We start from the raw sequence: 55,902 nt of genomic DNA, 5'->3' as shown, positions 1-55,902 counted from the left end.
GGGGCATCGGAGAAGGCCAGGGACATTTCGGCATTCTGCTGGCTGTTGTCGTCACTGCCGCCACCGCAGGCGGTCAGCAGGGCAGTCAGGGCTATCAGGGGTAAATGTTTCATGGTTTCCGTTCCTGTGAGAGAGACAACTCAACTCTAGCCGAGCCGCTGGCACAGGCTAGATGGCAGGAGGGAGCGGAGAACCGGAATTGGGTTGAAAGTACAATAAAATCAACGGTAAGGCGTTGAATGGCGCCAATGATGGCTGCGAAAGGGATTGTCGGAACGGGCGGGAAAAGAAGCGAAGCGGGCGCAGGGCGCCCGTTCAGGCTTCCAGCAGGCGGGTGGACCAGCCCATCTTCTGCTGGCGCTCCACTTCCAGGCGCAGCTCGCTGGCCCGCAGGTAGTGCTCGTCCAGCCAACCTCTGGGCAGGGTCAGGGTCAGGGCATCCTCATCGGCCTGCAGCATGAACTGGGGCACTGTACCCTGGGTGCGGCGCATGCAGAGGATCAGGGAGATGCGCAGGATGCGGGCCAGCCGGATCGCCTGGCGAGCCGTCACGGCGCCCTGTTTCTCCAGCGGCTCCAGCTTGAAGTCGTCCCGCTGGTTGAGCAGCAGGGCCGACAGCAGCTTCTTCTGGGCCGGGGTGAAGCCCGGCATGTCGATGTTGTCGATGATGTAAGCGGCGTGTTGCGGCGCCTTCTTGTACTCGATGCAGAGCCCGATCTCGTGTAGCAGGGCCGCGTAGCGCAGGATCGGGCGACCGTAGCGCTTGGAGAGGCGCCAGGCTGGCTGCAACTGGGTGAAGGCCTGGATGGCGGTGTCGCGCACCCGCTCGGCGTGTTCCTTGTCCAGCTGGTAGCGGCTGATCAGGCTGTCGGCGGTGCGATCCCGGGCGTCACAGTCGTGATTGTTGCCGAGCAGACCGTAGATCAGCCCCTCGCGCAACGCCCCACCCGCCAGCGTCATGCTCTCGATGCCGAGGGTCTCGAAGATGGCGATCAGGATGGCGAGGCCGGAGGGGAACACGGTCAGCCGCTCGGCGGCCAATCCTTCCAGCCGCAGTTGATCCAGCCTGCCGCAGGCGATGGCCTGACCCATCAGCTCCTGCAGTTTCGGCAACGTGACCCGCTCGCTCTTCCCCTGGGCCAGCATGATCTCCTGCAGCGCCTGGACGGTGCCGGAGGCGCCGACGCAGGTGCGCCAGCCGAGGGCGCGGTAATCTTCCGCTACCTTCTCCAGTACCGCCTTGGCGCCGGTGATGGCCTGCTCGAAGCGGGTCTCGGAGAGCTCGCCGTCACCGAAGTGGTTGTTGAGCCAGGTGACGCAGCCCATGTGCAGGCTGTTGAGCAGCTTGGCCTCGCTCTGCTCGCCGATCACCAGCTCGGTGCTGGCGCCGCCGATGTCGATCACCAGCCGGTTGCCTTCCCCGGCCGAAGTCCAGGAGACCCCCTCGTAGATGGTCTTGGCCTCTTCCTCGCCCGAGATGATCTCGATGCTGTGGTTGAGCACCCGTTCCGCTTCGCTCAGGAATTCGTCGACATTGGTGGCCAGGCGCAGGGTGGCGGTGCCGACGACCCGGATGTTGTCGGACGGGATGTCCTGCAACTGCTCGGAGAAGAGGCGCAGACAGTCCCAGCCCCGCTCCATGGCGGCGCGATTGAGGCGGAAGTCGGCATCCAGGCCGGCGGCGAGGCGAACCTTGCGCTTGACCTTGGTGACGGTGCGCAGGGCGCCGGCGACCTCGCGCACCACCAGCATGTGAAAGCTGTTGGAGCCGAGGTCGATGGCGGCATAGAGAGGCGAGTTGTGCAACTTGGCCAGTCCCTCAGTTCTTGCGGGGCGGACGGCGGCGGTTGTTGCTGTTGCCGCCACCCTGGCGATCCCGCATGTTGCGGTTCACCGGCTGACGGTTGCGGAACACCCGTTTCGGGGCGGTCACGTCATCCAGCAGCGCCTCGCGGTCGTACTTGCTGACCGGGATGGGGTGGTGGATGTACTCCTCGATGGCCGGCAGGTTGAAGGCATAGTCTTCACAGGCCAGGCTGATGGAGTGACCGCTCTTGCCGGCGCGGCCGGTACGGCCGATGCGGTGGACATAGTCCTCGGCGTCGTCGGGCAGGTCGTAGTTGAAGACGTGGGTCACGTCCGGGATGTGCAGACCGCGGGCGGCCACGTCGGTGGCGACCAGGATGTCCAGCTGACCCTTGGTGAACTCGTCCAGGATCTTCATCCGTTTCTTCTGGGGCACGTCGCCAGTCAGCAGGCCGACGCGGTGGCCGTCGTTCTCCAGCCAGGCGTGAACGTCTTCACAGACGTGCTTGGTGTTGGCGAAGACGATGGCCTTCTCCGGCCACTCCTCTTCCATCAGGGAGAGCAGCAGCAACATCTTGTCTTCGTTGGAAGGGTAGAAGAGCTCTTCCTTGATGCGCACGCCGGTCATCTGTTCCGGCTCGACCTGCACGTGTTCCGGGTGGTTCATGTGCTCGTAGGCCAGCTCCTGCACCCGCAGGGAGAGGGTGGCGGAGAACAGCATGCTCAGACGCTCGGTGGCGGGGGGCATGCGGCGGAACAGGAAGCGGATGTCCTTGATGAAGCCGAGATCGAACATGCGATCCGCTTCGTCCAAGACGACGACCTGGATGTTGCCGAGATCGATGACCTTGGACTTGAAGTAGTCGATGATGCGGCCCGTGGTGCCGATCAGGATGTCGACGCCCTGCTCCAGCACGGCCAGCTGCTTGTCGTAACCTTCGCCGCCGTAGGCGAGGCCGAGTTTGAGACCGGTCGAGGCGGACATGCTTTCCGCGTCGTTATAGATCTGGACCGCCAGCTCCCGGGTCGGGGCCATGATGATGGCGCGCGGCTGGTTGACGAGGCGCGGCCTGGTCAGCGGATGGGTCAGCAGATAGTTGAAGGTCGCCGCCAGGAAAGCCAGGGTTTTGCCGGTTCCCGTCTGGGCCTGGCCGGCGAGGTCATGACCTTCTACCAGCAGCGGCAGGGAGAGCGCCTGGATGGGCGTGCAATAGTGAAATCCCTTTGATTCCAGACCAGCCAGAACTTCGGGTTCGAGGCCCATTTGGGCGAATTTTTCGGTCGTTAGATGTGTTTTGCTCATGGCGGTAGGTTATCAGGTTAGGCTTGCAATAATAAACAGGATCATTTCAAATAGGGCAACTATTGCCTTTGTTGAACCATCAATAAAGCCTTAATTACTGACTGGAGTTGGAGATGAGTGACAAGATTGTTCAGCTGAGCGATGCCAGCTTCGAGGCCGATGTAATCAAAGCCGACAGCCCCGTTCTGGTCGATTTCTGGGCTGAATGGTGTGGTCCGTGCAAGATGATTGCCCCGATCCTGAACGAGGTTGCTCAGGAATACGAAGGTCGCGTGACCGTGGCGAAATTGAACATCGATCATAACGCCGACACTCCGCCCAAATACGGCATTCGCGGTATCCCGACCCTGCTGCTGTTCAAGAATGGCGAAGTGGCAGCGACCAAGGTCGGCGCCCTGTCCAAGACGCAGCTGAAAGAGTTCCTGGACGGTAACCTGTAATAATCAAGAAGGAGCGCATTGCAATAATGCGCTCCTTGTGTTTTATCACCTAGACGCTCATCCCGATTGGTGCTAGTTTATCGCTCGTTTGCTAACCTTTTTGCCTGACTCTTTGCTTCACAAGCCTGGCAAGTCAAATCCGATCAGCATCAATCCAGCAGACTGTCTCCTCATTTCAATCCTTGCTTACAGACTTTCACCACTATGAATCTGACTGAACTTAAGAACACTCCTGTGTCCGAGCTGGTACAGCTTGGCGAATCCATGGGGTTGGAAAATCTGGCTCGGGCGCACAAGAAAGACATCATCTTTGCCATCCTCAAGGCGCACGCCAAGGGCGGTGAGGACATCTTTGGCGACGGTGTGCTGGAAATCCTGACCGATGGCTTCGGCTTCCTGCGTAGCGCAGACGGCTCCTACCTGGCCGGCCCGGACGACATCTATGTCTCCCCGAGCCAGATCCGCCGCTTCAACCTGCGCACTGGCGACACCATCTCCGGCAAGATCCGGCCGCCGAAAGAGGGCGAGCGCTACTTCGCCCTGCTCAAGGTCAACGACGTCAACTACGACCGTCCGGAAAACTCCCGCAACAAGATCCTGTTCGAGAACCTGACCCCGTTGCACGCCAACGAGCGTCTGCGCATGGAGCGGGGCAACGGCTCCACCGAAGACATCACTGCCCGCGTGCTGGATCTGGCGTCCCCCATCGGCAAGGGCCAGCGCGGCCTGATCGTCGCACCGCCCAAGGCCGGTAAGACCATGCTGCTGCAGAACATCGCCCAGAGCATCGCCTACAACCACCCGGACTGCGAGCTGATCGTCCTGTTGATCGACGAGCGTCCGGAAGAAGTGACCGAGATGCAGCGGATGGTGAAGGGCGAAGTGATCGCCTCCACCTTCGACGAGCCGGCCTCCCGTCATGTCCAGGTCGCCGAGATGGTGATCGAGAAGGCCAAACGACTGGTCGAGCACAAGAAGGACGTGGTGATCCTGCTGGACTCCATCACCCGTCTGGCCCGTGCCTACAACACCGTCATCCCGTCCTCCGGCAAGGTACTGACCGGTGGTGTGGATGCGAACGCCCTGCACAGACCCAAGCGCTTCTTCGGCGCGGCCCGCAACGTCGAAGAGGGCGGCAGCCTGACCATCATCGCCACCGCGCTGATCGACACCGGCTCCAAGATGGATGAAGTCATCTACGAAGAGTTCAAGGGGACCGGCAACATGGAGCTGCACCTCTCGCGCAAGATCGCCGAGAAGCGCACCTACCCGGCCATCGACATCACCCGTTCCGGCACCCGCAAGGAAGAGCTGCTGACCGCGCCGGACGAGCTGCAGAAGATGTGGATACTGCGCAAGATCATCCACCCCATGGGGGAGATCGACAGCATCGAGTTCCTGATCGACAAGCTCTCTGCCACCAAGACCAACGACGAGTTCTTCGACTCCATGAAGCGTCAGCAGAAGTAACTGCCTCTTGGCATGACAAAACCGCGGCCCAGGTCGCGGTTTTTGTTTATCTATTTCACGGCTGGCTTAGTAGTATGTGAGCCTAGATGTCACAAGGACAGGGACGTCATGAAGCTGGTATTGCTCATATGGATTGGTTGCCTGCTGGCCACCCAGGCGCACGCCGATACGCCGCCTCGGCTGCAGGCACCTCTGGTGGCGGACGAGGGGCTGCAGGGTCACCGCGACTACCTGAACAGCCGGCTGGCGCTGGGGCAGTTTGATGCCATGGACTCGCTGCTGGCATCGCTGGCGGTGGGGCAGCGGGAGTACCTGCTGTTCCGGTTGCTGGGCGATCTCAAGTCGGCCGAGGCCCCCAGCCCGGCGCTGATCGCCTGGGTGCGGGAGCAGGCCGCCAAGGCACCGCAATGGCTGGTGGAGGGGGAGGTGGACGGTTTCCTGGTCCAGCTGCCCGCCTATGACTTTGCCGCCGAGGCCAGGCTGGTGCTCCATCACTGGCAGCAGCTCGCCTGGCAGGGCAACTACCGCCAGCTGCTGGAGCAGGATCGCTTCGACTTCAAGCAGATCTACTACAGCCGCAATCCGGATCTGGCCCGGCAGCAGCAGGCGCTGCTGACGGTGCTCGAGCGGCAGCCGCCGTCCGTGCTGCGGCGCGAGGCGCAGCGGCTCGCCACCCTCAACCTCTTCCTGCCGGACAACCAGCTGCTGCTGCACTTCATCGAGCGGACGGGGGACACCGCGCTCTATCTCAAGCTGTGGCGCCAACCCGTGGATCACGACAGCCTGGCGGCGCTGCACACCATTCCCCGCTTCTACTCGGGCCAGGAGGCGAGCGATCTGCTGATCGCCGCCAGCCGCAACGGTCGCCTGATGGTGCCCGCCCTGCACCAGCTCAGCCGATTGTCACCGCTGCCGGACGGGGCACAGCAGTATCTGCTGGTGGAGCTCGGCAAGCATCAATATGGCGGGCTGGTGGCCGGACTGCTGCTGGAGATGGACGAGCCCAGGCTGCTGGGGCAGCTGGCGGACAGGCTCACCCGGCAGGAGCGGCGTCACGCCTCGTCCGTCATGATGTCCGATACGGGTACACCGGATTCCCGGCCGGGGTTATAATGCGGGACCTCCTGATCCCGCTAGGGTACCTGCATGAAATACAAGGACTTGCGTGATTTCATCGCGCAGTTGGAACAAAAAGGCCAGCTCAGGCGCATCAGCCGCGAGATAGACCCCTATCTGGAGATGACCGAGATCAGCGACCGCACCCTGCGGGCGGGCGGTCCGGCCCTGCTGTTCGAAAATCCCAAGGGTCATACCATGCCGGTGCTGACGAACCTGTTCGGTACCCCGGATCGGGTCGCCATGGGCATGGGCCAGCCCGACGTCGGCGCCCTGCGCCAGGTGGGCATCTGGCTCTCCTACCTGAAGGAGCCGGAGCCGCCCAAAGGCTTCAAGGAGCTGATGGAGAAGCTGCCGATCTTCAAGCAGGTGCTCAACATGCCGACCAAGCGGCTCTCTTCCGCCCCCTGTCAGCAGGTGGTGCTGGAGGGGGAGGCGGTGGATCTGGACCAGATCCCGATCCAGCACTGCTGGCCCGGCGACGTGGCACCCCTGGTCACCTGGGGCCTCACCATCACCCGGGGCCCCTACAAGAAACGCCAGAACCTCGGCATCTATCGCCAGCAGAAGATCGGCAAGAACAAGCTCATCATGCGCTGGCTGGATCACCGGGGCGGCGCCATCGATTTTCGCGAGTGGCAGGAGGCCCATCCGGGCGAGCGCTTCCCCGTGGTGGTGGCGCTCGGCGCCGATCCTGCGACCATACTCGGCGCCGTGACGCCGGTGCCGGATACCCTCTCCGAATACGCCTTCGCGGGTCTGCTGCGGGGCAGCCGCACCGAGGTGGTAAAAGCCATTAGCTGCGATCTGGAGGTGCCGGCCAGCGCCGAGATCGTGCTGGAAGGCTATCTGGAGCCGGGGGAGATGGCCCCCGAGGGGCCTTACGGCGATCACACCGGCTACTACAACGAAGTGGACGAGTTCCCGGTCTTCACCATCACCCACATGACCATGCGCCGGGATGCCATCTACCACAGCACCTACACCGGCCGTCCGCCCGATGAGCCGGCGGTGCTCGGGGTGGCGCTCAACGAGGTGTTCGTACCGCTGTTGCAGAAGCAGTTCCCCGAGATCGTGGATTTCTACCTGCCGCCGGAGGGGTGCTCCTACCGGATGGCGGTGGTGACCATCAAGAAGCGTTACCCTGGCCACGCCAAGCGGGTGATGCTGGGGGTCTGGTCCTTCCTGCGCCAGTTCATGTACACCAAGTTCGTGATCGTCTGCGATGACGACATCAACGCCCGGGACTGGAAGGACGTTATCTGGGCCATCACCACCCGGATGGATCCGGCCAGGGACACCACCCTGATCGAGCACACCCCCATCGACTACCTGGACTTCGCCTCGCCGGTCTCCGGGCTCGGCTCCAAGATGGGGCTGGATGCCACCAACAAGTGGCCGGGGGAGAGCAACCGGGAGTGGGGGCAGCCCATCGTCCAGGACGAGGCGGTAAAGCAGAAGATCGATGCCATCTGGGACGAGCTGAAGATCCTCGACTGAGGGATCCCCGATGGGGCGCGGCCATTGTGACGCAAAAGTGCGGTATTGCCGTGCCGAATTGGGTATGCTCGACGGACCTGACCACCAACTGGTCGCCATAAAAACAGTGAAACCATGAGCGAAGCGGGCCGGGCAGGCCCCTCACAAGGACAAGAATGCAACGTATCAAGTGCCGCGTAGAGGAACTGCGCGAATATGTCGACACCATCTGGCACGTGGCGCTGGCGCCGCAGCAGGAGGTGAGCTTCAAGCCGGGCCAGTATCTGCTGGTGGTGATGAGCGATTCGGACAAGCGCCCCTTCTCCATCGCCAACTCGCCGACCCGCTCCGGCGTGCTGGAGCTGCAGATCGGTGCCACTCCCGAGAATGCCTATGCCGGTCAGGTGTTGGCCCGCATGCGCGAGCAGGGAGAGATCGAGGTCGAGCTGGCCGCCGGCAAGGCGTTCCTGCGCGATGAGTCTCCCCGTCCGCTGATCCTGATGGCGGGCGGCACCGGCTTCTCCTATGCCCGCGCCATCTTGGAATACCTGATCGGCAGCGGCAGCAAGCGTCCGGTGTTCCTCTACTGGGGGGTACGCCAGGCGCACTGGCTCTACGAGCTGGAGCAGATGCAGCAGTGGGAGCGCGACTATGCGCCGCTGACCTTCATTCCCGTGGTGCAGGAGCCCGAGAGCGACTGGACCGGCAGGACCGGGCTGGTGCACAAGGCCATCATGGATGACTTCGTCAGCCTGCATGACTACGACATCTATGTGGCGGGCCGCTTCGAGATGGCCGGTGCCGCGCGGGAAGAGTTCAAGGTGCTGGGCGCCGAGCCCGAGCGCATCTTCGGCGACGCCTACGAGTTTATCTGACCACGGCCAACCGCAGAGCGTCGATCTGCCCCCTTATCGTCTTGCGAGAGAAGGGGGGATGAGAAACTCGTTGTCCCCATAAAAACGACAAACCCCAGCCTGGCTGGGGTTTGTGCTATCTACGGCGGGTCACGCCGGATCATTCGCCCTTGGCAGCGAGCTGCTGCTCGAGCTGGGCCAGCTTGGCCTCGAGGGCGGTCAGCTTCTCCCGGGTGCGCAGCAGCACCTTGGTCTGCACGTCGAACTCCTCGCGGCTCACCAGATCCAGCTTGTTGAGCTGGGCCTGCAAGACCTGACGGGTCTTTTTCTCCACCTCTTCACCCATGCTGCGAATGCCGGGGGGCAGGGCGTTGTGTATCTGTTTGGCGATCTCTTCCAGTTTTTTCGGGTCGATCATGGGGGTCTCCTTAAGCAATGGCGCCATTCTACCGACAAATCGTCCCCTTTGCCGAGATCGGAGCGGCTTTTTGCGCCATGGATCCAGCCGGGCTCTGGTCGGGTCTGGTTGATGCACCCTGGCTGCTACCCTGTGACGCCGGGGATCAATTCCAATTCCTTGATGGTGTACACAAAAAAATCAGATCAGATGACTGACCAGAGGCTTATTAATTGTTGCGTTGCTGTTAATATGATTCGGTCGGGTTTGAACCCTACCCCGTCAGGCTCATCATGGATAACAACATAAAAGAGATAAGGATATGAAGAAAAAGCTAATTTACGCGGCCGTCGTCAGTGCGCTGCTGAGCGGTTGTGGTGGCAGTGACGACAACACAGGCGATACCTCAAGCTATCTCGATTATCTGCTGAGCGGCTCCAATGCAGTCCGACCCAGCGCCCTGGCAGCCCGTGCGACCGACGGTACCCTGAAATTCTCCACGGAAACGGCGGATCTCTCCAACCCGGTGTCCGCCCTCTCCACCCTGGATGGCTGGTCGACTACCCAGGCGATCCAGATTGTGCCGGTGACGGCCTCCGGCATCCAGGTCAAGGCGCCGGCCGCTGCTGAATTCGCAGCCTCCGTGGCACCCCTCTACCTGATGGAGCTGGAGTTTGACAGTGCTGCCCTGCGTCCGAGCGGCGTGAAGAAGGTGCTGACCTACGGGGTGGACTTCGTGGTGGCCGAGACGACCGGCAAGCTGAATCTGGTGCCGCTCAAGCCGCTCAACCCCTCTTCCTACTACATGATAGTGGCGACCGATACCCTCAAAGACAGCACGGGTGCCCCCCTGCGACCGGGTAGCGACTACAGCAACTACAAGACCAGCACCGGCAGCAACGCCCAGGAGCAGACCATCAGCGGCCTGATTGCGCTGCAGGAAGGGCTGTTCAAGGCTGCCACCGGTATCACCAGCGACCACGTGATCTTCTCCGACTGGTTCGGTACCCAGTCCGGCGCCGACGTGCTGGTGGCGGTGAAAGGGGCGGCCGCATCCGTGCTCAAGAGCCCGACCCTGGACGCCGCCGCTCTGTGGAAGCAGGACGCCCTGGGCAATACCAGCCTGCCTGGCACCTATACCCTGTCGGTGAGCGGCGGCAGCCCCTTCCTGACCCAGCTGGACGCCGAGAACTTCCTGCCCCAGGAGCAGAAGGATGCGATTGCCGCCGCTTTTGGTGACGGCACTCCACTCCACAATCTGGCCTTGGGTACCACCGTCTACAGCGGTACCGTCAAGCTGCCCTACTTCCTCTCCTCCCCGGCCACCGCCGGCTCCTGGGACAAGGCGAAGACCCAGTCCTGGCACGGTGCCATCCCCAGCCTCTACGCCATCGCGAACGCCCTGAAGGCCCAGGATGCCGAAGTGATCGGCGGCCTGGTGGGGGCGGGTGTGGATCCGGCCCTGCTGGGCGAACTCATCGCCGATCCGAGCCGTCAGGCCGAGCTGCTGGCGGAGGCGAGCAAGCTGATCGGGGTGACCCTCACCTCCGGCGGCAAGGCGCTGGATCCCGAGATGAATATCGGGCGCTTCAACCCGCTGCCGGCACTGGAAGAGGTGCAGTCCGTCCCGATGCGGATCTTCGCCGCCGCGCCGCTGGCGAACATCACCGACGTGATCATCTATCAGCACGGCGTCACCTCGGTGAAGGAGAACGCTTATGCCCTGGCCCTTGGCCAGATTGGTGCCGGTGCCCAGGCGAGCAAGAACGTGGCCGTGGTGGTGATCGATCATCCGTTGCACGGTGAACGCGGCTTCGCCCTGACCGGCAGCATGGACTCGGTGACCACCTCCGACAACCCGACCCCCTACCTGAACCTGAGCTACCTGACCGTGGCCCGCGACAACCTGAAACAGAGCGTGGCGGATCTGCTGGGCCTGCGTCTGGCAGTGGGGCTGGCCAATGCCAAGGGCGCCATCGGCACCGCAGGCAGCCTCAAGGTACACTTCCTGGGTCACTCTCTGGGCGCCATCGCGGGGGCCAACCTGCTGGCGGTGGCCAACCAGTCCATCGGCAATCCCCAGGCTGATGCCCTGTTCAAGTTCGATACCGGCGGCCTGGCCATGCCGGGTGGCGGCATAGCGCCGCTGCTGCTGAACTCGCCGACCTTCGGCCCGACGATCCAGATGAGCGTGCTGACCGCCGGCAGCGCGGCCCTGAAGGCAGCCTTCACCGCCTACGCCCCGAACTGCAAGACGGCGGTGCCGACCTGCTTCGTCAACGAGTTCCTGCCGAGCCAGGATGCGACCACCCAGGCGAGCGCGGCCAGCACCCTGCAGAGCTACAGCTTCGCGGCGCAGTCGGTGCTGGATTCCGCGGACCCGATCAACCTGGGTCGCGGCATAGCGGCGGACTTCCCGCTGTTTGCCACTGAAATCGTCGGCGACGGCGCCCTGAGTCTGTCGGATCGGGTGATCCCGAACAGCATCGCCACCGCCCCCCTGGGCGGGACCGAGCCGCTGTTCAAGATGCTGGCCCTGCAACCGCTGACCGCCACCGGCGCCGCCAGCCACCATGCGGCCCGTTTCGTGGCCGGGGGTCACAGCTCGCTGCTGGCACCGGACGAGGACTTCGATCCGACCGGCGCCGTCACCACAGAGATGCAGAGCCAGTTCGGCAGCTTCTTCGCAAGCGATGGTGCTCTGGTCAAGGTGACCGACGCCAGCCTGCTCAAGCAGTAAGCCGGCCGACCAATAAAAACGCCGCCCCTTGGGGCGGCGTTTTTATTGGCAAATCGGCTCAGGCTGGCCTGTGGTGCCTGTCCAGCCAGCCCTGAGCCAGGCCGAGCAGCAGGCCGATCAGGTGAGCCATGTTGGCCGAGCTGTTGTCGACAACCAGGTCTCACACCGGCCTGTGGTGCCTGTCCAGCCAGCCTTGGGCCAGGCCCACCAGCAGGCCGACCAGTTGAGCCATGTTGGCCGTGGGGGTGCCGAGCATGTCGAAGAAGCCGAGCACCAGCCAGACCAGCATGAAGCCCATCAGGGCTGGCGGCATGGCGAGGCCGCAATCCGGTTTCAGCCTGGTTCGCAGCCAGCTGTAGCCGAGCAGGGCATAGACCACCCCGGAGAGGCCGCCAAAGCGCGGGCCGCTGGCAAAGAACTCGGCGATATTGGGCAGGGCAGCCCCGACGATAAGCAGGATGAACAGCTTGCCGCTGCCGAGGCGCTGCTCTATCTGGCCACCGAGATACCACCACCACAACAGGTTGAACACCAGGTGCAGCACCGAGAAGTGGATGAAGGCCGGGGTGACGTAGCGCCAGGCCTGCCAGTCGGTGAACTGGGCCAGGGTGGGGTGGAAGGCGAGCTCGTCGAAGATGGGCAGGCCGATGGCATCCAGGGCATAGATGGCCAGGCAGGCGATGATGACCACCAGGGTCAGGGGGCCCGCCTGGTGGAGGAAGTCGGTGACCGGATCCGTCATCCCCTTGCTGTAGTCGATCCGGGCATCGGCATGGCCGGATTGCCAGGAGGCCTCCATGTAGCGGGGGTGATTGGGTTCGCTCAGGAAGCGTTTGACCTCCTGCTGGGCCTGGGCGAGGCGCCGTTCGTCCGCCAGCCAGACCGAGACGCCGAGCTCGGACTGGGTCAGCTCGCACGAAATGCCCAGGGTAGCGAGATAATCCACCAGCGCCTGGGCCATGCGGGCGTTATCGAGCACCAGCAATTGGATCATGCCGGTGGAGGAGGAGCGACCCGCCTCTGTCATGCGTCCCCCGCCTGGATGGGGAACTCCCTGCGCCAGGCCTCGAAACCGCCATCCAGGCTATAGACCTCGTCATAGCCCTGTTGCAGCAGGTACTGGGCCACCCCCTGGCTGCTGTTGCCGTGATAGCACATCACGATGACAGGGGTATCGAAGTCCACCTCGTTCATAAAGCGAACCAGGGTGCCGTTGGTGAGGTGGAAGGCGCCGACCGCGTGGGCCGTCTCGAAGGATTGGGGATCGCGAATGTCCACGAGACGGGCTTCGCCTGCGCTCAGCTTCTGGTGGGCATCATGGGCGCTGATATGGGCAAACTGGTCCATTGAGATGTCCTGAAAATGGAGGGTTGAAGGGCAGTTTACCGCAAGCGGCGGTTTGCGCTAAGTGTGCAATGGGGGCGGCATCCAGGGGATCGCAATTTTATTCAATATCGGGCCGCCCAGGCCGGGTAGGCTCAGACTTCCCTCAATTGAACGAGCATCATCCATGGAATTCAGTCTGCTGTTATCCATGGCCGGGTTTGCCCTGGCCATGTCCATCTCCCCGGGGCCGGTCAATCTGGTCGCCCTTGGCACCGGCGCCCGGTACGGTTTCACGGCCAGCCTGCGCCACGTGGTGGGTGCCACCCTCGGCTTCATCCTGCTGCTCCTGCTGATGGGGCTGGGTCTTGGCGGCGCCCTGTCCCGCTGGCCTGTGGCGCTGGGGGCCATTCACTGGGGCGGCGTGCTCTTTCTCGGCTGGATGGCCTGGCAGTTGCTGGTGGACAGCGGCGAGGTGGAGGAAGTGGAGGGCGTGCCCCCCGCCTTCTGGTACGGGGCCTTGATGCAGTGGCTCAATCCCAAGGCCTGGCTCGCCGCCAGCATGGGGATGGGAGCCTATGGGATCGCGGGCGGCATGAGCCAGATCGCCCTCTTTACCGGCATCTATCTGGTGATCTGCCTCGGCTCCATCGCCTGCTGGGCCTATGCGGGCAGCCGATTGCAGGGGTGGCTGGTCTCTCCTCGCCGATTGCGCTGGTTCAATCGGGCCATGGCGCTCTTGCTGCTGCTCAGCGCCGCCTATCTGGTGCGCTCGTCCTGAGGGACGAGCTGCGCTCTGTACTGGCCCGGGGTGGCGGCCACCCGGCGTTTGAACTGGCGCTGGAAGTGGGCCTGATCGGCAAAACCGCTGGCAAGGGCCACTTCCGCCAGGGGCTGCCCCTGGCGCAGCAGGGTGCGGGCGTGGCGAATGCGCTGATCGAGCAGGTAGGCGTGGGGCGTCATGCCGTAGTGGCGGCTGAAGGCGCGCACGAAATGGGAAGGGGTAAGCCCGGCCACCGCACTCAGCTGCGCCAGGGTGAGGGCGCAGGCACTCTCGTCCTGCATCAGCTCGGCGGCTCGCTGCAGGTGCTGGGGAGGGCGGTCATCCCACTTGGCCGGGGTGAGCCTGGCCAGAAGCTGGCGGCTGAAGAGGTGGCAGGCCACCTCCCGGGCCAGGGGATCGGGCTCATCCACCAGTTGCCGGTGAAGTCGGCACAGTCCCCGATAGAGCAGGGGATCCCGGCTTGCGGTCATGTCGAAGGGGCGAAACGCGTTGCCGAGCCCGGCCTCCTCCTGCTGGCGCTGCAACCAGAGGTTGTCGATGTAGAACATCAGATAGGACCAGGGCTGGTCAGCGACGGGATTGCAGGCGTGCACCTCTTCCGGGTTCATCAGCACCAGGCTGCCGCGGCCGACCTCTTGCAGGCTGCGCTGGTTGAGGTAGTGGCTGTGGCCGCCGGTGATGGCGCCGATGGAGAAGTGGGGGTGGCTGTGCTTGTCGTAGCAGACGCGCCGGCCATCCTGCACCGCCCTCGCCTCGATGAAGGGCAGGGCGGGATCGTGCCAGAAGTGGTGCTGATCCTGTGTCGCCCGCGCACGGCTCACAATGTGCTCCTCGGCGGGGGGCTGTTCCCCTGCCGGGCTCGGGGAGCGCGGCAGGGGAAGGGTGACGATGGTTGCTGCATCCTCAGCCGCCGAGATAGGCCTGGCGGACGGCGGGGTTGGCCAGCAGGGCCTCTCCCGTGTCTTGCAGCACCACCCGGCCGTTCTCCAGCACATAGCCGCGATCCGCCAGCTTGAGCGCCTGGTTCGCGTTCTGCTCCACCAGGAAGATGGTCATCCCCTTCTGGCGCAGCTGCTCTATGGTGTCGAAGATCTGCTGGATGACGATGGGCGCGAGTCCCAGGGAGGGTTCATCCAGCAGCAGCAGGCGCGGCTTGCTCATCAGGGCGCGGCCGATGGCCAGCATCTGCTGCTCGCCGCCGGACATGGTGCCTGCCCGCTGCTCCAGCCGCTCGTGCAGGCGGGGGAACAGGGTAAATATCTGATCCAGCAGGCCGCGCTGTTCCGCCTTGTCGACGAAGAAGGCCCCCATCAGCAGGTTCTCCTCCACCGTGAGGCGGGCGAAGATGCGGCGCCCCTCCGGCACCACGGCGATGTCCTTGCGCATGATGCGGGCGGTGGTGAGGGAGTCTATCTGCTCCCCCTCGAACCAGATGGAGCCGCTGCTGGGCTTGGGCTCGCCACACAGGGTCATCAGCAGAGTGGTCTTGCCGGCGCCGTTGGCGCCGATCAGGGTGACGATTTCCCCCTCTTTCACCTCGACGCTGACGTCGTGCAGCGCCTGAATTTTGCCGTAGTGGGTCGATACGTTGCGAAGTTCTAACATCTTTTTGTCCTTACGACTCGCCCAGATAGGCCTTGATCACCGCCGGATTGCTGCGGATTTCGTCCGGTTTGCCGTGGGCCAGCGGGGTGCCCTGGTTGACCACGAAGATACGGTTGGAGATCTCCATCACCAGCTTCATATCGTGCTCGATCAGCAGCACCGAGACCCCGAACTCGTCCCGCAAGTTGGAGATGAGCTCGTTGAGCTCGTCGGTCTCCTTGGGGTTGAGGCCTGCGGCTGGTTCATCCAGCATCAGCAGCTCGGGCCGGGTCGCCATGCAGCGGGCGATCTCGAGGCGGCGCTGCTGGCCGTAAGCCAGGTTCCCCGCGGCGCGGTTGGCGAGATCCTTGAGGCCCACCTTTTCCAGCCAGAAGGCGGACTGCTCCAGCCCCTCTTTCTCGGCGCGGCGGAAGGAGGGGGTCTTGAACAGGCCGGCGATGAAGCCGGTATTGAGATGCCTGTGCTGGGCCACCAGCAGGTTTTCCACCGCTGTCATCTCCTTGAACAGGCGCACGTGCTGGAAAGTCCGCACTATGCCCTTGCGGGCGATGAGGTGGCCGGGCAACCCCTGGATCTCCTCACCCTTGTAGCGAATGACACCGCCACTCGGGCGATAGAAGCCGGTCAGGCAGTTGAAGATGGTGGTCTTGCCCGCCCCGTTGGGGCCGATGATGGAGATCACCTCCCCCTTTTCCACATCCAGCTTGACGCCGTTGACTGCGAGCAGGCCGCCAAAGCGCATCGACAGATCTGAGACATCCAACAATGGTTGATTGTTGCTCATTTACGCAGCTCCATATGGGGTCGACTCATGGGCAGCAGTCCCTGCGGCCGCCAGATCATCATGAATACCATCAAGAGACCGAACATCAGCATGCGATATTCGTTGAACTCGCGGGCGAGCTCCGGCAGCACCGTCATCACGATGGCAGCCAGCACCACCCCGATCTGGGATCCCATGCCTCCCAGCACCACAATCGCAAGGACGATGGCCGACTCGATGAAGACGAAGGATTCCGGGCTGATGAAGCCCTGGCGGGAGGCGAAGAAGCTGCCGGCAAAGCCCGCGAAGCAGGCGCCTATGGTGAAGGCGGTCAGCTTGATGATGGTGGGGTTGAGCCCCAGGGACTTGCAGGCGATCTCGTCTTCCCGCAGCGCCTCCCAGGCACGGCCGAGCGGCATGCGCAGCAGGCGGTTGATGACGAACAGGGTCGCCACTACCAGCACCAGGGCCATCAGGTAGAGGAAGATCACCTTGTGGTTGGCGTTGTAGGCGATGCCGAAGAAGTCGTGGAAGGTGCCAAAGCCCCCATCCTTGACGGTGCGGTTGAACTCGAGCCCCCCCAGGGTCGGTTTCGGAATGCCGGAGATCCCGTTCGGACCGCCGGTCAGGGTGGTCATGTTGTTGAGCAGGATGCGGATGATCTCGCCAAAGCCCAGGGTGACGATGGCCAGGTAGTCCCCCCGCAGCCGTAGCACCGGGAACCCGAGCAGGAAGCCGAAGGTGGCCGCCAGCAGACCGGCGATGGGCAGACACTCCCAGAAGCTCAGACCGAAGTAGGTGTTGAGCAGGGCGTAGCTGTAGGCGCCGACCGCATAGAAGCCGACATAGCCGAGGTCGAGCAGACCGGCGAGGCCCACCACCACGTTCAGTCCCAGCCCCAGCATGATGTAAATCAGGGTGAGAGTGGCCAGATCGATGGCGCCGCGAGAGGCCATGAAGGGCCAGCTCACCGCGAACAGCAGCACCAGCACGGCAGTCAAGTTATAGAGCTTGGGCGCCTCCTCCGGGCTCGGCAGCACCAGCTTGGTGAAGCCGACGGAGAAGCCGCTGATGGAGGCCTGGAACAGGCGCGCGATCTGGCCGCGCAGCATCTGGAACCAGAAGACGAGGGTGGCGCCCCCCAGCAGCCAGGCGAGGGACACATCGAGGCGACTCACCACCAGCAGGCGGGAGCCGTCGGTCTCCAGCTCGAAGCCGAGCAGCCAGAAGGAGAGCACCAGCAGCATCAGGCTGGCGATGCAGGCATGGATGAATTGCTTTTTCATACCTTCTCGACCTCCGGGCGACCCAGGATGCTGCATATGGACATGAACAGCAGCATCAGACAGGTGATAGGTGCATGAATGAATTGATGTTGCATCATACCTTCTCGACCTCCGGGCGACCCAGGATGCCTGTCGGCATGAATAGCAGCACGAAGATGAGCAGGGCGAAGGCCATGACATCCTTGTACTCGGTGCTGAGGTAGCCGGCGGTGAGTGCCTCCACCACGCCGAGCAGCAGGCCGCCCAGCACGGCACCCGGGATGCTGCCGATGCCGCCCAGTACCGCTGCCGTAAATGCCTTGAGACCGGCCATAAAGCCGAGATAGGGGTTGATGACGCCGTAGTACATGCCGAGCAACACCCCGGCGACGGCGGCCAGGGCGGCCCCCAGCACGAAGGTGATGGAGATGACCACATGGGTGTCTATGCCCAGCAGGTTCGCCATCTTGATGTCTTCGGAGCAGGCGCGGCAGGCGCGGCCCATGCGGGAGCGACCGATGAACTGGGTCAGCGCCAGCATGGTGACGAAGGTCACCACGAAGATGATGAGCTGCATGTAGGAGAGGCTGGCCTGGAAGCCGTCCTCGCCGCCGAGGGACCAGCCCCCGGAGATCAGGGTGGGCATGGCGATGTCGCGCGAGCCCTGTGCCATCCGCATCATGTTCTGCAGGAAGATCGACATGCCGATGGCGGAGATGAGGGGGATCAGGCGGTTGCCGCCCCGCAGCGGGCGATAGGCGACCCGCTCTATGGTCCAGCCATAGCTGCCGGTGATGATGATGCTGACCAGGAAGGCGCCCCCCAGCAGCAGCACAGTGCTGTCGATGCCCATCATCATGAGCCCGGCCATCACCATGAAGGCGACGTAGGAGCCGATCATGTAGACCTCGCCGTGGGCGAAGTTGATCATGCCTATGATGCCGTAGACCATGGTGTAGCCGATGGCGATCAACGCATAGGTGCTGCCTATGGTCAATCCGTTCAGCAACTGCTGAACCAGGTAAAGAAGGTGTTCGGACATACCGCGTTCCCTGTACTTGCCCGCAAAGAAAGGAGGGGTGACTCATGTCACCCCGACTGGCAGATTATTTGACTTGAGTGGAGGTTCCGTCGGCGTGCCACTGGAAGACACCGAACTCGAAGCCTTTGAGGTCACCGTTCGGTGCCCAGGTCAGGGGACCCATGACGGTGTCGATCGGTGCGGCCTTGATGGCGGCAGCCACGGCAGCCGGGTCATCCTCACCCGCCTTGGCGATACCGGCCGCCAGGGCCTGCATGGCCGCGTAGGTGGTCCACACGAACGGACCGGAGGAGTCCTGACCCTTGGCCTTGAAGGCTTCCACTATGGAGGCGTTCGCCGGCACCAGGTCGTACTTGTTCGGCAGGGTGACCAGCAGGCCTTCGGAAGCCGGGCCGCCGATGGCGGAGATGTCCTTGTTACCCACGCCTTCCGGACCCATGAACTTGGCCTTCAGACCCTTCTCGCCAGCCTGGCGCAGGATCAGACCCAGCTCCGGGTGGTAGCCGCCGTAATAGACGAAGTCCACGTTCTCTTTCTGCAGCTTGGCGATCAGGGCGGAGAAGTCCTTGTCCCCGGCGGTGATGCCCTCATAGGCCACGACCTTGACGCCGGCCTTGTCCAGGGCGGCCTTCACGCTGGAGGCGATGCCTTCACCGTACTGCTTCTTGTCGTGGATGACGGCCACGCGCTGGGGCTTGACCTGCTCGATGATGTACTTGGCGGCGGTCGGGCCCTGGTCGCTGTCCAGGCCGATGGTGCGCAGGGTCAGCTGGTAGCCGCGCTCGGTGATCTTGGGGTTGGTGGAGGCCGGCGTCACCATCAGCACCCCTTCATCTTCATAGATGTCGGAGGCGGGCAGGGTGTTGTCGGAGCAGAGGTGGCCGACCACGAACTTGACGCCGTCGTTGATCACCTTGTTGGCGATGGCCACGGCCTGCTTGGGATCGCAGGCGTCGTCATAGATGACGGCTTCGATCTGCTTGCCCTTGATGCCGCCCGCCTTGTTGATCTGCTCGACCGCCATCTTGCCGCCGGTGAACTGCATGTCACCGTACTGGGCGACCGGGCCGGTCAGGGGGCCGGCGATGCCGATCTTGATGGTATCGGCCGCATTGGCCATGGATACCGAGCCAAACAGGGCCAAAGAAACCGCTGCCCTGACCGCTATTTTGTTGAAGTTATGCATTGATTCGTCCCTTAATCAGTGAATTGTTTCATTTTATGCACGTCATTCCGAGCCTGTGTCCCGCCAGCCCGGCGATAGATAAGGTTCTATCATTCCTCGCCGTGCAATAACAAGATGTTAAAGATACTAACCGGGTGGGGGTGGAGGGTCGTTTTTTGGAGCAAACAACCTGCCATTTTTTCCGTATCGGGATTAAATTCTGTTTTGGTTGGTTAACATATTCACAACACCGGGTGGTGTGGTGGAAAAACAGAGTAAAAAACTGACGATATTTCATTCTGCGTTCGCTCTCATTTTGACCAAAATTCGTTTGCGCAAAAAGAAATGACCGCCTAGATTAGCCAAGATTGACAATTCACTGGCAGCTCTCGTTAAAACCAAGCCTTTATTCGGGAAATCTGCTACTGTTCCGCCTTTGATCTTCAGGAGACAGAGATGGCCACAATCAAGGATGTCGCCTCACGGGCAGGCGTATCCATCTCCACCGTCTCACATGTACTCAATCACACCCGTCGGGTCAGCGAAGATGCGACCCAGAAAGTGCTTGAGGCGGTGGCAGAACTCAACTACGCGCCCAATTCGGTGGCACGCAGCCTCAAGATAAATGCAACCAAGACCATCGGCATGCTGGTGACGACCAGCGCCAACCCCTTCTTCGCGGAAGTGGTGCAGGGGGTGGAAGCCTACTGCTTCGAGCAGGGCTACAGCCTGATCCTCTGCAATACGGAGAACCAGCCTCCCCGCCAGCAGCACTATCTGCGCATGCTGATGGAGAAGCGGGTCGACGGCCTGCTGGTGCTGGGAACCGACATCGATACCCAGTTCAGGGACATGCTGCGCATCCACAAGAACGTGCCGCAGGTGGTGCTGGACTGGGGCAACGAGTGCGACTTCGCCAACGTGATCAACGACAACGCCCGCATCGGTGCGCGGCTGGCCGTGCGCCATCTGCTGGAGCAGGGCCACACCGACATCGTCTGCATTACGGGGCACCTCGCCAAACCGACTACCCAGCAGCGGCTGGACGGGGTGCGCGATGCCCTGGCCGAGCAGGGCCTGACCCTGAAGGACGAGCAGATCTTCGAGGGAGACTACGAGAGCCAGAGCGGCTTCGATGCCATGCAGCGCATCCTGGCCCTCAAGCCGCGTCCGACCGCGGTGTTCGCCTTCGACGACCCCATGGCCATCGGCGCCATCTGTGCCGCCTGGGAAGCCGGGGTCAAGGTGCCGGACGACATCTCCATGATCGGCTATGACGACGTGGAGATGGCCCGCTTCTCCAGCCCGCCGCTCACCACCATCCGCCACCCCAAGGCCGAACTCGGTCTGCTGGCGGTGCAGCAGCTGGTGAGCCGGATCCGCAACAAGGAGCTGGAAGTCGAGTCCATGACGGTGCAGCCGGAGCTTATCGTGCGCCGCTCGGTCAAGTCCCTGCGCTGATCCCCGCGTCGCCCGCGAGGCAACGCCATGAAAAACCCCCTCCCTCGCGAGGGGGTTTTTGTTTTTGGACTGCTCATATCTGGGGAGTCGTCAGGCCTTGAGGCCGAGCCGCCTGGCGAGCCGGTGCAGGTTGCCGCCGTCCAGATCCAGCGCGCGGGCGGTGGCGGCCCAGTTGCCGTCATGGGCGGCCAGGGTCTGCTCGATGAGCTGGCGTTGGAACAGATCGGTGGCGGCGCGAAGGCCCAAGCCGGCAATGGCCGGGGAGGCGGGCTGGCTGACGGTGTCGGCGGGCAGGGATGAAACCGTGGTCCCCAGGTTGAAGTGGTGGGGTTCCAGGGTCGGCGAGGGGCTGCCCTGTTCGGCCCGCGCCAGCACGGCGGCGCGGTGGATGGCGTGCTCCAGCTCCCGCACGTTGCCGGGCCAGTCGTGGCGTTCGAGCAGTTGCAGCGCTTGGGGCTGGATGCGCAGCCGTTCCAGCCCCAGGCCGAGCCGGCAGCGCTCGCAAAAGTAACCGGCCAGTAGGGGGATGTCGCCGGGGCGCTCGCGCAGCGCCGGGGCCTGGATCGGGAAGACGCTCAGACGGTGGTAGAGATCGGCCCGAAACTGCCCCTCGACCACCGCCTGCTTCAGATCCCGGTTGGTAGCCGCCAGGATGCGCACGTTCACCTTGAGGGGGGTGTCGTCACCGATCCGCTGCAGATCGCCGTATTGCAGCACCCGCAGCAGCTTGGCCTGCAGCGCCAGCGACAGCTCCCCTATCTCGTCGAGAAACAATGTGCCCTTGTCCGCCAGCTCGAACTTGCCCGCCCGGTTGTGGATGGCGCCGGTAAAGGCCCCCTTCACGTGGCCGAACAGCTCGCTTTCGGCCACCGATTCCGGCAGGGCGGCGCAGTTGAGGTAGACCAGCGGGGCCTTGGCGCGCTGGGAACCGCCATGCACCGCCTTGGCGATCAGCTCCTTGCCGACCCCGGTCTCCCCCAGGATCAGCACGTTCAGCTCCGAGTTCGCCACCACCTCTATCTCGTGGCGCAGCCGGGCCATGGCGGGGGACTGGCCGATCATCTCCGGCTGCTCAGGGCCGGGCCGGGTGCCGGGGATCAGGGGCTCGCTGCTCTGGCGGGCGAGGCGTTCCAGCAGCAGGGCATTGTCGAGGGCGGCGGCGGCCAGGGCGCCCACCAGCCGCAGCTCCTCGTCGCTGATGCCGTCGAACTGGGCCGGGTTCATGCCGTCTATGGTCAGGGCGCCGATCAGCGTTTGCTCCGAGAACAGCGGCAGGCCGACGCAGGCGTGCACCTTGAAGTCGTCGTGATCCGGCAGCAGGCCGTCATAGGGGTCGGGCAGGCTGCTGTCGGCGGGGAAGCGCACCACGTCGCCGGCGCGGGCGATGGCCTCGAGGCGCGGGTGATCCCTGAGGGCGAAGCGGCGACCCAGCACGTCCTGCATCAGGCCGTCGATGGCCAGCGGGATGAATTGGCCCCCCTCGTAGCGCAGCAGAGCCGAGGCATCGGAGTTCAGCAGGCTGCGCACGCTCTGGATCAGGCGGTGGAACCTGTCCTGATGGGAGATGCCGAGTTGCAGGTCGAGGGCGATGCGCGCCAGGCTGTCGGTCGAGATCACGAGAATTGTCCAAATGACAGTGTGTTTGTGATTTTGACTATATGTGGTGATTGTCTAAATGACAATAATTGAAATTGAGTTAGATAAAAATCAATGAGTTATAACTTGGCACGTCCGCTGCAATAGCTGGTTCAGTCGAACATCCACTATTGCATTCGAGGAACTGCCTGATGAGCATTCACGTCAAGAACAACATCCACTGGGTCGGCCAACGGGACTGGGAGGTGCGCGACTTCCACGGCACCGAGTACAAGACTCACAAGGGCACCAGCTACAACAGCTATCTCATCCGCGAAGGGAAGAACGTGCTGATCGACACCGTCGATCACAAGTTCAGCCGCGAGTTCGTGCAGAACCTGGCGGCGGAGATCGATCTCGCCGCCATCGACTATGTGGTGATCAACCACGCCGAGGAGGATCACGCCGGCGCCCTGACCGAGCTGATGGCCCGCATTCCCAGCACTCCCATCTACTGCACCCACAACGCCATCGACTCCATCACCGGCCATCATCACCACCCGGAGTGGAACTTCCACCCGGTCAAGACCGGTGACAGCCTGGACATCGGCAACGGCAAGCAGCTGGTATTTATCGAGACCCCCATGCTGCACTGGCCCGACAGCATGATGACTTACATGACAGAAGATGCGGTGCTGTTCTCCAACGACGCCTTCGGCCAGCACTACTGCGACGAGCACCTGTTCAATGACGAGGTGGACCAGACCGAGCTGATGGAGCAGTGCCAGCGCTACTACGCCAACATCCTCACCCCCTTCAGCCCGCTGGTGACGGCCAAGATCAAGGAAGTGCTCGGCTTCAACCTGCCGGTGAGCATGGTGGCCACCTCCCACGGCATCGTCTGGCGTGAGGACCCCACCCAGATCATCCTGAAATACCTGGAGTGGGCCGATCACTATCAGGAAGATCGCATCACCTTGTTCTACGACTCCATGTCCAACAACACCCGCATGATGGCTGACGCCATCGCCCAGGGCATCCACGAGGTGGACCCCGGCGTGGCGGTGAAGATCTACAACGTGGCCCGCCACGACAAGAACGAGATCCTGACCCAGGTGTTCCGCTCCAAGGGGATACTGGTGGGCTCCTCCACCATGAACAACGTCATGATGCCCAAGGTGGCGGGCATGCTCGAAGAGATCACCGGCCTGCGGTTCCGCAACAAGCGTGCCTCGGCCTTCGGCAGCTACGGCTGGACCGGCGGCGCCGTGGACCGGATCCAGACCCGGTTGATGGACGCGGGCTTCGACATCAGCCTCTCCCTCAAGGCCAAGTGGCGGCCGGATGGCTCGGCGCTGGCCGAATGCCGCGAGCATGGCCGCCGGCTCGCCCGTCAGTGGGCGCTGCACCCGCTGGACGCACCCCGCCCGATCACCACAACCCAGGCGACGCCTGCCCCCGTGGTGCCCGCTGCTGTGGTTGCAGAGCTGAAAGCCGCCCCGGCGGCTGAATGGGATGACGACCAGGCCATGCTCTGCACCGTCTGCCAGTGGGTCTATGACCCGGTCCAGGGCGAGCCGGATCAGGGGGTGGCGCCGGGCACCCCCTGGGCCCAGGTACCGGACAGCTTCCTCTGCCCGGGTTGCGGCATCGGCAAGGAGGTATTCGAACCCTGCGCTGTGGAGGCTTGCGTATGAGTGCCATCCCCCAGCGCGACGAGACAGTGGTGATCGGCAGCGGCTTCGCCGCCCAGCAGCTGGTCAAGAGCCTGCGCAAGCTGGACGCCGAGCAGCCCATCCGCCTCATCACCGCCGACAGCGGCGACGAGTACAACAAGCCGGACTTGAGCCATGTGGTGAGCCGGGGCTGTGCCGCCGCGGCCATGACCCGCCAGAGTGGCAGCGACTTTGCCGAGCAGCAGCGCATTGCGCTGCTGCCCCACTGCCCGGTGCTCGGTATCGACCCTGCCCGGCGGTTGGTACTGACCGAGCAGGGCAGCTTCCCCTATGGTCAGCTGGTGCTGGCCACCGGTGCCAGTGCGGTACGCCCCGAGCTGCCGGGCAGCGAGCATCTGGTCACCCTCAACAGCCAGCAGGAGTATGCCGCCGCCGAGGGGGCAATCCAGCAGGCCCGCCGCATCCTGGTGCTGGGGGCCGGCCTCATCGGCTGCGAGCTGGCGATGGACATGGCGAGCGATGGCCGCGAGGTCACCCTGCTGGATCTGGCCGACAGCCCGCTCAGCGCCCTGCTACCCGCCACCCTGACCCAGCCGCTGCAACAGGCGCTGCGCAGCCAGGGGGTCAGCCTGCAGTTCGGGACAGGTCTCGCCAGGATAGACGGCCAGCCGGGCGATGGCTGGCGGGTGACTCTGACCGATGGCCGCACCAGCGAGCAGGATCTGGTGATCGCCGCGATCGGCCTGCGGCCGAATCTGGCCCTGGCCCGGGGGGCCGGGCTGGCAGTGGAGCGCGGCATCCTAGTCGACGATCGGCTGCAGACCAGCAATCCCCATATCTTCGCGCTGGGGGATTGCGTGCAGTGGCAGGGTCAGCTGCTCCCCTTCCTGCAACCCATAGTGCTGGGCGCCAATGCGCTGGCGCGTACCCTGCTTGGCACGCCGACCCCGCTGACCCTGCCGCCCATGCTGGTGAAGGTGAAGACGCCGCGCTACCCGCTGCAACTGGCGGGTCGTACCCGGGGTGAAGATCTCGCCTGGCAGTGCCGCTGGAACAGCCACGGCATGGTGGCCGAGGCGCGCGACCCAGCCGGCGAGCTGTGCGGCTTCGTGGTGGGGGGCGACCAGATGAGCGCCGCCTTCCCGCTGCTGCGTCAGCTGCCCCGTTAACCCCTTTCATTGCACCGGCCGGGGTGACCCGGCCACTCGAGGAGAACCGATATGGCCATGCAACTGATTCCGTCTCACTGGGTAGTGCGCCGCTCCACCCCCTTCTTCACCCGTCAGAATGTGCCCCAGGCCCTGCTCACCCACCACAACACCGCGGCCGGGGTGTTCGGCCAGCTCTGCGTGATGGAGGGCACCGTCACCTATCACGGCTTTGCCGACGAGCAGGCCGAGGAGCCTGAGCTGAGCCTGGTGATCCGGGCCGGGGGGTTTGCCACCAGCCCGCCCCAGTACTGGCACAGGGTCGAGCTGTCGGAGGATGCCCGCTTCAACATCCACTTCTGGGCCGCACAGGCCGAATCCGACCAGCCGCTGTTCAACAGCCGCAAGGCATAAGGTTCAACCATGGGGAGGGGCATTGGGCGCAAATGTCCCCCTCTGCCCATGTAGATCAAAACAGTCAATTCAGATGTCCGTTATCCTTGCCGCCAGTGGTGGATGAGGCAGTGAGGGAAACATGAGCGTGATCGAAGCCGTGACCATGGCCGCCGGCCTGGCCTATCTGGTGCTGCTGGCGTGGCAGGCGCGATCGGGCTGGCAGTGGCGTCTTGCCCTCGGCCTGCTGCTCATGCTCTGGTTGCTGGCGGCTGACAGCCTGCTCTGGCTCGGCATGGGGCTGGTGGCCGGCGCGCTTTCCCTCTGGCACCAGCGGCGGCCGCTGCCCGCCCTCGAGGCGCTCGACAGCCAGTGGCTGCGGACGCGCACACGGCAGATGCTGTTGCTCTGCTGGGGGCTGGTGACGCTGCAGTACGGCCTGCATGTCTGGCAGCTGGGGCAGGGGATGAGCCCCTGGCTGGTGCGCCCTGACGTGGTGGACGGCTTCCTGCCCATCGCTGGCGGGCTCGGGCTGCGGGCCTGGCTCGGGCAGGGGCTGGTGGATCCCCACCATCCGGCGGCCACCGTGACTGTGCTGGTGCTCTCGCTGTCGGCCCTGCTGCTGGGGAGGGCGTTCTGCGCCTGGTTCTGCCCGCTCGGGCTGGTGGGCGAGTGGCTGCACGGCCTGCGCATCCGATGGATAGCGGGGGAGTGGACGCCGCCGCGCTGGTTCGATGTGGTGTTGCGCGGCCAGAAGTTTCTGGTGCTTGCTTTCCTGCTGTTTATCGTGCTGATCGCGGTGCCAGGCGCCGCCCTGCCCGGCTACCTCGCCAGCCCCTACCATCAGGCGGCGGACATGAAGATGGGGGCCTTCTTCTTCAACCTGACCCCGATCTCGGGCCTCTGCCTTGTCTGGGTGCTGCTGCTCACCGCCACCTTCCGGCAGGGGTTCTGTCGCTACCTCTGCCCCTATGGCGCCTGGCTGGCCCTGCTGGGTCTATTGACGGTGCTGCGCATTCGCCGTGACCCGGCCCGTTGCCTGCGCAGCGCGGGCCACGACTGCGACAAGTGCAGCCGGGCCTGCCCGTCGCGCATCCAGGTACACCAGCTCATCGCGGTGCGCAGTCTCGAGTGCACCAGCTGCCAGAGCTGTGTGGCCGCCTGCCCCAAGCGGGCCGATGCGCTGCACTTGGGCTCCCAAGGGCGCCGGCTCGCCCCTCGCCAGTTGCTGGGGCTGCTCTGCCTGTTGCTGCTGGTGCTGCCGCTGCTCTCCTACGGCTTGCTGGATCTCTGGGTCAGCCAGACGCCGCTGGCGGAGCGCTATGACCTGCTGCAACGGCTGCCCTGGTTGAACCATTGAGCCACCGAGTCGCCGCGTGCATCGGGGTGGGACAGTGCCCGCCCCGATGCGACGGCGACCTGTATAAATTTCCCCCGGCAAATTGTTATCGCCATCCCAAATTGCTCATGTTGCAATTGATCATATGCAAGGGCTCACCATAATGGACCCTGTTAATTGGCGTTGTTAATTCCAACCAGATGAGCAACAACATGAATATCAAGGTCAGCTATCCCAAGTGGTTTACCCTGGACCATAAAATCGCGTTCTTCTTCCCGCTGTAATATCCCTGCGGTGCCGCTGCATTTCCCGCAATGCAACGCGCCCGTCTGAATACCTAATCTGAAATAGTCTGCACCTGTCTTCGCTTGTTTATTTTGCGAGGCGATGTCGTGCACCCATTCTCAATATTTTCTGTCTGCCGGATATTCTATTTTCGGCGGGGGATGAGACACATTCTGAATATTTAACTCTGGGGTGTTTATATTATGGAAAACTTCAAGCATCTGCCCGAACCCTTCCGCATTCGTGTCATCGAGCCGGTCAAGCGCACCACCCGCGCCTACCGGGAGGAGGCCATCGTCCGGGCGGGCATGAACCCCTTCCTGCTGGACAGCGAGGACGTCTTTATCGATCTGCTGACCGACAGCGGCACCGGCGCCATCACCCAGGACATGCAGGCCGCCATGCTGCGCGGTGACGAGGCCTACAGCGGCAGCCGCAGCTACTATGCGCTGCAGCAGGCGGTGCAGGAGATCTTCGGTTATTCCCTCACCATTCCCACCCACCAGGGGCGCGGCGCCGAGCAGATCTACATCCCGGTGCTCATCAAGAAGCGGGAGCAGGAGAAGGGGCTGGATCGCAAGAAGATGGTGGCGCTCTCCAACTACTTCTTCGACACCACCCAGGGTCACACCCAGATCAACTGCTGCGTGGCGAAGAACGTCTACACCAGGGAGGCGTTCGACACCTCTGTCACCGCCGACTTCAAGGGCAACTTCGATCTGGTCAAGCTCGAGGAAGCCATCCTGGAGGCGGGCCCCGCCAACGTGCCCTACATCGTCAGCACCATCACCTGCAACTCCGCCGGCGGCCAGCCGGTCTCCATCGCCAACCTGAAGGCGGTGTACGAGATCGCCAGAAAGTACGACATCCCCGTCATCATGGACTCCGCGCGCTTCGCCGAGAACGCCTACTTCATCCAGCAGCGGGAGCCCGGCTACGCGAACTGGACCATCGAGGAGATCACCAAGGAGTCCTACAAGTACGCGGACGGTCTCGCCATGTCCGCCAAGAAGGATGCCATGGTGCAGATGGGGGGCCTGCTCTGCTTCAAGGACGACAGCATGCTGGACGTCTACACCGAGTGCCGCACCCTGTGCGTGGTGCAGGAGGGCTTCCCGACCTACGGTGGCCTGGAGGGGGGCGCCATGGAGCGTCTCGCGGTGGGCCTGCGTGACGGCATGCGCCAGGACTGGCTGGCCTATCGCATCGGCCAGGTGCAGTACCTGGTGGACGGGCTGGAAGCCATCGGCGTGGTGTGCCAGCAGGCGGGGGGCCACGCGGCCTTCGTGGATGCGGGCAAGCTGCTGCCGCACATCCCGGCGGATCAGTTCCCGGCCCACGCCCTGGCGTGCGAGCTCTACAAGGTGGCCGGCATCCGGGCGGTGGAGATAGGCTCCCTGCTGCTGGGGCGTGACCCCGCCACCGGCAAGCAGCACCCCTGCCCGGCGGAGCTGCTGCGCCTCACCATACCGCGTGCCACCTATACCCAGACCCACATGGACTTCGTTATCGAGGCCTTCGGCGAGGTGAAGAAGAACGCCAAAAACGTGAAGGGGCTCGACTTTATTTACGAGCCGGCGGTGCTGCGCCACTTCACCGCCCGTCTGAAGGAGGTCGACAATAACAATCAAGCGGCCTGCACCAAAACTGAAAAATTAGTAGAAGCATAACGAGTCAGGGGCACAGATTATTCTGTGCCCTTTTTTTTCACAGCCTTGTGAATTTTCGGGAGTGACAACACATGACATCGAAACCGTCCGTCATCGGAGGGGCCTGCATCATTGCCAGCGTCTGTGTCGGTGCCGGCATGCTGGGGCTGCCGAGCGCGGGAGCCGGGGCCTGGACCAGCTGGTCAACCCTCGCCATCATTCTTACCATGGTCGTCATGACGGTTTCAGGCTGGATGCTGCTGGAAGCCCTGAAACCCTACGCATTGACCGCCTCCTTCAACTCGGTGACCAAGGATCTGCTCGGTCACAGGATCAATCTCTTCAACAACCTCACCGTCTATTTCGTGGGCGGCATTTTGCTCTATGCCTATATCACCTCGTCGGGTCTCATCCTGGGCGGCCTGCTGGGCATCGACAGCCAGCTGGCCTCGGTGTTGTTCGTGCTGGTGTTCTCCTGGTTTGTCTGGCATTCGACCCGAGCGGTGGACAGGATTTCGGTCGTCCTGATCGTTTTTATGGTGCTGAGCTTCGTGTTCGGGGTCTCCGGGCTTGCCAGCAAGGTCGACACCGCCAAGCTGTTCAACTCCTTTGCCGAGGAGCTGGGCCGCGCCCCTTACGCCCTGGCCATGTTGCCGGTGGCGCTCACCTCGTTTGGCTACCACCACTCGGTGGCATCGATGCGCGCCTATTACGGCGAGGAGCAGAAAGCCAGGCAGGCGATCCTGGGGGGCACCCTGATCGCCCTGGCGCTCTACCTGCTGTGGCTGCTCAGCATCTTCGGCAATCTGCCCCGCAGCGCCTTCGGCCCCGTCATCGCCAAGGGGGGCGACGTGGACGTGCTGCTCGGGGCGCTGGCCTCGGTGATCGAGTCCAGACAGGTATCCCAGGCCATCAACCTCTTCTCCATGGCGGCCATCCTCTCCTCCTTCATCGGGGTGGGGCTGGGGGTGTTCGACTATCTGGCGGATCTGTTCAAGTTCGACAACAGCCGCCAGGGCCGCGCCAAGTCCTGGGCCGTGACCTTCCTGCCGCCCCTGGTGCTCTCCCTGCTGTTCCCGTTCGGCTTCGTGGTGGCCATCGGCTACGCCGGGGCCGCGGCGACCGTCTGGGCCTGCATCATTCCCGCCCTGCTGGCGAAGAAGTCCCGGGAGCTGGCCCCACAAGAGGCGGGCTTCAAGGCTCCCGGCGGCCAGCCCATGATCTTGGCGGTCATCGTCTTCGGGGTGCTCACCGCCATCTTCCATCTGATGGCCATGGCGGGCATGTTGCCCGTCTATACGGGGTGATCCGCAAGGGCGGGCATGCGGCCTCTCTATACGGGATGAGTGCGGCATAAAGCGGGGCCTGGCCCCATCACGGTGAAACGGCGCCCTTGGGCGCCGTTTTGTTGTTTATGGCTGCGGCCGGGATCGGTGGCGCATCAGCAGGACCAGCATGATCCCCATGGCGATCAGCACCGCCAGGGAGGAGGCGGCGAGGAGGGGGTCGACCCGCTCCGGTGGCAGCAGCCGGCCATAGAGCAGGTAGAGCCCCGCCGACATCACCAGCGCCCCCAGCTGGTGCAGGTAGAACTGCACGGACACCAGCCGCCCGCTCGGGTTGTCGAGCCACAGCCGGTGGCACAGGGCATAGATGAACGAGACCACGAAGCCGACCAGCATGATGTGGGCATGGGTCACGAACTGGCCGTGATCCTTGCTGGCGGCCATATGGATGCCCAGCACCATGCCGAGCAGGGCATAGCAGAGGGCGCTGATGACGAACTTCCTGTCCATGGGATGGCTCCTTGCCGTGAAAACCGGCTTGAGTATAGTCCCGTGCCCGCGGCAGGCGGGGCGCACGGGGGAGTGACTCCAGGGGAATGGCGCCAACATTTGATACCCGGGGGTGAGCAGGGTAAAGTCACACCCCCAACATGGCGGCCCTGCTGCCATGTTGGGATCGGTAGCTGGCCTCAGCCACGTCTTGCCTCGCTGACGCAGCAGCAAGCGGCTGGGCACCGATAGCACAGATGATCGCGATCTTACGATGACAACCGGCGTAGCAGATGCAACGGTCCGCGGTCGCGACCAGATCAACAATCGTCTTTGGGGAAGTAAATGGAACATAAACCATCGTTGGTGGGCGGGGCATGCATCATTGCCGGCGTCTGTGTGGGGGCTGGCATGCTGGGCCTGCCGAGTGCGGGCGCGGGGGCCTGGAGCCTCTGGTCCATGCTCGCGGTGGCGCTGACCATGGTGGTGATGACGGTCTCCGGCTGGATGCTGCTCGAATCCTATCGTGGCTACCCCCTGCGCGTCTCCTTCGATACCGTGACCCGGGATCTGCTGGGGGAGAAGGTGAACGCCCTCAACAACCTCAGCGTCTACTTCGTCGGCGGCATTCTGCTCTACGCCTACATCACCTCGGCCGGCCTCATCATAGAAGGCATGACGGGGATGGGCAGCCAGCTCTCCTCCATCCTCTTCACCCTGGCCTTCTCCCTGCTGGTGTGGCACTCCACCCGGGCGGTGGACCGCATCTCGGTGCTGCTGGTGATCCTGATGGGGCTGAGCTTCGCCTTCGGCATCTCGGGCCTGTCCATGAACGTCCGCCTGGATCTGCTGCTGGATCGGGTCGGCAGCGAGACCCACTACGCCCCCTATGCCCTGGTGATGCTGCCGGTGGCGCTCACCTCCTTCGGCTATCACCACTCGGTGTCGTCCATGCGCGCCTATTACGGCGAGGAGAAGCGTGCCAGCCGCGCCATCCTGGGGGGCACCCTGATCGCGCTCGCGTTTTACCTCGTCTGGCTGGTGAGCGTCTTTGGCAACCTGCCGCGCAGCGAGTTCGGCCCGGTGATCGCAGAGGGGGGCAACGTGGACGCCCTGCTCAAGGCGCTGGGCTCGGTGATCGAATCCAGGGCGGTGGCGAGCGCCCTCAACGCCTTCTCCATGGCGGCCATCCTCTCCTCCTTCATCGGGGTGGGGCTGGGGGTGTTCGACTACCTGGCGGATCTGTTCAAGTTCGACAACAGCCGGGGCGGCCGCGCCAAGTCCTGGGCGGTGACCTTTGTGCCGCCCCTGGTGCTCTCCCTGCTGTTCCCGTTCGGCTTCCTGGTGGCCATCGGCTACGCCGGTGCCGTCGCAACCCTCTGGACCTGCATCATACCGCCGCTGCTGGCCTGGAAGGTGCGGGCGGCTCAGGGCGACAAGGGCGAAGGCTTCCGCGCCCCCGGCGGGGTGCTGATGATCGCCCTGGTGATCGGTTTTGGCGTGCTGACCGCCGCCTTCCACCTGCTCAACATGGTCGAGCTGCTGCCCGCCTACAAGGGGTGATAGACCCGCGATGCTGCGAGCAACGGCGCCTTCGGGCGCCGTTTTCTATGGTGTCGAGACGAAAGGGGCAAGAGGGCACAGGGACCGGCGACCCATGGTTATCCGGGAGGGGGCCTGGACAGCGTCGGGGGCAAGCTTTCAGGGGTGGCCTGCGACTGCCTGGCCACCAGGGTCTGCTCCACATAGCGGTCGCTGCGCCCCTTGAGCAGCTTGCCCATCCCCTGCTCCACGGTGGCGATGTCGGACAGCCTGCCCGGCGCGACCCCCCTGGTCAGCATCTGCTCCGGCAGCTTGGCGCCGCGGCGAAACTCCACCCGATAGCCGGTCCCTTTGGCCCCACCGGCGAAGGGACCCGGAGGGGCTATAGTCAGACAGATGGCACCTGCGCGTCACTGCCTGCGGGCTGCCAGCTTTCGATCACCCCGTCCATCCACCAGACAGCTGCTGCCCGGCAGCACGGCCGCCATGGTAGTCAGGCCGTGCGTGATCCTGTTTTGCATCGTATTCACCCAACCGGGAGAGAGATGTTATGTGCAAACACCTATTGGCCCTGGGCGTGCTCGCGGCCATCACCCTGGCCACGCCGGTCCAGGCCGAAGAGCAGGCCGGCATGCCAGCCATGACAGACGAGGCGATGATCGCCAGCGCCATGGCGGCGGCCCCCGTCAAGGTCGGGGCCGGCGCCACCGTCGTCGCCATGGGGGCGGACGGCAAGATGCGCACCCTGCGCGAGGGCGGCAATGGCTTCACCTGCATGCCAGACAACCCGGCCACGCCGGGGCCGGATCCTATGTGCATGGACGCGGCGGCGATGGCCTGGGCCCATGCCTGGATCAACCACGAGATGCCGCCCAAGGGCAAGATTGGCTTCATGTACATGCTCAAGGGCGGCACCGATGCCAGCAACACCGACCCCTACGCGACCCAGCCCACCACCAGCAACAACTGGTTGCAGACCGGACCCCACGTGATGATCGTCGGGGCGGATGATGCCTTCTACGACATGTATCCGAAGGGTGCAGATCCGGATACCTCTGCCCCCTACATCATGTGGTCTGGCACCCCCTATCAGCATCTGATGGCACCAGTGGAGTAAGACGTTGTGTGCAGCTGGTCGGCGGCGTCGCGGCCGATCATCAAAAGGCGCCCGTCGGGCGCCTTTTGCATGGGGCTCGCTGGCGGTATGCCTGCGAGACGCGCCTGGGTGGCAGGCTCTCATTCCCGATAACGGGCCGAGGTAATGAACTGTCCGAAGGTTTCACACCAGACGATCACGGTGTCGTAGCGGGCGGGGTCGATGCCGGCGGGGAGCGGCACGATAAAGTTGTCGAAGGTCTTCACCGGCCCGACATGCACCATCCGATCCTTCAGGCGGGCAAAATCTGCCTCGGTCTCGACGAAGGCGGGCGACAGATAGAGCTGGTAGTCGGGGCCCGGCGCCAGCCTGCCCATCAGGCTGATGGCGTCCGGCCCTATGCTCACCTTGCCTTCCCCCCAGTGCAGACGATCGCTGTCCTGCCGCTCCCGTTTGAAGGTGCCCTGATAGGTCGCCTGCGCCTGACGGGACGCGACCTGTTCGCCGCTGGGGGCGGGCGGCGCGATCAGGATGGGCAGCAGATAGATGCCGGCGGCGAAGCCGGCAGCCCCCACCAGCAGATGGCTGGCCAGCAGCAGAGCCAGGGTCTTGCGTTGCATGGCTGTCTCGGTCGGTGATCAATGGATGGCACCAACATATCAGTGCCTGCCGCCCATGCCCATCCCGGGGGGCGTGAAAGCTGCTGACGTGAGGCTGCTCTCCCTCAACGCTCCTGCTGCAATGTCCGGAGGGTGGCAATCAGCCGGCCGGCGTGGTCGCGGGCGCGCGCCTCGACCAGCTCCTGGGTGTTGTAGATCCCCGGGATATAGACCATGCCGTGGCTCCAGATCGGCGGCTCGAAGACCATGCCGGTCAGGTAGGCCAGCTGCTCCAGGGGCTTGAGCAGCTCGGGGATGGCGAAGTGGTTGTACCCGAGCGTGCGGTAGGACTCCTGCGGCCCGCCCACGGTCAGGGAGAGCAGCAGCGGCTTGCCCTTGAGCTTGTCCCCCTCAGGCCCGTAGGCGAAGTTGAAGGTCATCACCTCGTCGATCCACTTCTTCAGCAGCGCCGGCACCGAGTACCAGTAGAAGGGGAACTGCAACACCAGGATGTCCGCGTCCAGCAGGGCCTGCTGCTCGGCCGCCACGTCGATGCGGCCATCGGGGTAGCGCTGGTCGAGGCGCCGCACCCGGACGTGGTCGACGGCCTCCTCCAGCTCGCCGAGGATCACCCGGTTGGTGAAAGAGTGGGACAGGTCGGGATGACCGGAAATGACCAGCACCTTGCTCATGATGCGTTCTCCTGTGAATGCCGTGTTGGATGGATTGGCGCCACTATAAGGGGGAGAACTGTTTATTTTTAGACGGGATTGGGCAAAATGATTGTTAGTCATCAACTAACAATGGCGGCTGCCACCATGAAAGGATCCACCTTCCACTGCCTGATGATTTTCCACTGTATCGTGCAGGAGGGGTCGATCCGCGGCGCCGCCCGCCGGCTCGAGATGTCGGCCCCGACCGTGAGTCTGGCCCTCAAGCAGCTGGAGCAGACCCTGGGACTGGCGCTGTTTCGGCGCACCACCCGCAGCATGGAGCTGACCGAGGCGGGGCAGCAGCTGCACGATCAGACCGGCCACGCCATGGCGACGCTCGATGGCGCCCTGGAGCGGGTCGGGCAGCATGGCCGCGCCCCCGCCGGCAAGGTGCGCGTGACCCTACCCCGCTTCGTGTTCCAGAGCTTCCTGCAGCCGCTCTATGCCGGTTTCTGCCGCCAATACCCCGAGATCGAGCTGGAACTGCACCTCTCGGACGCCACGGTTGACATCCTGCGGGAGGGGATAGATCTCGGCATTCGCTCAGGCGACAGAGTCGACGAGGGCATGGTGGCGCGGCCGCTGAGCGGCCCCCTGCGCGAGGCGCTGTTCGCCTCCCCCGACTACCTGGCCCGGCACGGCGAGCCGATGACGCCGGCGCAGCTCAGCGAACATCGGCTGATCCGCTACCGCTTCACCACCTCCAACCGCCTGTCAGCGCTGCGGCTGGCCCTCGACGACAACACGCCGGCCCCGGAGATGGGCACTGCGCTTATCGTCAACGACACCGACGCCATGATCGATGCCGCCAGGCAGGGGCTGGGCATCGGCAAGATGATCGAGCCGGTGGCAACCCCCCATCTCGCCGCCGGCACCCTGATACCTGTGCTGGAGTCCTGGTGGGTGACCCACCCCGGCCTGCACCTCTACTACCGGCGGGAAAGCGCCCAGACCGGCCGGGTACGCGCCCTGATCGACTACCTGCTGGCCCATCGAATGCAACCATAAGCGGCAGCCTTCATCAGGCTGTGGTCTGCACCAGATACCATCACCCCATGTGGGGTAAACTGGCGCGGCATAATCGGACGAACGAGTCGCCTTGGTTGCGGTTGTTGCCGTGAAACAGGGGTTGCCAACGGGAGGGGAAATTAGGTTTGGCCGTGATGGAGGGAAAATCCAGTGACGCGAACGTCCGATTACGCCTGACGGCTCATCTAACCTAGGGGCTCTGTCATTTCGCATATATCAGTTTGATGTCTGTCACATCGTGCATGTCTCTAGGAATCAAATATAAAGTGTTGCTAGCAGATTAAAGAGACATATGGTCAAATTCATGCCTGTCAGGGATAGTGTTTCTTGATAACAAAAAATAAATTCAGGCTAAATGTTGTACGGGGAATTTTTAATGGTTTGTAAAAAACTGGCATTGGCCTCATCTATATTGGGTGCCATGTTTTTGGCTGGTTGCGCCAGCAGTGTTCCAATGGCAAGTACTCAGGAAAGTGCCAAGTTGAAGGCATTTCCGGCACCGAAAGATAATATGGCTGGACTTTATATCTATCGAGACAGTTTTGTAGGCAAGGCGCTAAAGAAAGATGTCTACGTTGATGCTGAATGTGTCGGTGAAACTGCTGATCGGACTTTCTTTTATAAGCAGGTAACAGCTGGAAAGAATCACGACATTTCTACAGAATCAGAGTTCTCTGATAACAAACTCTCTATTTTCACCGAGCCAGGTAAGAACTATTTTGTACGCCAATATATAAAAATGGGTGTCTTTGTCGGCGGTGCCAATCTGGAGGCTGTTTCTGAGGAAGAAGGCAAACGCGTAATTTCCAAAGATAGTGTGCAACTCGCACAATCCGGAGTATGTGGTAATTAATTTCCGGTAGAACATACATGCCATCAGTTGATACCATGTATCTCTCGTAACAAAACAAACGGCGCCTTAACGGCGCCGTTTTTAATATCACAAACCCAACCAGCATCACTGCAGCAGCGAGATATCCGCGACTTGCAGGAACAGGTTGCGCAGGTTGTTGAGCAGCGCCAGACGGTTGGCCTTGAGGGCCTCGTCGTCGGCCATCACCATGACTTCGTTGAAGAAGGTATCGACCGGCTCGCGCAGGGCGGCCAGACGGGTGAGGGCGGCCTGATAGTCACCGGCAGCGAACAGCGGGGCCAGTTCGGATTGCAGTGCTGCAATCTGGGTGGCCAGCGCCTGCTCGGCGGCGTCCTGCAACAGCTCAGCTTTGACCACGGTCGGCAGTTCACCTTCCACCTTGGCCAGGATGTTGCTGACGCGCTTGTTGGCGGCGGCCAGGGCCAGGGCGGCATCCAGGGTGCGGAAGTGGCTGACGGCCTTGACGCGGCGATCGAAGTCCAGCGGACGGGTCGGGCGGCGGGCCAGCACGGCCAGCACCACGTCGGCACCGATGCCTTCGTCCTGATAGGCGGCGCGGAAGCGGCCCAGCATAAAGTCGACCACGTCGGTGACGACTGTCTTGTTGGTGAGCTTGTCACCGTAGACGCTGACGGCCTCTTCGACCAGCTCCACCAGATCCAGCTCCAGCTGCTTCTCGGTCATGATGCGCAGGGCACCGATGGCGGCGCGGCGCAGGGCGAACGGATCCTTGTCACCCTTGGGCAGCATACCGATGCCGAAGATGCCGGCCAGGGTGTCGAACTTGTCGGCCAGGGCCACGGCGCAGGAGACCAGGCCGGACGGCAGGGCATCGCCGGCGAAGCGCGGCATGTACTGCTCGTTCAGGGCCAGGGCCACCGCTTCGGCTTCGCCGTCGTGACGGGCGTAGTGCATCCCCATGACACCCTGGGTGTCGGTGAACTCGCCGACCATGTTGGTCATCAGATCACACTTGGAGAGCAGACCGGCACGCTGGGCCTGGCCCACGTCGGCACCGACCTTGGCGGCGATGAAGCCGGCCATGGCCTCGATGCGGGCGGCCTTGGCACGCACGGTCCCCAGCTGTTGCTGGAACAGCACGGTCTCGAGGCGCGGCAGGCGGTCGGCCAGCTTCTGCTTGAGGTCGGTCTTGAAGAAGAACTCGGCGTCGGAGAGACGGGGGCGCACCACCTTCTCGTTGCCGCTGATGATCTGGCTCGGGTCCTTGGACTCGATGTTGGTGACGAAGATGAACTTCGGCAGCAGCTTGCCGCTCTTGTCGTAGACCGGGAAGTACTTCTGGTCGCCCTTCATGGTGTGCACCAGGGCCTCGGCCGGAACGGCCAGGAACTTCTCTTCGAAGTTGGCGGTCAGCACCACGGGCCACTCGACCAGGGCGGTGACCTCTTCCAGCAGGGCGTCGTCCAGATCGGCCACGCCACCGAAGGCGGCCGCGGCGGCCTCGACGTCAGCCTTGATCTTGGCCTTGCGCGCCATGAAGTCGGCGATGACCTTACCGCGCTCCTGCAGGATCTGCGGGTACTGATCGGCGGTATCGATCTGGAACTCAGCCTCGCCCATAAAGCGGTGGCCGCGGATGGTGCGGGCGGAGTCGATCCCCAGAATGTGGGCGGGGACCAGATCCCCATCCAGCAGCAGGGTCACGGTGAAGACAGGACGCACGAACTGGATGGTCTTGTCGCCCCAGCGCATCATCTTGGGGATGGGCAGCTTGGCCAGAGATGAAGCGACCAGCTCACCCAGCAGTTCGCGGGCCGGACGGCCTTCGACGCGGGCATTATGAACCAGCCACTCGCCCTTGTCGGTGATCAGACGCTCGGCCTGCTCGACTGTGATGCCGTTGCCACGGGCCCAGCCTTCGGCGGCCTTGGTCGGCTTGCCGTCGGCATCGAACGCCTGGGCCACGGCCGGGCCGCGTTTCTCGACGCTCTTGCTCGGCTGTTCGCCGGCCAGTGCGCTCACCTTCAGCGCCAGACGGCGCGGTGAGGCGAACCACTCGACGTCGCCGAAGGCCAGGTCGGCCTTGGTCAGTTCGCTCTTGAGGTTGTCGGCAAAGGCTTCGGCCAGGGAGCGCAGGGCCTTGGGGGGCAGCTCGGCGGTGCCGATCTCTACCAGAAATGTATGTTGTGCCATGTCCGTTCCTTAACCTTGCTGCTCGTTATTGCCACGCTGGCACATCGGGAAGCCCAGCGCCTCGCGGGAGGCGTAGTAGGCCTCGGCCACGGCCTTGGTCAGGGTGCGAATGCGCAGGATGTAGCGCTGACGCTCGGTGACCGAGATGGCCTTGCGGGCATCCAGCAGGTTGAAGGAGTGAGCGGCCTTGAGGATGCGCTCGTAGGCGGGCAGCGGCAGCGGCTTCTCCAGTGCCAGCAGGGACTGGGCTTCCTTCTCGTACTGCTCGAAGCAGTGGAACAGGAAGTCCACGTCGGCGTGCTCGAAGTTGTAGGTGGACTGCTCCACCTCGTTCTGGTGGAAGACGTCGCCGTAGGTGGTCTTGCCCAGGGGGCCGTCAGACCAGACCAGGTCGTAGACGCTGTCCACGCCCTGGATGTACATGGCCAGACGCTCGAGACCATAGGTGATCTCGCCGGTGACCGGCTTGCACTCGAGGCCGCCCACCTGCTGGAAGTAGGTGAACTGAGTCACTTCCATGCCGTTCAGCCACACTTCCCAACCCAGACCCCAGGCACCCAGCGTCGGGTTTTCCCAGTTGTCTTCCACGAAGCGGATGTCGTGGATCTCGGGATCCATGCCCAGCTCCTTCAGGGAGCCCAGATAGAGTTCCTGAATGTTGTCGGGGGAAGGCTTGATGATCACCTGGAACTGGTAGTAGTGCTGCAGGCGGTTCGGGTTCTCACCGTAGCGGCCGTCGGTGGGACGGCGGGACGGTTGGACGTAGGCGCAGGCGATGGGCTCAGGGCCCAGGGCGCGCAGGCAGGTCATGGGGTGGGAGGTACCGGCACCCACTTCCATATCCAGCGGCTGAATGATGGTACAGCCCTGGCGGGACCAATAGTCCTGCAACTGCAGGATCAGGCCCTGAAAGGTTTTGACATCGAATTTTTGCATAGTGTTTTTCGCGCGAAATGAAATCAGAGCAAGATTTGCTGAATGTGAACCGAGGGAGTATACCGTCTGGCATGGTCGGATAATAGGCGAAATTACAGGGGATTAGTGGGGCTATGCTGCCGCTTGCCCTATGATGTCGCCAGCGGAAGCGGCCTGTGGATGGCCGATGAAATGACAGGGGAGAGGAAATGGAACTGCGCTGCGCCTGGGTGACCAAGGACCCGGAATACATCGAATACCATGACAAGCAGTGGGGCAGGCCGGTGTATGACCCGCGCGAGCTGTTTGCCAAGCTCTGCCTCGATGGCCAGCAGGCGGGGCTGTCGTGGATCACCATCCTCAAGCGCACCGAGAGCTACCATCGCGCCTATGCGGACTTCGATCCGGTGCGCATCGCCCAGTTCGACGACCGGGATGTGGAGCGGCTGATGCAGGACAGCGGCATCATCCGCAACCGGCTCAAGGTGCAGTCGATCATCAAAAATGCCCGCGCCTATCTGGCGCTGGAGGCCGAAGGCATCGACTTTGTCGATTATCTGTGGGGCTTCGTGGGCGGCGCCCCCATGGTCAACCGGCGCCAGGGGAATGGCGACATTCCGGCGACCTCGCCGGAGTCGGATGCCATGTCAAAAGCCTTGAAAAAACGCGGCTTTACCTTCGTCGGCAGCACCATCTGCTACGCCTTTATGCAGGCGGTGGGCATGGTGAACGATCACCTGGTGACCTGCCCCTGTCACGCCGAATGCCAGCAAGCGATGCCGGAGTGAATGGGGGAGTGAGCGAAGAAGGGAGGCCTGGGCCTCCCTTCTTCTTTGGGCCCGAATCAGCAGGGTTGAAGGACCTGGCTCAGCGCCTCGCGCACCTCGAGGATGTCTCTGCCGGGGCTTGCAAGGCCACCTGTGTCACCCTGGTCGGTGCCTCGGGATGCCGGTGGTTGCCAAGATGAACGAGCATGGCTGGCTGGTCCCTGCCATGCCAGAAGCCGCCACCGTGGGGAGCCCATTTTCGCTGCCGGTACAGCCGGCATACAGTCGTGGCTGCCCAGAATCGGGATATCCATCACGAGGATTTCCCTATGTCACTGAATTCATTCCGCCCCCGTACCCTCGCCAGCCTGCTGCTGGCCAGTTGCTCCCTGCTGGCGACCCTGCCCGCCCAGGCGACCGATCGCCAGGACTCCCGCGACGTGCGCCAGGAGGTGCGTCCCGAGATCCGCGACGCCAAGCAGGATTGCCGCGAGAACGACCAGAAGGACAACTACGAGTGCCGCCAGGACAAGCGTGAGGTGAAGCAGGACGTGCGCGAGAAGGCCCGCGACGTCAAGTACTGATCCCCGTGACCGCCCCGACGTCCGTCCATCCATACAGGAGCCTCGACATGAAGACCTCAACTCCTCGCTTTGGCCGTAGCGCGTTGCTGTCAGCCCTGCTGGCCGGTTGCACCCTGTTGGTGGCCCTGCCGGCCCAGGCCACCGAACAAGCCCAGCAACGCCGCGACGCGCGGGATCTGCGCCAGGAAGTCCGCCAGGAGTCCCGCGAACAGAAGCGCGACTGCCGCCAGGAAGAGTTCCTTGGCAATGCCGATTGCCGTCAGGAGCATCGCCACCACAAGCAAGATGCCCGTGAAGCGGCTCGTGATATCAAGTATTGAGGCCGGGAGCATTCCCCCGCCGTCAACCCTTATTGGAGTGCCCATGACCATTGCCATCTCTCGCCTGGGCGCCGCCCTGCTGACCGCCTGCACCCTGCTTGCCGCCGTACCGGCCCAGGCCACCAATCAGGGCGAGCAGCGCCAGGATGCCCGTGACATCCGCCAGGACAGCCGTCAGGAGTCCCGCGATGCCAAGCAGGAGTGCCGCGAGGGGCTGGTCGGCAATGCCGACTGCCGCCAGGACCATCGCGACAGCAAGCAGGACGCCCGCGACGAGGCGCGCGACGTCAAGTACTGATGTGCCGGGCCCCACCGGGCTCGGTGTATAATTGAGAGACGCCGATCCGCTGCGTTTCATCCCTTTCAGGAGTCATCATGAAGAAATTTGTATTCATGCTGCTGGCGGCCACCGCCCTGTCGACGGTACTGCCCGTGCAAGCCACCGAGCAGGCCAGGCAGCGGCGCGAGGCCCGCGATGTGCGTCAGGACACCCGTCAGGAATCCCGCGACGCCAAGCAGGAGTGCCGCGAGGGGCTGGTCGGCAACGCCGACTGCCGCCAGGAACACCGCGAGAACAAGCAGGAAGGGCGAGACCAGGCCCGCGACATCAAATATTGATGCCCGACCTGCAGGGTGCAGGTTCCGCCATCTTTGCGCCACAAGGAGACCCGGTTTCCTTGTGGCGCTTTGTCGATCCTCAGCGTCACACTCTGGCGCCTCTCTGGGTTAGAATGCGCGGCCATTGGCTAGCGTCGTTCTTTTTCGGAGATTTTTCATGCATTTCAAGAAACTGGTTCCTGCCCTTGCCCTGACCGTCGCCATCACTGGCTGCACCACCAACCCCTATACCGGTGAATCCCAGACTTCCAAGGGGGCCTGGGGCGCACTGGCCGGTGCGGCGACCGGCGCCGCCGTGGGGGCTCTCTCCTCCAGCAAGGGGGATCGCAAGAAGGGCATCCTGACCGGCGTGGCGGCCGGTGCGGCTCTGGGTGGCGGTATCGGTTACTACATGGACGTGCAGGAGGCCAAGCTGCGCGAGAAGCTGCAAGGTACCGGGGTCAGCGTGACCCGCAACGGTGACGAGCTGATCCTGAACATGCCGAACAACGTCACCTTCGACAGCTCCAGCGCCCAGCTGAAGGCGGCCGGTGCCAACACCCTGTCCGGCGTGGCCATGGTGGTGGCCGAGTTCGACAAGACCCGGCTGAACGTGGTCGGTCACACCGACAGCACCGGCTCCCGCGAGCTGAACATGAAGCTCTCCCGCGATCGCGCCGATGCCGTCGCCGCCCAGCTGATCGGTCAGGGCGTGGCGGGCAGCCGCATCGCCATCAGCGGTGTGGGCCCGGATCAGCCGGTGGCCACCAACAGCACCGCCGAGGGCAAGGCCCAGAACCGCCGGGTGACCATCACCCTGACCCCGACCGCCTAAGCGGCCCGGTTCGCGCCAAATAAAGAGGCCCCGCCAGTCATGGCGGGGCCTCTTGCTATCTCAAGCCAGGGAAATCTTAGACGGCGGCGGTCAGCTGCACTTCCACCTTGTAGCCTTCGTGGGCGAGGCGGGCCTGTACGCAGGCTCTGACCGGGGCTGTACCCGCAGGGATCCAGGCGTCCCACTGGGCGTTGAAGGCTCCGATATCGGCGATGTCTTTGAGATAGATGTTGGCCATCAGTATCCTGTCGACGCCGGAGCCGTTGGCTTCCAGCAGACGCTGCAGGCTTTCCAGCACCTCACGGGTCTGCTGGTGAATGTCGGCGGTCTCGGTGGCGGGCACTTCCACCACATAGAGGGTGCCGTTGTGGATGACAACATCAGACCAGCGGGCCGTGGTGCCGATTCGGGTAATCGTCATGGATTGCTCCGGTACTGGGCTTATTGACCCTTGCGGATCAGATAGCGATAGGGGGCCTGCTCTGTCTCGCTGGCGACCAGAGTGTGGTCCATGAAGCGGCAGAAGCTGGGAATGTCGCGGGTGGTGGAGGGATCGTCGGCGCTGACCAGCAGGGTCTCTCCCTCGGCCATCAGCCGCACTTTCTTGCGAACCATCATCACGGGTTCCGGGCAACGAAGCCCGATTGCGTCCAACTCATGAGTTGCATCGCAGAATAAAGCACTCATCAATAATCAACCTTCAACCAATTCAGCCAGCAATGATACTCACGGCGAAAAAATAATCAAACCGCGGTGCGGTTATGCAGCATATGCTACCAAAATGTGAACCGGCTCTACCCAGGCTCCGCTCGATGAGTAATATAAAAATTGAACCATATTCAACAAGGAGGTGTGAATATGCAGGTCTCCTACGGCAGATTGCAAGCCTACGCGGGCATGGGGTTCTTGTCGTTCGCCATGATAGTGCTGGGCAGCCCGATCGGTAATACCGGTACCTGGTTCGGCTCCATGGTGATGATAGGGCTGGGGCTCTGGATCGAGCTCAGCGACTATTACGACGAGGATGAGGACGAGAACGATCCCTCCTGAGAGCCAGGCTCTCGGCATTCAAAGGCGGACAGGTTCCGCCTTTGTCATTTCTGCTCCGCGCCGGATCGGGTCGAGCGCATGGCGCGCTCCAGCTGCAGCGCCGTCTGCTCCGGGTTGGCCCTGGCATCGTTGAAGAAACTGCTCAGCACATCCATGATCCCCTGACGCATGTTGGTCGGCACCGCCATCCCCTCCGCCATGCTGGGCAGCAGGTTGTCCTGCTGCTCGGCGTGGAGGAAATCCTGATAGGAGCGGATGGCGCAGCGGTCAAACTTGCTCATGTCCGGCTTGATGAGCGCCGGAATGGACCCCTTCACCCGGTTGAACTCCTCCTGGAATCTCGGCGTCATCAGCAGCCTGGCCAGCTCGCCCTGGGCCTGCAGCTGGGCGGGGTCCCGCTGCTTGAACATGGCGATGGAGTCGAGGTTGTAGCTGAACAGCCCGGCACTGCCGGGGCTCGGCAGGCACTCGATATCCTCACCGGGTCGGTAGTTGCCGGCGCTCAGCTCCCCCTTGACCCAGTCCCCCATCACCTGCATGGCGGCACCGCCGCTCTCCAGCAGATTGGTGGCCTGGTGCCACTTCAGGCCGGCGTATTTCTCCGGCACATAGGCGCGCAGCTGCTGGAAGCGGGTCAGCACCCGCACCATGTCGGGGCCGGTCAGGGTGGCGCTGTCCTGTTCGAGGAAGGCCTTGCGGTAGAAGATCTTGCCCCCTTCGCCGAGGGCTACCGTCTCGAACAGCACCGCGAGCTGCCAGGGTTCGTTGCCGATGGCGAGCGGGGTGATGCCTTTCTCCTTGAACTGTTCCGCCACCGCCACGAACTGGGCCCAGTCGGTGGGAGGCCTGAGCCCCAGCCGCTCGAACGCCTTGCGGTTGAGCCACAGCCAGTTGACCCTGTGGATGCCGGTGGGCACCGCCATCAGGGCGCCGTTCTGGCTCAGGGTCTCCCGCACCATGGGCGGCAGTTGCGGGTACCAGCCGAGGTGTTCGGCCATGGGGGTGAGATCGCGCAGGAAGCCCAGACTGCCCCACTCGTGCAGCTCGTACCCCTTGAGGTGGGCCGCCTCCGGCGGGTTGGCCGCCAGGGCCCGGCTCTTGAGCACCGTCATGGCGCTCTTGCCACCCCCGCCCTGCACCGCGAAGTCGTTCCACTGGTTGCCCTGCTCGGCCCATTCCGACTTGAGCACTTCCACCGCCTTGGCCTCGCCGCCGGAAGTCCACCAGTGCAATACCTCCACCTGGGAGGCGCGAACGGGCAGGGAGAGCAGGGCGATGACAGAAAACGACAACCACTTCATACATTACTGCCTTGGTAGGGAGAGGGTGGCCTGCAGGCCGCCCTGGGGGCGATTTTCCAGCACCAGATCGCCGCCGTGGGCGTGGGCGATGTTGCGGGCGATGCCAAGGCCCAGCCCGGTCCCGGAGGGGTCGTTGCTGAGGCGATAGTAGGGCTCGAAGATGCGTTCGAACTGATCTTCCGGCAGGCCGGGGCCCTCGTCCATGATGAAGAGGATCAGCATCTCCTCGTCATCCATGATGATGACGCGCACCCTCTGGCCGTACTTGATGCCGTTGTCCACCAGGTTGCCGATGCAGCGCTTGAGGGCCAGTAGCTTGCCGCGGTAGGGCCACTTGCAGTGCCCCTCTATGGTGAGCAGATCCTCGTGCAGGTTCATGGACTCCGCCATCTGCTCCAGCAGGGCGTTGATGTCGATCTGCTCGAGGTTCTCGTGGATGTCGGTCTCCTTCACCGTCTGCAGCGCCCCTTTCACCATCAGCTCCAGCTCGTCGAGATCCTTGTTGAACTTGGCGATCTGCACCTCGTCGTCCAGCAGCTCGACTCGCAGCCGCAGCCGGGTGATGGGGGTTTTGAGATCGTGGGAGATGGAGCTGAACAGCCGCTCCCGATCGTCGATGAAGCGGCGGATGCGTTGCTGCATGATGTTGAAGGCGCGGGTCGCGGCCACGATCTCGGAGGCTCCCTCCTCTTTGAGCGACGGCTGGTCGATGTCCTTGCCGAGGTTGACCGCCGCCTTGGCCAGCCGGCGCAGGGGGCGGGTCTGCCAGCGCACCAGCATGAAGGTGAAGAAGCAGAGGAAAACCGTCATCAGGGCGATGAAGCGCACCTGGTTGCTCGGCATCACGGTGTCATCCAGCGTCATATAGGGGGCGGGCAGCAGGGCCGCCAGGTAGAGCCACTCCCCCGGCTCTATCTCGATCTGGGTCACCAGCACCGGCGGATTGATGGGCTCCAGTGACAGGGTGTAGCGGGCCCAGGAGGAGGGGAGGTCCGCCAGCAGGGTGTCGTTGTTGAAGACGTGCAGCTCCTCGGGACGGGAGAAGTCCACCTTGATGGCCATGGCGTCGGAGAGCTTGCGGGTCAGCACCTCCTGCACCTCCTTCAGCACCAGCGTCTTGCGCTCGCTGTCGGGGATGGCGCTGATGTGGATCTCCTCCTCGTTCAGGGACACGAAGAAGCGGCTGCCCCCCATGTTGCGCAGCTGATCCAGCGCGATGTGGCGGTACTGCAGCGGCAGGGACTTGAAGAAGTTGACGGTGGAGGCGGCCGACAGCGCCAGGTTGCGGGTGGTGCTGAGCATGCCCTCCAGCTCCCGCTTCTGGATCTGCTGCATCCAGATGCCGGTGAGTATGGTCTGGGAGAGCAGGATGGCGAGCAGCAACAGCAGTAGCATCCGCGACAGCAGGGAGCGGGGCACCAGGGCCCGCCAGAACCATCTCGTTCTCACGGATTTTCGCGCCTCTTGTCGATCAGCATGGGGTGGTTACCTCTGCGCCTTGCCGTTGACCCGTCATGGGCCTCTCTTTTGCCGTTCAAGGCCACTCGTGCCTCTCGCCGTACAGCCTGCCTGTTACGGGATCTCGTGGACTTCGGCGATCAGCATGTAGCCGCTGCCGCGTATGGTCTTGATGATGCGCGGGCTCTTGCCGTTGTCACCCAGCTTCTGGCGCAACCGGCTGATCTGCACGTCGATGCCGCGCTCCATGGGCAGGCTCTCGCGACCGCGGGTGGCGTCCGAGATGGTATCCCTGTCCAGCACCACGCCGGGCTGTTGCAGGAACATGCCGAGCAGCATGGCGTCGCTGCCGGAGAGGTCCAGCAGGCTGCCGTCGTCGTGGGTCAGCTGGTGGCTCAGGGTGTCCAGGGTCCACTCGGCGAAGCGCAGCCGGCGGCTCGGCTCCTTCTCCTTCTCCGGCTGGCGGAATTCGGCGCGGCGCAGCAGCGCCTTGATGCGGGCCTGCAGCTCGCGCGGGCTGAACGGCTTGGCGATGTAGTCGTCGGCGCCAAGCTCCAGGCCGATCACCCGGTCCGCCTCGTCGGAGGCGGCGGTCAGCATGATGATGGGTACCTGGGAGTCGCGGCGGATCTGCTGGCAGAGGGTAAAGCCGTCGTCGCCGGGCATCATGATGTCCAGAATGATGAGGTCCGGGCTGTGCTGGGCGAGTTGCTGGCGCATCTCGTTGCCCTCTGCCGCGGTCAATACCTGAAAGCCCGCCCGGGTCAGGTATTCGTTGAGCAGCTCGCGGATCTCCTGATCGTCGTCGACGATAAGCAGTTGTTTGCTCGTTGACATATGTATGTGCATCCACCCATTTTTTTGTGCAGATTGAACCTGTCGGGGGAGCAAAAAGCAAGCAAGGCCCCCCTCTAATGTGAAGTTATGGGCAATATAGCCCCCGGATTGACCCCGATCGCGGGAAAAGAATAAAAAAGGCCGACCCAAACGGGCCGGCCAACACGCAGATTCCGACGACAGGAGTGCACCCCGTGTGGCGCACTCCACAGACTCGATAACGGGGTCGCAAAGGCGGCCCCAACACCTGTGATGGGGCCCGCTGCGCCGGGATGCAGGGGCGGGCCCGTGTCTGTTGTTTCCCCCTGACCGGCGAGCCGGCCAGGGCGTTACTTACACTCGTTCGAAGACGGTGGCGATGCCCTGACCCAGACCGATGCACATGGTGGCAACCCCCAGGGTCGCATCCTTCTCCTCCATCAGATTGATGAGGGTTGTGGAGATGCGGGCGCCGGAGCAGCCGAGGGGGTGACCCAGCGCAATGGCGCCGCCGTTCAGGTTCACCTTCTCGTCCACCAGATCCTGCAGACCCAGGTCTTTCACGCAGGGCAGGGACTGGGCGGCAAACGCCTCGTTCAGCTCGAACAGGTCGACATCACCGACGGTCAGACCGGCACGTTTGAGCGCCTTCTGGGTGGCCGGCACCGGGCCGTAACCCATGATGGCGGCGTCACAGCCGGCGATGGCCATGGCACGTACCTTGGCGCGCGGTGTGAGGCCGAGGGCCTTGGCTCTGTCCGCGCTCATCACCAGCATGGCGGCGGCACCATCGGACAGCGCCGAGGAGCTGCCGGCGGTGACGGTACCGTTGACCGGGTCAAACACCGGGCGCAGCTGGCTTAAGCCATCGACCGTGGTCTCCGGGCGGATCACCTCGTCGTAGTCGTAGAAGAAGCGGGCGCCGCTGGCGTCATGGCCTTCCAGCCCGACGATCTCCCTGGCAAAACGCCCTTCCACAGTGGCGGCGTGAGCGCGGCGGTGGGAGCGGGCGGCAAACTCGTCCTGCTGCTGACGGCTGATGCCGTGCAGCTTGCCGAGCATCTCGGCGGTCAGTCCCATCATGCCGGAGGCTTTCGCCACCGACTTGGCCATGCCGGGGTGGAAGTCGACGCCGTGGCTCATCGGCACGTGACCCATGTGCTCGACGCCGCCGATGATGAAGATATCCCCATCACCCACCGCAATGGCGCGGGAGGCATCGTGCAGCGCCTGCATGCTGGAGCCGCACAGGCGGTTGACGGTGACCGCCCCCACCTGCTTGGGAATGCCAGCCAGCAGGGCGGCGTTGCGGGCGATGTTGAAGCCCTGCTCCAGGGTCTGCTGCACGCAGCCCCAGTAGATATCCTCGATCTCGTTCGGGTCGAGGTTGGGGTTGCGCAGCAGGATGGATGTCATCAGGTGCGCGGACAAGTCTTCTGCACGCACGTTGCGGAAGGCGCCGCCCTTGGACCGGCCCATCGGGGTCCGGATACAGTCGACAATGACTACGTCTTTCATGAATGGATCTCCTTTCCGCAATCAGTAGAAGGTTTTGCCCTGGGCGGCCATCTCACGCAGCTTGTGGCTGACGCGGTAGAGCGGGCCCAGGTCGGCATACTGGTCGGCCATGGCCACGTAGCGATCCAGACCGATAGTGTCCAGATAGCGGAACACGCCGCCGCGGAAGGGAGGGAAGCCCAGACCGTAGACCAGTGCGATGTCGGCTTCGGCTGGCGTGGCAACTATGCCCTCTTCCAGACAGAGCACTACCTCGTTGATCATCGGGATCATCATGCGAGCGATGATGGCGTCCTTGTCGAAATCCTGTTTCGGCTTGGCGATGGGGGCCAGCAGCTCGTAAGCAGCGGCGTCGGCCACCTTCTTCGGCTTGCCCTTCTTGTCCTGCTCGTAGGCGTAAAAGCCCTTGCCGTTCTTCTGACCGAAGCGGTTCACTTCGTACATCACGTCGATGGCGGTGCGACCTTCCTTGCTCATGCGCGCCGGGAAGCCCTGCGCCATCACGTCACCGGCGTGGTGGCCGGTGTCGATGCCGACCACGTCCAGCAGGTAGGCGGGGCCCATGGGCCAGCCGAACTCCTTCTCCATCACCTTGTCGACGGCGGCGAAGTCGGCACCATCGGCGACCAGCTTGTTGAAGCCGAAGAAGTAGGGGAACAGCACCCGGTTGACGAAGAAGCCCGGGCAGTCGTTGACCACGACCGGGGACTTGCCCATGGCGGCGGCGTAAGCCACCACGCGGTTGATGGTTTCATCCGAGGTCTGCTCGCCGCGGATGATCTCCACCAGTGGCATGCGGTGCACCGGGTTGAAGAAGTGCATGCCGCAGAAGTTCTGCGGGCGCTTCAGCCCCTTGGCCAGCAGGGAGATGGGAATGGTGGAGGTGTTGCTGGCGAGCACGGCGTCTTCGCCGATGATCCCTTCCACTTCGCCCAGTACGGCGGCTTTCACCTTGGGATTCTCGACCACGGCTTCGACCACCACATCCACATGCTTGACGTTGTCATAGCTGAGGGTAGGAGTGATGGCGGAGAGCACCTGGCCCATCTTGATGCCGTCGATGCGACCACGCTCGAGCTGGCCGTTGAGCAGCTTGGTGGCCTCATTCATGCCAAGTGCCAGCGCCTTCTCGTTGATGTCCTTCATCACCGCCGGGATGCCCTTGCTGGCGGACTGGTAGGCGATGCCGCCGCCCATGATGCCGGCACCCAGTACGGCGGCGTGGCCAGTGGCCTTGCTTGCCTGCTTGGCGGCCTTCTTGGCCAGCGCCTTGATGTGCTGATCGTTGAGGAAGATACCGACCAGCGCCTTGGCCACGTCGGTCTTGGCCAGCTTGATGAAGGTCGCGGCTTCGGCGGCCAGCGCGTCGTCACGACCCATGCCGGCGGCGGCTTCCACCGTTTTCACGGCGGCCATGGGGGCCGGATAGTGTTTGCCCGCCACGGCGGCAACCATGCCCGCGGCGGTGGTGAAGCTCATCATGGCTTCCAGCTTGGAGAGGCGCAGCGGGGCCTTCTTGGCGGCGCGGCGGCCCTGCCAGTCCAGCTTGCCCGCGATGGCGTCTTTGATCATCTGCAGCGCGGCGCCCTGCAGTGCTGCGGGGGCGACCACGGCGTCGATGGCACCCACCTTGAGGGCGTCATCGGCACGGACATCCTTGCCGGTGGTGATCCACTCCAGCGCGTTGTCGGCACCGATCACCCGTGGCAGGCGGACGGTGCCGCCAAAGCCCGGCATGATGCCGAGCTTGGTCTCGGGCAGGCCGATCTTGGCGCTGGTGTCGGCCAGGCGGAAGTCGGTGGAGAGGATGGTCTCGCAGCCGCCGCCCAGGGCGTGGCCCTTGATGGCGGACAGGGTGGGTACCGGCAGATCTTCGATGGCGCTGAAGATGTCGTTGGCCTTTTTCAGCCAGCCGAGCAGATCTTCCTGCGGCAGATCGAACAGTTCCAGGAATTCGGTGATGTCGGCGCCGACGATAAAGGCGTCTTTGCCGGAGGTGAGGATCAGACCTTTTAGTTCACGTTCTTGTTTTAATGCGGCGATCGCTTCGCTCAGGGAGAGCAGGGTAGCGCGATCCAGCTTGTTGACTGAACCCGGGGCATCGAACCTCAGTTCGGCAATGCCGTCTTCGAGGTAGCTGACCGTCAGGGTTTCGCCTTGGTAGATCATGAGAGTGTCTCCTTGTTCCCACTCTGTGGGGAATGGTGCTCCTTTATCCCCAGCAGGGGGCGAGGCTCACTATTGATCCAAAAGGAGACATTTTCAACACCTATTTAAAACATTTGTTTAACAGTTGTCGAGTAAAAGCTCTCCATCACGGAATGGACAAGAGAGAGGCGCCTTGCGGCGCCTCGGATGGATGTGAGTTTGTTATCAACTGGCCAGTTCGGGACGATCGCGATACTGGTTCAGCACCTCGGGATCGGCGAGGGCATGGGTGTTGTTGACGGGTCTGTTGTGCACCACTTCCCGCACCGCCAGCTCCACAATCTTGCCGGACTTGGTACGGGGGATGGCATCCACCTGCAGGATGCGGGCGGGCACGTGACGGGCGGTGCAGTGCTGGCGCACCTGCTGGCGGATGCGCTCGCGCAGCGCTTCGTCCAGCATGAGACCTGGCTTGAGCTTGACGAACAGCACTACCCGCTCGTCCTGCTGCCATTGCTGGCCGATGACGATGCTCTCCTCCACTTCGTCGAGCTGCTCGACATAGCGGTAAATTTCGCTGGTGCCGATGCGCACGCCGCCCGGGTTGAGGGTGGCGTCGGAGCGGCCGTAGAACAGGACGCCGCCGGTCGGGGTCAGCTCGATCCAGTCGCCGTGGCACCAGACGTTGTCGAACCGCTCGAAGTAGGCGGCGTGGTACTTGTCGCCGCTCTCGTCCCCCCAGAAGCCGATGGGCTGTGCCGGGAAGGGTTTGGTACAGACCAGCTCGCCCTTCTCTCCCTGTACCGGCTGGCCCGCTTCGTTGAACACCTGTACCGCGAGGCCGAGGCCGCGCCCCTGGCTCTCGCCGCGGTAGACGGGGCTGAGCGGGTTGCCGATGACGAAGCAGGAGCAGATGTCGGTGCCACCGGAGATGGAGCTGAGCTGCACGTCTTGCTTGATCTGCTGATAGACGTAGTCAAACCCCTCCGGCGACAGCACTGAGCCGGTGCTGCAGATCAGCCGCAAGTGCGGCAAGTCGTGGCTGTTGATGGGGGCATAACCCTGTTTGTGCAGGGCGTCGAGATACTTGGCCGAGGTGCCGAACAGGGCGACCTCTTCGTCGCGGGCGAGATCCCAGAGCACGTTGCCATCCGGGTAGAACGGCGAGCCGTCGTAGAGCACCAGAGTCGCGCCGGAGGCGAGGGCGCTGACCAGCCAGTTCCACATCATCCAGCCACAGGTGGTGAAGTAGAAGATCCGCTCCCCCGGCTTGATGTCGCAGTGCAGCTGGTGCTCTTTCAGATGTTGCAGCAGGGTGCCGCCGATGCCGTGCACGATGCACTTGGGCTTGCCGGTGGTGCCGGAGGAGTAGAGGATATAGAGCGGGTCATTGAAGGCCATGGGCTCGAAGGCGAGCTGGGCGCTGGGCTGACTGGCCAGCACCTGCTGCCAGTCGTGACCCAGTTGCAGGGCGTTGCCCAGCAGGGGGACCATCACCGTCTGCTCTATGCTATCTATCTGGCTCACCACGCCGGCCACCTTCTCCTGTATGTCGATGGCCTTGCCACCGTAGCGGTAGCCGTCCACCGCAAACAGCACTCGCGGCCGGGTCTGGCCGAAGCGCTCTACCACGCTGGCTTCGCCAAAATCCGGGCTGGTGGAGGTCCAGATTGCGCCCAGGCTGGTGGTTGCCAGCATGGCCACCACGGTTTCCGGGATATTGGGCAGGTAGGCGGCGATCACATCGCCACGACCAATCCCCTGATTGCGCAGCCACTGGGCCAGACGGGCCACCTGATCCGCCAGCTCGCGCCAGCTCAGGGCGCGGCTTGGGCTCCCTTCGATGCGGGAGATGATGGCCGGGCTCTCGTCCTGGCGGCGCAGCAGGTTTTCGGCGAAGTTGAGCCGGCTGTCCGGGAACCAGCGGGCACGCTGCATCTCCTGGCGGTTCTCTGCCACTATGTTGCCGAGCTCCCCCTTGACGCCGCAGTGCTGCCACACCAGCGGCCAGAAGCGGGTGGTCTTCTCCACCGACCATTGATAGAGATCGGCGTAGCTGCGCAGTTGCAGGCCGTGGAAGTGATTGACCTCGGCCATGAACCTGTGGAGGTTGGAGTGCTGCATCCTGTCCTGATCCGGTGTCCACAGACAAAGGTTTTGCATGAGTCGTTCCTGACGGCTGTTATCTACTGTCTGTGGGCAGTGTATTGAATTGTTCTTTGTTTGTTAATTGCCTGTTTTCGTTTAATAACAAAAACCCTGTAACCTATGCGTTACCTCACGAAGCGAAAGCCTGGCGGCTCGAGCCTTGATTCGCTTGATGTTATGCTGAAGTCACATTCGCCCGGAGCAGGACGCCATGAGCAGTTACAGCCAACTTTTTGCCCAGCATCTCGACACCCTTCAGCGGCGCACCCGCGACATACTGCAGCAGCAGGGGCTGAGCGGACTGGCCATCCATGCCGGCCAGACCCACCGCATCTTCCTCGACGATCAGGATTACCCCTTCAAGGTGAACCCCCAGTTCAAGGCCTGGTTGCCGGTGCTGGACAATCCCCACTGCTGGTTGCTGGTGGACGGGGTGAGCCAGCCGGTGCTGCTGTTCTACCGGCCGGTGGATTTCTGGCACAAGGTGGCGGATCTGCCCACTGCTTTCTGGGTCGACTTCTTCGACATCCGTTTCCTGACCCGGCCTGAGCAGGTGGCGGATCACCTGCCGGCCAACAAGCAGGAGTGGGCCTATCTGGGGGGCCACCTGGAGGTGGCCGAGCTGCTGGGGCTGGGGCAACCCAATCCAGAGGCGGTGCTCAACTATCTGCATTATCACCGTGCCTACAAGACGCCCTATGAGCTGGAGTGCCTGCGCGATGCGAACCGCATCGGCGTGCGCGGCCACATCGCGGCCAAGGACTCCTTCATGGCGGGGGCGAGCGAGTTCGAGATCAACCTGGCCTACATGAAGGCGGTCGGGCAGGGGGCCAATGATGCGCCCTACGGCAATATCGTCGCCATCAACCGCAATGCGGCCATCTTGCACTACACCCACCTCTCCACCCAGCGGGTGCCGGATGCGGAGCGCCACTCCTTCCTCATCGATGCCGGGGTGGACGTGCATGGTTATGCCTCCGACATCACCCGCACCTGGGCCTGGCGCCGGGGCGAGTTCGCCGATCTGATCGCGGCGCTGGACGCCCAGCAGCAGGAGATTATCAAGGAGATCAAGCCGGGTCGTCGTTACAGCGAGCTGCACCTGCAGATGCATCACAGGCTGGCGCGCCTGCTGCAAGCCACCGAGCTGGTGGACATGTCGGTGGACGAGATGATCCACACCGGGGTCACCAATGCGTTCTTCCCCCATGGCCTGGGCCACTTTCTTGGCCTGCAGGTACACGACGCCGGCGGCTTCATGCAGGACGAGCGCGGTACCCATCTGCCCGCTCCCGAGCAGTTCCCCTATCTGCGCTGCACCCGGGTGATGGAGGTGGGTCAGGTGTTCACCATAGAGCCGGGCCTCTACTTCATCGACAGCCTGCTGGAGCCGCTGCGCCAGGGTGAACAGGGCAAGCGGGTCAACTGGAACAGGGTCGAGGCCCTGCGCCCCTATGGGGGCATCCGCATCGAAGACAACGTGGTCCTGCACGCCAACGGGGTGGAGAACCTGACGAGGCAAGCAGGGCTCTGATGGCGGCGGATTACCCCATACCGGTCGGGCCTGTGGAGGTGAGTGAAGAGATCAAGAAGAGCCGCTTCATCACCTTCATCGCCCACACACCCACAGTGCCGGCCGCCAAGGCCTGGATCGACGACATCAGAGCACAACACCCCGGGGCCCGGCATCACTGCTGGGCCTTTGTCGCAGGGGCCCCGCAGGACAGTCAGGTGTATGGCTTCAGCGATGATGGCGAACCCTCGGGCACGGCGGGCAAACCCATGTTGGCCCAGCTGATGGGGGCAGGCCTCGGTGAGGTCGCCGCCGTGGTGGTGCGTTATTACGGCGGCGTGCTGCTCGGCACCGGTGGCCTGGTCAAGGCCTACGGCGGTGGCGTGGGGGCCGCCCTCAAGCGGCTCGAGACCCGGATCAAGCGTCAGCAGACCCCCTCCCTCATCCAGTGCGACTATACCGACATGGGGGCGGTGGAGGCGCTGATCTCCACCCATCAGGGTCAATTGCTGGCGGCCGACTACGGTGCCAGCGTCACTCTTCAGGTGGCGTGGGAATCCTCCGCTTGGGCCCAGGTTGCGCGAGAACTGACCGACCGAACTCAGGGTCGGGTATCCCTTCGTCCTCTAGATGGCTAGAATCCATCGCTCTTTTAGTCTGAAGAGGGAGCCGGAATGCAGATTCTGAGCATCATCCGTATCGTGGGTCTGCTGGTCGCGCTGTTCAGCTCGACCATGTTGCTGCCTGCGATGGTGGCTTTTGGGTACCGAGATGGCGGGGGGGCCGAGTTCGTCAACTCCTTCTTCATCGCCCTGCTGCTCGGCACCGCGCTCTGGTTCCCCAACCGCCATCAGAAGAAAGATCTCAGGTCCAAGGAAGGCTTCCTCATCGTCGTGCTGTTCTGGGTGGTGCTGGGCAGCGTGGGGGCCGTCCCCTTCATCCTCAGCGACGTGCCGAGCATGTCGGTCTCCGAGGCCTTTTTCGAGTCGTTCTCCGGCCTGACCACCACGGGGGCGACCGTGCTGACCGGGCTGGACGAGCTGCCCAAGGCATTTCTGTTCTACCGCCAGTT

At 63.3% G+C, this 55,902-nt stretch carries 56 protein-coding genes (2 of these 56 only partly in view); 29 read left to right on the top strand and 27 right to left on the bottom strand.

Annotated elements, in window-relative coordinates; genetic code table 11:
- The 3 genes from R2B70_RS19850 to rhlB form a co-directional block, all read right to left on the bottom strand.
- On the bottom strand, positions 1-113 hold the beginning of the coding sequence (locus tag R2B70_RS19850) for a DUF4382 domain-containing protein (protein ID WP_318162300.1). Its footprint begins 871 nt before the window's first position; only the first 113 of its 984 coding nucleotides appear in the window; it begins with the start codon at positions 111-113; its stop codon lies off the left edge, out of view.
- A gap of 202 nt (positions 114-315) precedes the next feature.
- Entirely contained in the window at positions 316-1,806 is a 1,491-nt protein-coding gene (gppA, locus tag R2B70_RS19845; protein WP_042079209.1) for a guanosine-5'-triphosphate,3'-diphosphate diphosphatase, read from the bottom strand.
- A 13-nt stretch (positions 1,807-1,819) separates the two neighbouring features.
- Positions 1,820-3,109 carry an ATP-dependent RNA helicase RhlB gene (gene rhlB, locus R2B70_RS19840; protein WP_042079208.1) on the bottom strand — a complete coding sequence of 430 codons (1,290 nt, stop codon included), beginning with the start codon at positions 3,107-3,109 and terminating at the stop codon, positions 1,820-1,822.
- 113 nt (positions 3,110-3,222) lie between these two features.
- Between rhlB and trxA the strand changes: the two genes are divergently transcribed.
- The 5 genes from trxA (at position 3,223) to fre (ending at position 8,489) form a co-directional block, all read left to right on the top strand.
- Positions 3,223-3,549: a thioredoxin TrxA gene (gene trxA, locus R2B70_RS19835; RefSeq protein ID WP_042079207.1), complete on the top strand. Its 327-nt coding sequence runs from the start codon at positions 3,223-3,225 to the stop codon at positions 3,547-3,549.
- 204 nt (positions 3,550-3,753) lie between these two features.
- A complete protein-coding gene (gene rho / locus R2B70_RS19830; RefSeq protein WP_042079206.1) occupies positions 3,754-5,019 on the top strand; it encodes a transcription termination factor Rho in 1,266 nt (421 codons plus the stop codon).
- Between the two features lie 108 nt (positions 5,020-5,127).
- Positions 5,128-6,132, top strand: coding sequence for a hypothetical protein (locus R2B70_RS19825; RefSeq protein WP_318162299.1), 1,005 nt, complete (start codon positions 5,128-5,130; stop codon positions 6,130-6,132).
- A gap of 33 nt (positions 6,133-6,165) precedes the next feature.
- Positions 6,166-7,635, top strand: a complete 1,470-nt coding sequence (gene ubiD / locus R2B70_RS19820; RefSeq protein WP_318162298.1) for a 4-hydroxy-3-polyprenylbenzoate decarboxylase — start codon at positions 6,166-6,168, stop codon at positions 7,633-7,635.
- A 155-nt stretch (positions 7,636-7,790) separates the two neighbouring features.
- Positions 7,791-8,489 (top strand): NAD(P)H-flavin reductase, encoded by a 699-nt coding sequence (gene fre, locus R2B70_RS19815; RefSeq protein WP_010672373.1) that lies wholly within the window; start codon positions 7,791-7,793, stop codon positions 8,487-8,489.
- Positions 8,490-8,628: 139 nt separating this feature from the next.
- On the opposite strand, the gene ubiK is transcribed toward fre, so the two are convergent.
- Positions 8,629-8,886, bottom strand: coding sequence for a ubiquinone biosynthesis accessory factor UbiK (gene ubiK, locus R2B70_RS19810; RefSeq protein WP_010672374.1), 258 nt, complete (start codon positions 8,884-8,886; stop codon positions 8,629-8,631).
- 301 nt (positions 8,887-9,187) lie between these two features.
- Here ubiK and R2B70_RS19805 point away from each other — a divergent pair, with 301 nt between their 5' ends.
- Positions 9,188-11,605, top strand: coding sequence for a VolA/Pla-1 family phospholipase (locus tag R2B70_RS19805; RefSeq protein WP_318162297.1), 2,418 nt, complete (start codon positions 9,188-9,190; stop codon positions 11,603-11,605).
- 160 nt (positions 11,606-11,765) lie between these two features.
- Here R2B70_RS19805 and glpG read toward each other — a convergent pair whose 3' ends face one another.
- Together glpG and glpE are read right to left on the bottom strand one after the other, a co-directional pair.
- Complete coding sequence (gene glpG / locus R2B70_RS19800) at positions 11,766-12,599, bottom strand: rhomboid family intramembrane serine protease GlpG (protein WP_318163381.1); 834 nt, start codon at positions 12,597-12,599, stop codon at positions 11,766-11,768.
- A 29-nt stretch (positions 12,600-12,628) separates the two neighbouring features.
- Complete coding sequence (gene glpE / locus R2B70_RS19795; RefSeq protein WP_124244180.1) at positions 12,629-12,952, bottom strand: thiosulfate sulfurtransferase GlpE; 324 nt, start codon at positions 12,950-12,952, stop codon at positions 12,629-12,631.
- Between the two features lie 163 nt (positions 12,953-13,115).
- Between glpE and R2B70_RS19790 the strand changes: the two genes are divergently transcribed.
- The gene (locus R2B70_RS19790) at positions 13,116-13,709 is read left to right on the top strand and encodes a LysE family translocator (protein WP_010672378.1); all 594 of its coding nucleotides are present in this window, start codon (positions 13,116-13,118) and stop codon (positions 13,707-13,709) included.
- Here R2B70_RS19790 and R2B70_RS19785 read toward each other — a convergent pair.
- The 6 genes from R2B70_RS19785 to R2B70_RS19760 all read right to left on the bottom strand — a co-directional run bounded on the left by R2B70_RS19785 (position 13,688) and on the right by R2B70_RS19760 (position 19,573).
- Positions 13,688-14,533: an AraC family transcriptional regulator gene (locus R2B70_RS19785; RefSeq protein WP_318162296.1), complete on the bottom strand. Its 846-nt coding sequence runs from the start codon at positions 14,531-14,533 to the stop codon at positions 13,688-13,690. The genes R2B70_RS19790 and R2B70_RS19785 overlap by 22 nt on opposite strands.
- Before the next feature lie 82 nt (positions 14,534-14,615).
- A complete protein-coding gene (locus R2B70_RS19780; RefSeq protein ID WP_010672380.1) occupies positions 14,616-15,317 on the bottom strand; it encodes an ABC transporter ATP-binding protein in 702 nt (233 codons plus the stop codon).
- Positions 15,318-15,327: 10 nt separating this feature from the next.
- Positions 15,328-16,101: a high-affinity branched-chain amino acid ABC transporter ATP-binding protein LivG gene (gene livG, locus R2B70_RS19775; RefSeq protein ID WP_010672381.1), complete on the bottom strand. Its 774-nt coding sequence runs from the start codon at positions 16,099-16,101 to the stop codon at positions 15,328-15,330.
- Entirely contained in the window at positions 16,098-17,366 is a 1,269-nt protein-coding gene (locus tag R2B70_RS19770) for a high-affinity branched-chain amino acid ABC transporter permease LivM (protein WP_318162295.1), read from the bottom strand. The genes livG and R2B70_RS19770 overlap by 4 nt, the downstream gene beginning before the upstream one ends.
- A gap of 94 nt (positions 17,367-17,460) precedes the next feature.
- The gene (livH, locus tag R2B70_RS19765) at positions 17,461-18,387 is read right to left on the bottom strand and encodes a high-affinity branched-chain amino acid ABC transporter permease LivH (RefSeq protein ID WP_042074019.1); all 927 of its coding nucleotides are present in this window, start codon (positions 18,385-18,387) and stop codon (positions 17,461-17,463) included.
- 64 nt (positions 18,388-18,451) lie between these two features.
- Positions 18,452-19,573 carry a branched-chain amino acid ABC transporter substrate-binding protein gene (locus tag R2B70_RS19760; RefSeq protein ID WP_209794964.1) on the bottom strand — a complete coding sequence of 374 codons (1,122 nt, stop codon included), beginning with the start codon at positions 19,571-19,573 and terminating at the stop codon, positions 18,452-18,454.
- A gap of 435 nt (positions 19,574-20,008) precedes the next feature.
- On the opposite strand from R2B70_RS19760, the gene R2B70_RS19755 reads away from it, so the two are divergent.
- Positions 20,009-21,013 carry a substrate-binding domain-containing protein gene (locus R2B70_RS19755; protein WP_209794963.1) on the top strand — a complete coding sequence of 335 codons (1,005 nt, stop codon included), beginning with the start codon at positions 20,009-20,011 and terminating at the stop codon, positions 21,011-21,013.
- A gap of 90 nt (positions 21,014-21,103) precedes the next feature.
- Here R2B70_RS19755 and norR read toward each other — a convergent pair whose 3' ends face one another.
- Positions 21,104-22,630 carry a nitric oxide reductase transcriptional regulator NorR gene (gene norR, locus R2B70_RS19750; RefSeq protein WP_318162294.1) on the bottom strand — a complete coding sequence of 509 codons (1,527 nt, stop codon included), beginning with the start codon at positions 22,628-22,630 and terminating at the stop codon, positions 21,104-21,106.
- A gap of 170 nt (positions 22,631-22,800) precedes the next feature.
- Between norR and norV the strand changes: the two genes are divergently transcribed.
- The 7 genes from norV (at position 22,801) to R2B70_RS19715 (ending at position 30,385) form a co-directional block, all read left to right on the top strand.
- The gene (norV, locus tag R2B70_RS19745) at positions 22,801-24,285 is read left to right on the top strand and encodes an anaerobic nitric oxide reductase flavorubredoxin (RefSeq protein WP_318162293.1); all 1,485 of its coding nucleotides are present in this window, start codon (positions 22,801-22,803) and stop codon (positions 24,283-24,285) included.
- Positions 24,282-25,433, top strand: coding sequence for an NADH:flavorubredoxin reductase NorW (norW, locus tag R2B70_RS19740; protein WP_318162292.1), 1,152 nt, complete (start codon positions 24,282-24,284; stop codon positions 25,431-25,433). Before norV ends, norW begins: the two co-directional genes overlap by 4 nt.
- Positions 25,434-25,484: 51 nt before the next feature.
- Positions 25,485-25,826 (top strand): DUF1971 domain-containing protein, encoded by a 342-nt coding sequence (locus R2B70_RS19735; RefSeq protein WP_318162291.1) that lies wholly within the window; start codon positions 25,485-25,487, stop codon positions 25,824-25,826.
- Positions 25,827-25,947: 121 nt separating this feature from the next.
- Positions 25,948-27,165, top strand: coding sequence for a 4Fe-4S binding protein (locus R2B70_RS19730; RefSeq protein WP_318162290.1), 1,218 nt, complete (start codon positions 25,948-25,950; stop codon positions 27,163-27,165).
- Between the two features lie 179 nt (positions 27,166-27,344).
- Positions 27,345-27,428: a tryptophanase leader peptide gene (gene tnaC, locus R2B70_RS20195; protein WP_069652909.1), complete on the top strand. Its 84-nt coding sequence runs from the start codon at positions 27,345-27,347 to the stop codon at positions 27,426-27,428.
- 204 nt (positions 27,429-27,632) lie between these two features.
- Positions 27,633-29,099, top strand: a complete 1,467-nt coding sequence (tnaA, locus tag R2B70_RS19720; RefSeq protein WP_318162288.1) for a tryptophanase — start codon at positions 27,633-27,635, stop codon at positions 29,097-29,099.
- A gap of 71 nt (positions 29,100-29,170) precedes the next feature.
- Positions 29,171-30,385: an aromatic amino acid transporter gene (locus R2B70_RS19715; RefSeq protein WP_318162287.1), complete on the top strand. Its 1,215-nt coding sequence runs from the start codon at positions 29,171-29,173 to the stop codon at positions 30,383-30,385.
- A gap of 105 nt (positions 30,386-30,490) precedes the next feature.
- On the opposite strand, the gene R2B70_RS19710 is transcribed toward R2B70_RS19715, so the two are convergent.
- Positions 30,491-30,874: a hypothetical protein gene (locus R2B70_RS19710; protein ID WP_042074032.1), complete on the bottom strand. Its 384-nt coding sequence runs from the start codon at positions 30,872-30,874 to the stop codon at positions 30,491-30,493.
- A 324-nt stretch (positions 30,875-31,198) separates the two neighbouring features.
- On the opposite strand from R2B70_RS19710, the gene R2B70_RS19705 reads away from it, so the two are divergent.
- Complete coding sequence (locus tag R2B70_RS19705; protein WP_318162286.1) at positions 31,199-32,416, top strand: aromatic amino acid transporter; 1,218 nt, start codon at positions 31,199-31,201, stop codon at positions 32,414-32,416.
- A 98-nt stretch (positions 32,417-32,514) separates the two neighbouring features.
- Here the strand turns inward: R2B70_RS19705 and R2B70_RS19700 are convergent, their stop codons facing one another.
- A complete protein-coding gene (locus tag R2B70_RS19700; protein ID WP_318162285.1) occupies positions 32,515-32,730 on the bottom strand; it encodes a hypothetical protein in 216 nt (71 codons plus the stop codon).
- Between the two features lie 215 nt (positions 32,731-32,945).
- On the opposite strand from R2B70_RS19700, the gene R2B70_RS19695 reads away from it, so the two are divergent.
- Positions 32,946-33,512: a hypothetical protein gene (locus R2B70_RS19695; protein WP_318162284.1), complete on the top strand. Its 567-nt coding sequence runs from the start codon at positions 32,946-32,948 to the stop codon at positions 33,510-33,512.
- A gap of 119 nt (positions 33,513-33,631) precedes the next feature.
- On the opposite strand, the gene R2B70_RS19690 is transcribed toward R2B70_RS19695, so the two are convergent.
- Together R2B70_RS19690 and R2B70_RS19685 are read right to left on the bottom strand one after the other, a co-directional pair.
- On the bottom strand, positions 33,632-34,111 hold the full coding sequence (locus tag R2B70_RS19690; protein WP_318162283.1) for a DM13 domain-containing protein: 480 nt from the start codon (positions 34,109-34,111) through the stop codon (positions 33,632-33,634).
- 104 nt (positions 34,112-34,215) lie between these two features.
- On the bottom strand, positions 34,216-34,782 hold the full coding sequence (locus R2B70_RS19685) for an NAD(P)H-dependent oxidoreductase (RefSeq protein ID WP_318162282.1): 567 nt from the start codon (positions 34,780-34,782) through the stop codon (positions 34,216-34,218).
- Positions 34,783-34,908: 126 nt separating this feature from the next.
- Between R2B70_RS19685 and R2B70_RS19680 the strand changes: the two genes are divergently transcribed.
- Complete coding sequence (locus R2B70_RS19680) at positions 34,909-35,811, top strand: LysR family transcriptional regulator (RefSeq protein WP_318162281.1); 903 nt, start codon at positions 34,909-34,911, stop codon at positions 35,809-35,811.
- Positions 35,812-36,208: 397 nt separating this feature from the next.
- The gene (locus tag R2B70_RS19675) at positions 36,209-36,685 is read left to right on the top strand and encodes a DUF2846 domain-containing protein (protein WP_318162280.1); all 477 of its coding nucleotides are present in this window, start codon (positions 36,209-36,211) and stop codon (positions 36,683-36,685) included.
- 105 nt (positions 36,686-36,790) lie between these two features.
- On the opposite strand, the gene glyS is transcribed toward R2B70_RS19675, so the two are convergent.
- Both glyS and glyQ read right to left on the bottom strand, forming a co-directional pair.
- Complete coding sequence (gene glyS, locus R2B70_RS19670; protein WP_318162279.1) at positions 36,791-38,860, bottom strand: glycine--tRNA ligase subunit beta; 2,070 nt, start codon at positions 38,858-38,860, stop codon at positions 36,791-36,793.
- A gap of 9 nt (positions 38,861-38,869) precedes the next feature.
- Entirely contained in the window at positions 38,870-39,796 is a 927-nt protein-coding gene (gene glyQ / locus R2B70_RS19665) for a glycine--tRNA ligase subunit alpha (protein WP_209794952.1), read from the bottom strand.
- Positions 39,797-39,984: 188 nt separating this feature from the next.
- Between glyQ and R2B70_RS19660 the strand changes: the two genes are divergently transcribed.
- From R2B70_RS19660 to R2B70_RS19635, 6 genes are all read left to right on the top strand, one after another.
- Complete coding sequence (locus R2B70_RS19660) at positions 39,985-40,563, top strand: DNA-3-methyladenine glycosylase I (protein WP_216991327.1); 579 nt, start codon at positions 39,985-39,987, stop codon at positions 40,561-40,563.
- Positions 40,564-40,871: 308 nt separating this feature from the next.
- Positions 40,872-41,126, top strand: a complete 255-nt coding sequence (locus tag R2B70_RS19655; protein ID WP_042074040.1) for a hypothetical protein — start codon at positions 40,872-40,874, stop codon at positions 41,124-41,126.
- Between the two features lie 47 nt (positions 41,127-41,173).
- Positions 41,174-41,446 carry a hypothetical protein gene (locus R2B70_RS19650; RefSeq protein ID WP_084202513.1) on the top strand — a complete coding sequence of 91 codons (273 nt, stop codon included), beginning with the start codon at positions 41,174-41,176 and terminating at the stop codon, positions 41,444-41,446.
- A 43-nt stretch (positions 41,447-41,489) separates the two neighbouring features.
- A complete protein-coding gene (locus R2B70_RS19645) occupies positions 41,490-41,744 on the top strand; it encodes a hypothetical protein (RefSeq protein WP_042074042.1) in 255 nt (84 codons plus the stop codon).
- A 77-nt stretch (positions 41,745-41,821) separates the two neighbouring features.
- On the top strand, positions 41,822-42,064 hold the full coding sequence (locus tag R2B70_RS19640) for a hypothetical protein (protein ID WP_042074043.1): 243 nt from the start codon (positions 41,822-41,824) through the stop codon (positions 42,062-42,064).
- Between the two features lie 157 nt (positions 42,065-42,221).
- A complete protein-coding gene (locus tag R2B70_RS19635) occupies positions 42,222-42,878 on the top strand; it encodes an OmpA family lipoprotein (RefSeq protein WP_042074045.1) in 657 nt (218 codons plus the stop codon).
- A 76-nt stretch (positions 42,879-42,954) separates the two neighbouring features.
- Here the strand turns inward: R2B70_RS19635 and R2B70_RS19630 are convergent, their stop codons facing one another.
- Together R2B70_RS19630 and tusA are read right to left on the bottom strand one after the other, a co-directional pair.
- Positions 42,955-43,299 carry a RidA family protein gene (locus tag R2B70_RS19630; protein ID WP_318162278.1) on the bottom strand — a complete coding sequence of 115 codons (345 nt, stop codon included), beginning with the start codon at positions 43,297-43,299 and terminating at the stop codon, positions 42,955-42,957.
- A gap of 20 nt (positions 43,300-43,319) precedes the next feature.
- On the bottom strand, positions 43,320-43,565 hold the full coding sequence (gene tusA, locus R2B70_RS19625; protein ID WP_042074048.1) for a sulfurtransferase TusA: 246 nt from the start codon (positions 43,563-43,565) through the stop codon (positions 43,320-43,322).
- Positions 43,566-43,736: 171 nt separating this feature from the next.
- On the opposite strand from tusA, the gene R2B70_RS19620 reads away from it, so the two are divergent.
- Positions 43,737-43,928 (top strand): hypothetical protein, encoded by a 192-nt coding sequence (locus R2B70_RS19620; RefSeq protein WP_010672410.1) that lies wholly within the window; start codon positions 43,737-43,739, stop codon positions 43,926-43,928.
- Positions 43,929-43,972: 44 nt separating this feature from the next.
- Here R2B70_RS19620 and R2B70_RS19615 read toward each other — a convergent pair whose 3' ends face one another.
- The 6 genes from R2B70_RS19615 to R2B70_RS19590 all read right to left on the bottom strand — a co-directional run bounded on the left by R2B70_RS19615 (position 43,973) and on the right by R2B70_RS19590 (position 53,332).
- Positions 43,973-45,229 carry an ABC transporter substrate-binding protein gene (locus R2B70_RS19615; protein WP_042074049.1) on the bottom strand — a complete coding sequence of 419 codons (1,257 nt, stop codon included), beginning with the start codon at positions 45,227-45,229 and terminating at the stop codon, positions 43,973-43,975.
- 3 nt (positions 45,230-45,232) lie between these two features.
- Complete coding sequence (locus tag R2B70_RS19610) at positions 45,233-46,678, bottom strand: ATP-binding protein (protein ID WP_042074051.1); 1,446 nt, start codon at positions 46,676-46,678, stop codon at positions 45,233-45,235.
- A 123-nt stretch (positions 46,679-46,801) separates the two neighbouring features.
- Entirely contained in the window at positions 46,802-47,524 is a 723-nt protein-coding gene (locus R2B70_RS19605; protein ID WP_042074053.1) for a response regulator, read from the bottom strand.
- Positions 47,525-47,857: 333 nt separating this feature from the next.
- A complete protein-coding gene (gene fadA, locus R2B70_RS19600) occupies positions 47,858-49,021 on the bottom strand; it encodes an acetyl-CoA C-acyltransferase FadA (protein WP_318162277.1) in 1,164 nt (387 codons plus the stop codon).
- A 21-nt stretch (positions 49,022-49,042) separates the two neighbouring features.
- Complete coding sequence (gene fadB, locus R2B70_RS19595; RefSeq protein WP_318162276.1) at positions 49,043-51,190, bottom strand: fatty acid oxidation complex subunit alpha FadB; 2,148 nt, start codon at positions 51,188-51,190, stop codon at positions 49,043-49,045.
- 204 nt (positions 51,191-51,394) lie between these two features.
- Positions 51,395-53,332 (bottom strand): acetoacetate--CoA ligase, encoded by a 1,938-nt coding sequence (locus R2B70_RS19590; RefSeq protein ID WP_318162275.1) that lies wholly within the window; start codon positions 53,330-53,332, stop codon positions 51,395-51,397.
- Between the two features lie 196 nt (positions 53,333-53,528).
- On the opposite strand from R2B70_RS19590, the gene pepQ reads away from it, so the two are divergent.
- The 3 genes in view from pepQ to R2B70_RS19575 are tightly spaced (at most 36 nt apart) and all read left to right on the top strand, a layout consistent with a single transcriptional unit that may run on beyond the window.
- The gene (pepQ, locus tag R2B70_RS19585) at positions 53,529-54,851 is read left to right on the top strand and encodes a Xaa-Pro dipeptidase (RefSeq protein WP_318162274.1); all 1,323 of its coding nucleotides are present in this window, start codon (positions 53,529-53,531) and stop codon (positions 54,849-54,851) included.
- The gene (locus tag R2B70_RS19580; RefSeq protein ID WP_042074062.1) at positions 54,851-55,468 is read left to right on the top strand and encodes a YigZ family protein; all 618 of its coding nucleotides are present in this window, start codon (positions 54,851-54,853) and stop codon (positions 55,466-55,468) included. The genes pepQ and R2B70_RS19580 overlap by 1 nt, the downstream gene beginning before the upstream one ends.
- Positions 55,469-55,504: 36 nt before the next feature.
- Positions 55,505-55,902, top strand: the 5' portion of a protein-coding gene (locus tag R2B70_RS19575) for a TrkH family potassium uptake protein (protein WP_209794942.1). Its footprint extends 1,060 nt past the window's final position; only the first 398 of its 1,458 coding nucleotides appear in the window; the start codon lies at positions 55,505-55,507; its stop codon lies beyond the right edge, outside the window.

This window comes from Aeromonas sp. XH (genome assembly GCF_033348475.1).
Taxonomy (GTDB): Bacteria; Pseudomonadota; Gammaproteobacteria; order Enterobacterales; family Aeromonadaceae; genus Aeromonas; species Aeromonas sanarellii.
The sequence above is the reverse complement of the archived record's forward strand: the minus strand, read 5'-3'. Positions and strand labels throughout refer to the sequence as shown.

Coding starts and splice junctions, on each gene's coding strand:
- rhlB (WP_042079208.1), bottom strand. CDS start 3,109: ATGAGCAAAACACATCTAACGACCGAAAAATTCGCCCAAATGGGCCTC.
- trxA (WP_042079207.1), top strand. CDS start 3,223: ATGAGTGACAAGATTGTTCAGCTGAGCGATGCCAGCTTCGAGGCCGAT.
- rho (WP_042079206.1), top strand. CDS start 3,754: ATGAATCTGACTGAACTTAAGAACACTCCTGTGTCCGAGCTGGTACAG.
- R2B70_RS19825 (WP_318162299.1), top strand. CDS start 5,128: ATGAAGCTGGTATTGCTCATATGGATTGGTTGCCTGCTGGCCACCCAG.
- ubiD (WP_318162298.1), top strand. CDS start 6,166: ATGAAATACAAGGACTTGCGTGATTTCATCGCGCAGTTGGAACAAAAA.
- fre (WP_010672373.1), top strand. CDS start 7,791: ATGCAACGTATCAAGTGCCGCGTAGAGGAACTGCGCGAATATGTCGAC.
- ubiK (WP_010672374.1), bottom strand. CDS start 8,886: ATGATCGACCCGAAAAAACTGGAAGAGATCGCCAAACAGATACACAAC.
- R2B70_RS19805 (WP_318162297.1), top strand. CDS start 9,188: ATGAAGAAAAAGCTAATTTACGCGGCCGTCGTCAGTGCGCTGCTGAGC.
- glpG (WP_318163381.1), bottom strand. CDS start 12,599: ATGATCCAATTGCTGGTGCTCGATAACGCCCGCATGGCCCAGGCGCTG.
- glpE (WP_124244180.1), bottom strand. CDS start 12,952: ATGGACCAGTTTGCCCATATCAGCGCCCATGATGCCCACCAGAAGCTG.
- R2B70_RS19790 (WP_010672378.1), top strand. CDS start 13,116: ATGGAATTCAGTCTGCTGTTATCCATGGCCGGGTTTGCCCTGGCCATG.
- R2B70_RS19780 (WP_010672380.1), bottom strand. CDS start 15,317: ATGTTAGAACTTCGCAACGTATCGACCCACTACGGCAAAATTCAGGCG.
- livG (WP_010672381.1), bottom strand. CDS start 16,101: ATGAGCAACAATCAACCATTGTTGGATGTCTCAGATCTGTCGATGCGC.
- R2B70_RS19770 (WP_318162295.1), bottom strand. CDS start 17,366: ATGAAAAAGCAATTCATCCATGCCTGCATCGCCAGCCTGATGCTGCTG.
- livH (WP_042074019.1), bottom strand. CDS start 18,387: ATGTCCGAACACCTTCTTTACCTGGTTCAGCAGTTGCTGAACGGATTG.
- R2B70_RS19760 (WP_209794964.1), bottom strand. CDS start 19,573: ATGCATAACTTCAACAAAATAGCGGTCAGGGCAGCGGTTTCTTTGGCC.
- R2B70_RS19755 (WP_209794963.1), top strand. CDS start 20,009: ATGGCCACAATCAAGGATGTCGCCTCACGGGCAGGCGTATCCATCTCC.
- norV (WP_318162293.1), top strand. CDS start 22,801: ATGAGCATTCACGTCAAGAACAACATCCACTGGGTCGGCCAACGGGAC.
- norW (WP_318162292.1), top strand. CDS start 24,282: ATGAGTGCCATCCCCCAGCGCGACGAGACAGTGGTGATCGGCAGCGGC.
- R2B70_RS19735 (WP_318162291.1), top strand. CDS start 25,485: ATGGCCATGCAACTGATTCCGTCTCACTGGGTAGTGCGCCGCTCCACC.
- R2B70_RS19730 (WP_318162290.1), top strand. CDS start 25,948: ATGAGCGTGATCGAAGCCGTGACCATGGCCGCCGGCCTGGCCTATCTG.
- tnaC (WP_069652909.1), top strand. CDS start 27,345: ATGAGCAACAACATGAATATCAAGGTCAGCTATCCCAAGTGGTTTACC.
- tnaA (WP_318162288.1), top strand. CDS start 27,633: ATGGAAAACTTCAAGCATCTGCCCGAACCCTTCCGCATTCGTGTCATC.
- R2B70_RS19715 (WP_318162287.1), top strand. CDS start 29,171: ATGACATCGAAACCGTCCGTCATCGGAGGGGCCTGCATCATTGCCAGC.
- R2B70_RS19710 (WP_042074032.1), bottom strand. CDS start 30,874: ATGGACAGGAAGTTCGTCATCAGCGCCCTCTGCTATGCCCTGCTCGGC.
- R2B70_RS19705 (WP_318162286.1), top strand. CDS start 31,199: ATGGAACATAAACCATCGTTGGTGGGCGGGGCATGCATCATTGCCGGC.
- R2B70_RS19695 (WP_318162284.1), top strand. CDS start 32,946: ATGTGCAAACACCTATTGGCCCTGGGCGTGCTCGCGGCCATCACCCTG.
- R2B70_RS19690 (WP_318162283.1), bottom strand. CDS start 34,111: ATGCAACGCAAGACCCTGGCTCTGCTGCTGGCCAGCCATCTGCTGGTG.
- R2B70_RS19685 (WP_318162282.1), bottom strand. CDS start 34,782: ATGAGCAAGGTGCTGGTCATTTCCGGTCATCCCGACCTGTCCCACTCT.
- R2B70_RS19680 (WP_318162281.1), top strand. CDS start 34,909: ATGAAAGGATCCACCTTCCACTGCCTGATGATTTTCCACTGTATCGTG.
- R2B70_RS19675 (WP_318162280.1), top strand. CDS start 36,209: ATGGTTTGTAAAAAACTGGCATTGGCCTCATCTATATTGGGTGCCATG.
- glyS (WP_318162279.1), bottom strand. CDS start 38,860: ATGGCACAACATACATTTCTGGTAGAGATCGGCACCGCCGAGCTGCCC.
- glyQ (WP_209794952.1), bottom strand. CDS start 39,796: ATGCAAAAATTCGATGTCAAAACCTTTCAGGGCCTGATCCTGCAGTTG.
- R2B70_RS19660 (WP_216991327.1), top strand. CDS start 39,985: ATGGAACTGCGCTGCGCCTGGGTGACCAAGGACCCGGAATACATCGAA.
- R2B70_RS19655 (WP_042074040.1), top strand. CDS start 40,872: ATGTCACTGAATTCATTCCGCCCCCGTACCCTCGCCAGCCTGCTGCTG.
- R2B70_RS19650 (WP_084202513.1), top strand. CDS start 41,174: ATGAAGACCTCAACTCCTCGCTTTGGCCGTAGCGCGTTGCTGTCAGCC.
- R2B70_RS19645 (WP_042074042.1), top strand. CDS start 41,490: ATGACCATTGCCATCTCTCGCCTGGGCGCCGCCCTGCTGACCGCCTGC.
- R2B70_RS19640 (WP_042074043.1), top strand. CDS start 41,822: ATGAAGAAATTTGTATTCATGCTGCTGGCGGCCACCGCCCTGTCGACG.
- R2B70_RS19635 (WP_042074045.1), top strand. CDS start 42,222: ATGCATTTCAAGAAACTGGTTCCTGCCCTTGCCCTGACCGTCGCCATC.
- R2B70_RS19630 (WP_318162278.1), bottom strand. CDS start 43,299: ATGACGATTACCCGAATCGGCACCACGGCCCGCTGGTCTGATGTTGTC.
- tusA (WP_042074048.1), bottom strand. CDS start 43,565: ATGAGTGCTTTATTCTGCGATGCAACTCATGAGTTGGACGCAATCGGG.
- R2B70_RS19620 (WP_010672410.1), top strand. CDS start 43,737: ATGCAGGTCTCCTACGGCAGATTGCAAGCCTACGCGGGCATGGGGTTC.
- R2B70_RS19615 (WP_042074049.1), bottom strand. CDS start 45,229: ATGAAGTGGTTGTCGTTTTCTGTCATCGCCCTGCTCTCCCTGCCCGTT.
- R2B70_RS19605 (WP_042074053.1), bottom strand. CDS start 47,524: ATGTCAACGAGCAAACAACTGCTTATCGTCGACGACGATCAGGAGATC.
- fadA (WP_318162277.1), bottom strand. CDS start 49,021: ATGAAAGACGTAGTCATTGTCGACTGTATCCGGACCCCGATGGGCCGG.
- fadB (WP_318162276.1), bottom strand. CDS start 51,190: ATGATCTACCAAGGCGAAACCCTGACGGTCAGCTACCTCGAAGACGGC.
- R2B70_RS19590 (WP_318162275.1), bottom strand. CDS start 53,332: ATGCAAAACCTTTGTCTGTGGACACCGGATCAGGACAGGATGCAGCAC.
- pepQ (WP_318162274.1), top strand. CDS start 53,529: ATGAGCAGTTACAGCCAACTTTTTGCCCAGCATCTCGACACCCTTCAG.
- R2B70_RS19580 (WP_042074062.1), top strand. CDS start 54,851: ATGGCGGCGGATTACCCCATACCGGTCGGGCCTGTGGAGGTGAGTGAA.